The sequence below is a fragment of the Acaryochloris sp. IP29b_bin.137 genome (assembly GCF_028285745.1).
In the GTDB taxonomy this organism is placed as follows: Bacteria; Cyanobacteriota; Cyanobacteriia; order Thermosynechococcales; family Thermosynechococcaceae; genus Acaryochloris.
The window spans coordinates 1-40530 of the sequence record NZ_JANQOP010000071.1; the positions used below are offsets into that span (position 1 = coordinate 1).

Consider the following 40530-nt stretch of genomic DNA (forward strand, 5'->3'; position numbering starts at 1 on the left):
AGCGGAGATGCCACTCCCAGCCATAGACGGACTCACAAAAGCCCCCACATCCGCATAAATTTGGGTGACCACCCCATCGAAGGGAGCCAGGATTTTGGCATCCCACAGCTGAGATTGAATCGTTGCGAGTGACCCTTGGGCCGATAAGACCTGGGCACGAGCCTGGGCTATATCTTCTGTTCGGTTCCCCGCCTGGAGGACTGCAAGGGTTTGTTCTTGCTGCGTGTCTCGGGCCCCTGCCTGAGTCACTTCTTCAGCACGAGGTCCTGCCTGCTGCAAAGCTAGAGCTTGTTCCGCTTCTCGCACCTGATTCTTAGTAACATCTCGATCCGTCCGTTTTTGATCGCGACTTTCTCGGGAGACTGCACCTGCTTGATAAAGCTGCTGGTAACGCTGCCAATCCGTTTCTCTTAGCTTTAACGTAGCTTGGGCTTGCTGTAGACGGGCCTCCGCCTGGGCAACTTCCTGGGGACGGCTTCCCGTCTGCAATTGCTGTAATTGGGCACGGGCTTCCGTGAGCTGAGCTTTGGCTTTAGCGATATCCTCTCGACGATTTCCAGCCAGTAGTCGTTGGAGGTTTGCTTCTTGCTGGGCAAGCTGGCCCTGCATCTGAGTCAGTTGCCCTCGCAGATTAGAATCATCCATATTCGCCACCAACTGCCCTTGACGAACGCGATCCCCCTCCTGCACTAATAGCTGTTCAATCACCCCAGCCGATTTAGGACTGAGATTGATCGACCGCGCTGCATAAACTGTTCCATTGGCGGTAATCGTCACGGGTAGCGTTTTCCGTTCCACAGATTGCGTCAGCGGTTGTGTACTGAAGGCCGTTCTGCTACTGATTAAAAATTGGACACCTATTCGCCCCGGACCCAACATCAGCATCAACACCAAGACCCCCCATCGGAGCCGATGCCACGAAGAATAGTGTTTTGACGGTTGACGGGTCTCTGGTGTTGGTATTTGACTCGAAACCACTATTGGCCTCCAAGATATTCAAAAGAGGAATTGTAAGTACTTACTTATAAATTAAATAAAAAAATTTATGAATCAGGTGCAATCCCAACCCATAAGGTTTCAATCAAATTTTGGATAAGTGTTTCCGATGGTGGAAGAACAAAATTTTGCATAGCTGGTTGGATAGATAATTTGTGGATCATATGTTGGGTAACAACGGTATTGATAATGGTGCCAATAATTATCTGTGCAACGGTCTGCGTATCACAGATTCGTAGATGACCTGCTTGCACTGCTCGATCAAGAAAGCCAACTAGGAGTTTTCGATCGCGAATGGGCGGCGGCACTATTGACGGTGGATCGGGCAATTTGCCTTGGGTCATCAACATCAACATACGGGGCATTACGTCTTGATAAAACGCCAGCATTTGTTCACAAATATCGGTAAGTTCCGATTTAATATTAGCTGTAGGTTCATAATTCGCTAAGACCTTTACCCATTGAGGCTTCTCCAAGATACCCATGGCTGCCACAAATAAAGCTTGCTTGGTCGAGAACCGCTTAAAGATGGATGCTTCAGAAATTCCAGCCCGCTCAGCAATATCGAGCGTTGAAGCCCCCATCCCTTGTTCTAGAAAGACTTGTCGGGCTGCAGCCAAGATATCTTCATTTGAAATTTTAGGAGGACGAGCCATTAATTATTAAGCAATTACTTACTTAATAATATACTCTAAAGCATCTCAACCTGTCGACTCAATGTTCCAAAAAGAACTCTCAAAGTAAGATTCTGAGATTAATGATCGCTGCAAGACTAAAGAATGGTTGCTCATTAGCGAAATAAACATCATGGCGCCAACTGGCATCCTCAGCAAATCTAACCAGGGTGTAATGCCACCGCTATAGAAGGCTGAGTAGAGCTATACGCAGAAAGGGGGATCAATCACCAGACAGGACCATACCAGGGCAGGGAGGCAATTAAGCACATGTTCGCAATAAGTTCGGTTAAGTACCTATGGTTTGCCTTGAAAAGACCTTATTTGGGGTTCCTGGCTTAGTCAAAGCCCAGCTAGGCACAGCTACTCCTCTCTATGTGGGTGCGTGCATGAGAAAATTTGCCATCCGTTTGGGTATCATTGCAAAAATCTTACTCCCTTGACCAGCCATCTTCAGAGATTCAAAGTGGCCTGTTTGACAGCTGAGATGTATAAGGATGCGGGAAAAACCAACCTACAGGCCAGCGTCTATAGGGTCTAATCATAATAATGGGAGTAAGTTGTATTCCAACTGCATTGGATAGGGGGAGATGATTGATCACCAATACCTGCGAACTCCTTGAGCCGGAGACCCAACGTATTGCTCGCCTGTTGATGAATGAGATGAGTCGCCCATCATCTTTTGCGACAGAACTGTGGATGCAACCTCACTGGGATGATCGACTACTGGCTTGGGCCATGACGAATCCGGCATTGCAAGTCCAGATCTTTCGCCTAATTGATGTGTTGCCCTCTCTTACGGACAACGCCGATATTACTCGTCACTTACAGGAATATCTATCACTCCCTGAACTCAAATTATCTACAGGGCTAAACACACTACTGTCTTGGGCTCAACCCCACTCGATCTTGGGGAAGGTGGCAGCAGTGACTTTCAAATCAGTGGTCTCCACCTTGGCCCGTCGCTACATTGTGGGGGAAACTTTACCGCAAACGTTGCCGCGTTTGGTGCAACTGCGACAACGTCGTTTGGCTTTTACCCTCGACCGACTGGGGGAAGCAGTAATCACGGAAGTAGAAGCAACTGCTTATCTTCAGGGGTATCTGCACCTGATGACCCAGCTCGCCCAGGCAGCGCAAGCCTGGCCAGACATTGCCCCCATCGATAGGGCTGAGGGAGTGGCCTTGCCCAAAGTTCAGGTTTCCGTTAAACTGACTGCCTTTTACTCTCAATTTGATCCGCTTGATGCCCAAGGGAGTCAGGAAATAGTCAGTCAGCACCTCCGCACCCTTCTGCGTCACGCCCAAAAGCTGGGGGTCGCGGTTCACTTTGATATGGAGCAGTATGTCTATAAGGATCTGACGCTTACCATTCTGAAAGACCTGCTGTTAGAGCCGGAATTTAGAGACCGAACGGATGTGGGTCTTACACTCCAAGCCTATCTGCGCGATAGCCAGCAGGATTTGCAAGCGTTGATCGACTGGGCGCAGGAGCGGGGCGCACCGATCACGATTCGCCTGGTGAAAGGAGCCTATTGGGATCAAGAAACAATTAAGGCGATTCAAAACCATTGGCCTCAGCCCGTCTTTAATGACAAAGCGGAGACGGATGCCAACTTTGAAGCCATGACTTTGACATTATTGGAGAACCATAAGGTTGTAACCGCTGCCATTGGTAGCCACAATGTGAGATCGCAAGCCCATGCCATTGCAATTGCAAACCACCTGCAAATCCCCAAGCATCACTATGAACTCCAGGTCCTCTACGGGATGGCCGATCCACTGACCACAGCGATAGCTAATCTTGGGCATCGGGTCCGAGTGTATTGTCCCTATGGCCCACTCCTCCCAGGTATGGCCTACCTGATCCGACGATTATTGGAAAACACTGCTAATACCTCATTTCTCCGGCAACGGGTTGAGAGTCCAGATCCAGCAACCCTTATAGCGCCGCCACAGGTCAGGCATGAGGATCAGCAACACTCAGTTATTCAGCACCCTACCCCGCTCGATCTGTCTGACAATACTCCCTTTCACAACATTGCCAACACAGATTATTCTCAAGCCACAGCCCGAGAGCAGGCCCAGCAAGCTTTACAACAGGTTCGTCAGGAATTAGGGAAAACCTACTGGCCTTGGATTGCAGGACAGGCAGTGATTACAGACCAAATTCAGCCTTCCGTCAATCCTTCTCAACCCACCCAGATGATTGGTCAGGTCGGACAGGCTATGATTCCGCAGGCTGAACAAGCAATAAAAGCGGCGACCATTGCGATGGCCCATTGGCAAAAAACCTCTACCCAGGAGCGGGTCAGACTTCTCCGTCGAGCCGCCGACTTAATGGAACAGCGTCGCCACAAGCTGGCTGCCTGGATTGTGCTGGAAGTAGGCAAAGTGTTACCGGAAGCCGATGCAGAAGTTTCAGAAGCAATTGATTTCTGTCGGTACTATGCCGATGAAATGGAACGGTTAGCGGCAGGCTACAGTCGAGATTTACCGGGTGAGACCAATCGCTATGCCTATCGGGGACGGGGCTTGGCGGTGGTTATTGCTCCCTGGAATTTTCCTCTAGCGATTGCCACAGGTATGACCGTGGCGGCATTGGTGGCGGGGAATTGTACGATTCTTAAGCCTGCGGCTCCAGCGACTGTGGTGGCGGCTAAGTTAACCGAGATCCTGATAGAGGCAGGTTTTCCCGCCGGGGTCTATCAGTACTTGCCGGGGCCTGGAGCTGAGATTGGCCCCTATCTTATCCAACATTCACGGGTCCATTTGATTGCCTTTACCGGCTCACAAGCTGTGGGCAGCCAAATTTATGCGGACGCTGCGGTTCTGCGTCCAGGCCAAACCCATCTGAAGCGGGTGATTGCAGAGATGGGAGGCAAAAATGCGATCATTATTGACCACAGTGCCGATTTAGATCAGGCGATCGCAGGGGTGATACGATCCGCCTTTGGCTATAGTGGCCAGAAATGTTCGGCCTGCTCCCGCGTTATTGTCCTCGACCGTATTTATGACCCTTTCTTGAAGCGGTTGGTCGAGGCCGCCCAATCCTTGAATATCGGAGCCACTGATCGAGCCGGTACCACGGTGGGGCCAGTCACCATGGCAGAGGCGCAAGCTAAGATTCGCGACTATATTGCTCTAGGCAAAACCGAGGCAAAAGTGGTCTTAGAGCGGACTGCTCCAGAGCCTGGTTACTTTGTGGGGCCTGTCATTTTTAGTGAGGTGCCGCCGCAAGCCCAAATTGCTCAGCAGGAAATCTTTGGTCCAGTCCTTTCCGTAATTCGTGTGCAGACGTTTGAGGATGCGATCGCAGTCGCAAACAACACTCCCTATGCCCTAACGGGTGGCCTGTACTCCCGCACACCGTCTCATATTGAGTTCGCCAAAGCCAACGTTGAGGTGGGGAATTTATACATCAATCGCAGTATTACTGGAGCCATCGTAGATCGGCAACCCTTCGGTGGGTTCAAATGCTCTGGTGTTGGGTCCAAAGCTGGAGGAAGGGATTACCTACTGCAATTTATGGAGCCAAGAGTGGTGACTGAAAATATTCAACGTCAGGGCTTTGCCCCTGTTGGGGACCTCTTCACCTAAATCTGGACAGCTCCCTGACGCAATACCTCCCAACCTTGCCCCGTCCATTTGGTAACCGTCGAGGGCAGTGGATCTGACGATTGAGGTTCGGGCCAAAGGTTCGCTAGAGGAGTGAATACCTCAGGAAAGTGTTGATTGATGTCCTGAACATTGGTTAATGCAGGCTGCCCGGAGCGATTGATGCTGGTGGTGGCTAAGGGGCCGGTCTGCTGCAAAATCATTTGCGCCACCTTGGAATTAGGTACCCGAATCCCAATACTATCGGGATTGAGTGGATTCATGGCTGGAGGGACGCGATCGCAGGCCGGTAACACTAACGTCAACGCCCCTGGCCAATAGTCAGCCGCCATCTGTTGCCATTGCCTAGTCTCCTGCTCATTCCCACGCACATAAGGCCAAAGCGCCTCTGGAGAAGCTCCCATCAAGATTAGAGGTTTATCCGGCTGTCGTTGCTTGGCTGCAAAGATTTGCGAAGCTTGGTCGGGACGAGCGGCCAAAGCCGGAACCGTATCGGTGGGGAAACTAATCAGCCGACCGGAACGAGCAGCAGCAATAAAGGCAGCAATGGGCAGTTGAGTCATGTCAAACGCGGATTAGAATAGGGTTCGGGGAAAGTTTAGTCGTCTGTTTTTGTGCAGCTAGACCGCTAACGTATCTTCTCACCCCCTACCTCAGAAATAAATGAATTCCAGTTCCGATGTCTTAGTGATTGGCGGTGGCGCGATGGGTTTAGCCACAGCCATCGAACTCACTCGCCAAGGGGCACAAGTCACGATCCTCAGCCGTAATTTCCAAGAAGCGGCCCTCCACGCCGCCGCAGGAATGCTAGCCCCTCAAGCAGAAGGCTTAGAGCCGGGTCCCATGCTAGATCTGTGTCTGCAAAGTCGAGACCTCTATCCCGAGTGGACCAGCCAACTGACGGACCTCACAGGCTTAGAAACGGGATACTGGCCCTGCGGGATTTTAGCACCGACCTATGCGGATGCCCCGCCGCGATTTACGGGGGATGCAGAATGGTGCGATCGCACCACCATCCACCAGTATCAATCCAACCTTAGTCCAGACATCATTGGGGGTTGGTGGTTTCCCCAAGATGCCCAGGTCAATAACCAGCGATTGGCCCAGGTGTTACTCCAAGCCGCCCAACAGCTCGGGGTCACGCTAGAAGAAGGGGTGAATGTCACAGGATTTGAGACGAAAAACCACCAAATCCAACAGGTGCAAACCACCATCGGACCTTGGCAAGCTCAAACCTATCTGTTGGCAACGGGATCTTGGTCCCAGGAACTGCTGCCTATCCCCGTCACCCCCCGCAAAGGCCAGTTATTTGCGGTACAGGCGCCCAGGCAAACCTTAAACAAAGTTCTATTTGGGCCAGGGACCTATATCGTCCCGCGCCACAATGGACGCATCGTCGTGGGGGCAACCAGCGAAGAGGTGGGGTTTGCCGCTTACAACACCCCAGGCGGACTCCAATCCCTCCTGGCAACCGCCCTTCGTCTCTATCCCCCCCTGGCGGATTATCCCTTGGAAAAGTGTTGGTGGGGCTTTCGACCCGCGACCCCGGATGAATGGCCTATCTTAGGGCATAGTCCCTATGACAACCTGATTTTGGCGACCGGACATTACCGGAATGGCATTCTGTTAACCCCCATCACGGCCCATCTGATCACGGATCTGATCATGACGGGCCAGGCGGATCCTTGTCTGGCCAATTTTAGCTGGCAGCGGTTTACCCCCTCCTCTCCAGCTACAGAACGTCTAGCGTTAGCCCATTCCTAAAACCACCAGAGGCCCAAGGCCACAGCCACACCAGTCAGGGTGAGGTTATCAATATCTCGGAAGGGTAAGGCTTCGACGAGGGTCACGATCAAGGCAATCGCTGCCACAATGCTGGCCGGGCCAGCCAAGGGAGGCTGAAAATAGTTCAAGCGGTTGAACAAGCTGAGGAAACTCAAGGCAAAGAGAAAGCTACCCGCAAACATCGCCGCAGATCCTGCCCAGCTTTTCTCGGGACTAAAGGGCAGTTTGTGAACCCCCAACCGTCGCCCCACAATATCGGCCAAGCCATCTCCCCCGCACATCATCATTAAGGCCAGAATTCCAACGGGGGAAGTGCGCCAAAATCCAAGGGTACAAGCTACAAATACCAGGCCATAAAACAGTGGGCCTTTGAGAATTTCTTGGGGATCGCCATTACGGGTCATGGCCTGGACGGCCTCGGGGTCTTGAATCCAGCCCATGCCAATGCCAATAAATTGGAGGGTAATGGCTAGGGGCACCAGGGCAGCAAAGTAGCGGGCGCTGGGCTGAGGACTGAAAAAGGGCCAGCAAAGAACAAACAGTGGCCCCGTGCCGATATGAATAATCTTGCGGCTAAGTTTTTGCTCCAATCCATGATGGGCTGCCAGGGCATCCATCATTCGCAACCAGCCTAGGGCTAGCAGCAGGGTAATCACCATAACGACGCTATCCTGAAGCATTGGATGAGTCGTCAATTGTTCCCAAAGCATTCCGACTGTATTTGTGGACTTTTATATCCTTAACTTACTTGGATTGAGGGACCGATTAAAAATGGGGCCAGCCCTAAGCAATTCACCCGACATCGATACAACGCTTTTGCAACCTAGCAGTGTCGCAAGATAGGGGCGCGGACGGCAATCGGCTAGCCCATTGAGGATACTGGGGATGGTTTAAGTCGCAGCTTGATAGCGTGCTTCTACTTCCGCCCAGTTGACGACATTCCACCAGGCATCCAAATAGTCCCCGCGTCGATTTTGATATTTCAGATAGTAGGCATGTTCCCAAACATCATTGCCTAACAGGGGAATATTGCCCTCTAGGAGGGGGCTGTCTTGGTTGGGGGTGCTGGTGACGGCGAGTTTGCCATCTTGAGTCAGAACCAGCCAGGCCCAGCCGCTCCCAAACTGAGTTAAGCCTGCTTTTTTAAACGCTTCTTGGAAGGCGACAAAACTGCCGAAGGTCTCCTCAATCGCTTCCCCAACTTTGCCTATCGGTTTACCCTCAGAATCGGGCGTCATGCTGGCCCAAAATAAGGTGTGATTGGCATGCCCCCCTCCATTGTTGCGCACAGCGGTCCGGATATCTTCGGGCACCGTATTGAGATTGGTGAGCAGCTTTTCGACGGACTGACCCGTTAGGTTGGGGTGTTTTGCGATCGCAGCATTCAAATTTTTCACATACCCCGCATGATGCAGGTCATGATGGATTCTCATGGTTTTGGTGTCAATGTATTTCTCCAGTGCAAAGTAGCTATAGGGTAGATCTGGCACAGTGAATTCTTCACCTGCATTAGCCTGAGCAATGAGATTGCTAGAGGGCGTATCCGTTATCGCCTGGGACCATGCTGCCGGTTGAATGGCATTCCACGTCACAACGCTGACAAACATAACGATAATCAGAAGCGTATTGGAGAATCGAAACCGCATAAACTTGCACCCAAGAAAGTCCTTGATTCTTGCATTAAATCAGATAGGGGTGGCCTAGGACTACTCTTTTTTGCAGGAGTGCCCAGATGAAAACAACCGTTAAATTATCTTATGAAAAATGAAAAATATGGATGCAATTTTAGGCTAGGAATAGAGCGAGCAAACTAGCCTTTGACCGCTCCTGCTGTGAGACCTTGAATAATCTTGCGTTGAAAAAAAAGGACTAGCAAAACGAGAGGGATGGTGCCTAACACGGTGGCGGCGGCAATTGGACCGTAGGGAATTTCAAAGACTGATGAACCGCCGATTTGCGCTGCAGCCACAGGAATGGTCTTCATACTTTCGCGCGTAATAAACGTCAGGGCAAAGATAAACTCATTCCAGGCAAAAATAAAGGCCAGAATGCCGGTGGTAACCAGAGCGGGCAATGTGGTGGGCAATACGATTTGCCAGAGCATCTGCACCGTGTTGTAGCCATCGACTTTGGCCGCATCTTCTAAATCTCTGGGTAACTGTTGAAAGAAGCTGCGCATCACCAAAATAGTCAAGGGTAAATTGATAGCGGTATAAGGAATAATCAGCGCTAGATAGTTGTTGGCGAGGTGCAAAACTTGGACGATTTCTAGTAGTCCGAGAAATAGCAGAATGTAAGGAAACAATGTAACAATTAATACGGCAGCAAGAATAATCTGCTCTCCCGGTAGCCGCAGTCGGGCTAAGGCATAGGCGGCAGGAGAGCCAATGCCCAGACACAACAGGGTAGAGGTGATGGCAACTAAGCTGCTGTTAAATAGATAGCTGGCAAAAGGGCGACGACTGAGCAGTTCTGCATAATGCTGCAGAGTATATCGCAGGGGAATATAGATATTGGGAACCTGGGAAATATCCTCATTCACTTTTAATGAGGTCAAGAGCTGCCACAAGACGGGGGCTAGACTAAATAGAATCACCAAGAAAACGGAGCCAGCCAAAAGCAGCCCTTTGAGAGAGCCAGACGATTGAGCTGGCGTGGACGGTGAGTCGGTCGTCATTGGTTACTGGGCTCCTGAAATATGGGTGCGGAGTTTGGAGAGCAGGAAGGTTGCGATCGCAACCGCCACAATCAAGACTAAAAAGGTGACGACCACTAACGCTGCCCCATAGCCAAAGTCAAGGTAGCGCATGACGGTCGCGTAAATATAAATAGATACCATTTCCGTCGCCCCGGCAGGTCCCCCTTCCGTCATCACTTTAATCAGATCAAAGACGCCAAAGGACTGGGCAAACCGGAACAAGACGGCAATCAAGATTTGCGGCATCAACAGAGGTAGGGTGATTTGGCGAAAGCTCTGGAAAGGTGTCGCCCCATCAATGGCATGGGCTTCGTAGAGATCCTCAGGAATGGACTGTAATCCTGCCAGTAGCAAGATGGCGACAAACGAGGTGGTTTTCCAAATATCAGCAGCGATGGTGGCAAACATCGCCAGGGTGGGATCTCCCAACCAATTAAAGGGGGGTACTGGTATCGAGTTTGGGAAAATCCAACGCAGGAGTATAGGAAACCATCTCAGAAACCTTGGAAGACTCAAGGTACCACTACGCAGTTGCTCCAACCATTCTAATATAGGCAGCCGAAGCAACATATCGTTCAATACCCCGTACTGGTCGTTAAAAATCCAGGTCCAGGTCAAGCCAATCAGAGCGGTGGGTAAGGCCCAGGGCAAAATGGCAATGGTTCTGGCCAGTCCTCGCCCCCGAAAGGTTTGGTTGAGGACGAGGGCAACACCCATGCCCAGAATCATTTCGATGCTGACTGCGATCGCAGTAAAAAACGTGGTATTCCAAATACTTTGCCAAAACCGACCATCACCCATCATCCGGCTGTAATTCCCGGCCCCCGCAAATACAGGCTGTAAATTTGTGCCAAGATTTTTAGTAAATAAACTTAACCAAAAGGCTCGGCCAATGGGATAAGCAAAGACCAATAACAAGAGAAGCAGCGCGGGGGCAATCAGGAACCAACCTGTCAACCGTTCTCGACTGCGTTCAGTGTTGAGGTTGGGCATAGATTCTCTCGGCACAAATAAATCGTCGAACTTCCCTCTAGAATAGTAGATGACGCCCCATCCGCCTGAAACAGTTTTGGCTACGAAAGCGATGTTCCTTGATGTTTGTGTTGTTGCAGCGAGATAAAAAAACTTTAAGCACCACCTCTCATTTTCCCTAATTCAAGGCTAAAGTGGGCTAGAAAAGGCTTTTGCTCCCTCCTCACTGGTTTTGCAATGCTCTGTTGCCTTAATCCTGATTGTGAAAAGCCGCTAAACCCTGACACGCATCAGCATTGTCAGCATTGTGGTCTACGTTTAATCCCGTTGTTAAGTGATCGGTTCAAAATCCTAAAACCTCTAGATCGGGGGGGGTTTGGCAAAATCTACTTGGCAGAAGATACCCATAATCACCATCAGCGCTGTGTGGTGAAGCAATTAGCCTATCAATCCCAAGGAACCTGGGCGATTCAGCGGGCAGAAGAACTATTTACTCAGGAAGCCCAACAGCTCCAGCAATTGGGCAAAAATCCCCAAATTCCAACCCTATATGCCTACTTTACAGAAGGCGCCAACCTTTACTTGGCGCAGGAATTTGTGGAAGGACATACCTTGCTGAAGGAACTGCAGCAGAATGGCATTTTTGGAGAAGCCAAAATTCGGGAACTGTTGTTAAATATTCTGCCAGTCTTGCGGGATATTCATGTTCAAGGGGTGATTCACCGGGATCTAAAACCCGAAAACATTATGCGTCGGAATACGGATGGCAAGTTTGTGCTCATCGATTTTGGGGTGTCCCGCCGCTTTACAGAATCAATGCTGATGAAGACAGGGACGACGCTAGGCTCCCAGGGCTATGCTGCCTTGGAGCAAATGCAAGAAGGCAAATCCATTCCAGCGAGCGATCTGTTTAGCCTGGGTGTCTCCTGTTTTCAATTGATGACCCATAAGGTTCCCTATACGTTTTTCTTACAGTACGGCTATAGCTGGATTAGCCATTGGCAGCAGCATGTTCAAATTCCCTTAAGCTCTCAATTAAGGGCCATCTTAGATAAATTGTTGCAGAACGATTTACGACAGCGGTACGGTTCGGCAGCGGCTGTTCTGGCAGATTTACAAGCGAAGCACATTATCCAAGTATCCAGCACCCCTCCTAAAACCCTATCTCAACTGTCTGTCGCCCCCACGAAACTGGTTTCGAGTCAACCCCATAATCGGCCCGTTTCTCTGCCGCCCCAAACGGTGCTGTCGACTCAGCATCCGCTTTTGAGAACCTTCCAGTTTGAAGTGGTTACGGTTAATGACCAGGGAGAAATAGAGAAACGTCGGCAGCAGGAAGCCGAGTTTTTCCATGAAAAGCTAGGGAATGGGGTCAAGTTGGAGATGATTGCCATCCCGGGGGGGCGCTTTATGATGGGGTCGCCAAGCCAAGAACTGCACCGGGATACCAGTGAAGGGCCCTACCATGCCGTGGAGATTGCACCGTTTTTTCTGGGGAAATTTGTAGTGACGCAACTGCAGTGGCGAGCGGTTGCTGCCTTACCCAAAGTGTCCCAAGAATTGCATTATGATCCGTCTAAATTTAAGGGAGGGTCATACCCGGTCGAGCAAGTATCCTGGCGAGACGCCATCGAATTCTGTGCCCGTCTTACCCAAAAAACTGGGCGTGAATATCGATTACCCAGTGAAGCGGAGTGGGAGTATGCTTGTCGGGCTGGCACCGTAACCCCGTTTTCCTACGGTCCCACCCTAACCTCCCAACAGGCTAATTACCAAGGACAGGCCACCTATGGCAATGGTCCAAAAGGGGTTTATCGCGAATCCACAACGCCAGTGGGGCGTTTTCCACCGAATTCGTTTGGCCTTTACGATATGCATGGCAATGTCTATGAGTGGTGTCTAGATTGCTGGCATCGCAATTATGATGGAGCCCCGGTGGATGGTCGCCCTTGGATGACCACAAAAGATAGTGATCCGAGGGTGCTCCGAGGCGGATCCTGGTACAACAAGCCGAGATACTGCCGAGCCGCCAACCGGAATCGCTATACCCCAAATAATCGGGTGAATGATATTGGATTCCGGGTTGCGGTGACGATTCCTGTCTGACACTCAATCAGGTTTTCAAAAGCTGTCGGGTTTCTTGGGCCGCAGCTTGCATCGCCTGAGCGGGGGTTTGTTGTCCCGTTAAGGCGGCACTCAAATAGCGCTGCAAGATATCGGAAGCCTGAGCATACTGGGCAATCGGTGGACGGAGCACTGAGCTTTCAATCACTTTTTGTAAGTCGGGCAAGTATTGGTACTCCGCCACTAACGCTGGATCCGTAAACAGGGCTTTACGACTGGGAACAAAGCCAGAGGCCAAAATAAACTTACGTTGGGCTTCAGTGCTGCTGAAGTATTGGACTGCTTTCCAGGCTTCATCGGGGTGGCGAGTGGTTTTAGAGATACCGACGCCCCAGCCCCCCTGACAAGCCCCACTCTTAAAGCCTGCCGCATGAACCATCGGCTTGATGCCAAATTTCCCTTGAATGCTGGAGCCAGGGTCGTTGCCAAGCTTCCAGGCATAGGGCCAGTTGCGCATAAAGACGGCGTTGCCCGTTTGAAAGAGGTTGCGGGCCACTTCTTCATCCGTGGCGGTGGTCCCGGGGGGAGAAATTTTGTCGGCGACGGTGGTTTGCAGAAATTGGACGGCTGCGATCGCGGCTTTGGTATCTAACCCCACCTCTTTTGTCTCGGGATTTACCCAATAGCCACCGAAGCCTTCCAACATTTCCACAAACATCGCTGCCGCCCCTTCATACTGCTTGCCCTGCCAGAGATAGCCCCATTCAGCTTTGCCCTGGGATTGGAGGGCTTTGGAGATTTGAAGCAGCTCGGCAGTAGTTTCGGGGGGGTCAAAGCCTGCTTCGGCGAGTAAATCCTGACGATAGTAGAGCATGCCCCCATCGGAGCGAAAGGGCATCCGATAGAGCCCCTCTTCATAGCGGCCTCCATCCACATCTCCTTGCATAAACTCTGCCAGTTCTTCCTCGGAAATTCGTTCGGAAATGTCTAACAGCCATCCCGCAGCGGCAAATTTGGGAGCCCAGACGATATCCATATAGATCAAGTCGTAGGGAGAATCGCCCAGCAGAAAAGACGTGGTATAAAGGTCTTCCCGCAGATTGGTGGCGTTAGGGCCTTCAATCAGATCAATTTTGACATTGGGGTTTTGGGCTTCAAAGTCGTCAACGATTAGTTGCCAGTTGGGAATTTCCTGGGCTTGGAGCATCATGGATAGACGAACGGGCTGCTGAGCCCAGACCCAATAGCTGCCGATCACACTCAAGCAAACGAGCAGACTCAGCAAAATAAACCGCAGTCGTTTTGACAGACGATGGAACGGATTGAGAATGCGCCAGAGTTGCGATCGCAGTTTCATATTGATGAGTCCCTCAGCAGGCGTTCTCATCACTCTAGATCCCCCGTGAGTAAAAATCAAAATCCGACAGTAGGCAAGCCGTCTGCCAGCGATTAAGGTAAAGAAGGGTAAATTCAATGCCAACACGATGATTGATTCAACGCTGCCCACTGATACGCTTGAGCGGGCGCAACCCAAAATTAAGTTTTTGCAGCAACCCACGCGCCCAGACTGGATTGACCAGGCCCTGCAGAATCTAGACACAATTTTGCTGGATCACTCCCACTGTGAGCGTAAGGCAGCGGGGGTGGCGGTCAATATGATGTTTCGGTATCCATCTTATACCAAGCTGGTACGGATGCTGACAGCGATTGCTAGGGAGGAGCTGGAGCATTTTGAGCTGGTGAATCAGTGGTTGGATCGGCGGGGCATTGCTTTAGCGCCTCTCCCAGCCCCTCCCTATGGCTCGAAACTTAGTGCCCAAGTCCGCCGAGATGAGCCAGAGCGGCTGCTAGATATGCTGCTGGTCTCAGGACTGATTGAAGCCCGTAGCCATGAGCGGTTGGGGTTGCTGGCCCAGCATTTGCCAGATCCAGAGTTGGCGAAGTTTTATCGCAGTTTAATGGCGTCGGAGGCCAGACACTATGGGGCCTACTGGGTCTTAGCAACGACTTATTTTGAAGTAGATGTGGTGACAGCCCGCCTGCAGGAGTTGGCCACGGTTGAAAGTGAGTTGCTAGCGACTCTTCACCCTCACCCCCGGATTCATAGCTAATGCAGGACCAATTTCGTGATTTTGTGATTCGATCCTGGCAACCCTCGGATCGGCAGGTGGCGGCGGCAGTGATTCGGTCGGTGCTGGCGGAGTACGGGATTGGTTGGGAGCCAGATGGGGCAGATCGCGATGTGTATGAGGTGGAGACGGCCTATGTTCAGGTCGGGGGGGCCTTTTGGGTAGTAGAGCAGCAGGGCCAGGTGGTGGGAACGGCGGCGTTTTACCCGGTGAGTCGAGGGGTAGGCACGGTAGAGATTCGCAAGATGTATTTGTTGCCTCAGGTCCGAGGGCAGGGTTTAGGGCGTTGGTTATTGGAGCGGTTGGAGCAGGAAATTGTGGCTCAAGGGTTTCGAGAGGTTTGGATTGAGACAGCCTCGGTGTTGAAGGAGGCGGTGAAGCTGTATGAGAGTAGCGGGTATTTGCCTGCGACAGGGATTGAGACGGAGCGCTGCGATTTGATTTATTCGAAGGTTTTGCGATTAGAAGAGTAAGGCGAGTAACCGAATAATGTAGGCTACTTTCCCCTCCTGGGAGGGGTTAGGGGTGGGTTTGCGGCTGGCGCTATTCTTCTGACCCACCCCGCCCGTTGGGCACCCCTCCCGAGAGGGGATGGGCTGCTGAGATGTTTGGGTGAGGTTTGGCTGGTGTTTCTGGGGCTAAGACTTTGCGGGTTCAAAGGTGATGCCTTCGTAGAGGGTGGCAACTGTGAGTTCGACATCAATGGAAGCTAGGGCGATGGTATCGGAAGCAGTCTCATAGGCGCGAAACATCCAGAAATCGCTGTCGGTTTTGATGTATTGCTTTACTTCTAGGTCGTATTGATTAATCAGCAAATATTCTTGCAAGTCTGGAATGGAGCGATAGTACTTGAATTTATCTCCTTGATCATAGTCTTGGGTTGATTTGGAGAGAACCTCAATGATGAGTTTGGGGTTGGTAAGGGTGTCGGTGCGATCTTGATAGGGTTGGGGTTGACCCTGAATCACCATCAGGTCGGGGTAGGTAAATTTATGATATTTGGCGATCCACAGGCGCACATCGCTACTAAAGGGTTCGTAGTTTTTGCCTTGAAGGGCTTGCAGTAGGTAGGCACATAGGCGGGTAATGATGCGATTGTGGTTGAAGGATGCTCCCGTCATGGGAATAATCTTGCCATTGTGATATTCGCTTTTGAAATCAGCTTGTTCTTCTAAAGCCAGGTATTCTTCGGGAGTGTATCGGGTTTTGGCTGCTGCGGTTTGCATGGTAGCCCTGCTGAATGACCTGCCTCAATCATAGACGAGAGTTCAGAGGAGGGCGGTAAAAGAAGGGCGGTAATTGGGGTTAGGGCGTTAATAGAGCTTGAAAAGCTTCGTTGTCCCGAATAGGGTCAAAATCGGAGTCAGTTTTTGCCATTTCCCGATTCTCTTCTGGTGCTAAGGAAATGGCAATCTTTAAGTTTTCTACTGCGGCTTCAGGGTTGGCTTGTAAGGCATAGCAACAAGCTTTGTTATAAAAAGCATCATCTTTATCCGGCTTGAATTGGAGAGCTTTGTCATAGCTTGTGATCGCCTCTTCGAATCGTCCTAAATTCCCCAGGGCAACGCCTCGGTTGTTCCAGGCTTGATCGTCATCCGGCTTGAATTGGAGGGCTTTGTCATAGCTTGCGATCGCTTCTTCGTATCGGCCTAACTTCCCCAGGGCAATGCCTCGGTTGTTCCAGGCTTCATCTTTATCTGGCTTGAATTCGAGGGCTTTGTCATAGCTTGCGATCGCTTCTTCGTATCGTCCTAAATTCTGAAGTGCATTGCCTCGGTTGTTCCAGGCTTCATCTTTATCTGGCTTGAATTGGAGGGCTTTGTCATAGCTTGCGATCGCTTCTTCGTATCGTCCTAAATTCTGAAGTGCATTGCCTCGGTTGTTCCAGGCTAAATCGTAATCCGGCTTGAATTGGAGGGCTTTGTCATAGCTTGCGATCGCTTCTTCGTATCGGCCTAAATTCCCCAGGGCAACGCCTCGGTTGTTCCAGGCTTCATCTTTATCTGGCTTGAATTCGAGGGCTTTGTCATAGCTTGCGATCTCCTCTTCGTATCGTCCTAAATTCTGAAGTGCATTGCCTCGGTTGTTCCAGGCTTCATCTTTATCTGGCTTGAATTCGAGGGCTTTGTCATAGCTTGCGATCTCCTCTTCGAATCGGCCTAAATTCCCCAGGGCAACGCCTCGGTTGTACCAGGCTTGATCGTCATCCGGCTTGAATTGGAGGGCTTTATCATAGCTTGCGATCGCCTCTTCGAATCGTCCTAAATTCCCCAGGGCAACGCCTCGGTTGTTCCAGGCTTCATCTTTATCTGGCTTGAATTCGAGGGCTTTGTCATAGCTTGCGATCTCCTCTTCGAATCGTCCTAAATTCCCCAGGGCAACGCCTCGGTTGTTCCAGGCTTCATCGTCATCCGGCTTGAATTGGAGGGCTTTGTCATAGCTTGAGATCGCCTCTTCGTATCGGCCTAAATTCCCCAGGGCAACGCCTCGGTTGTTCCAGGCTAAATCGTAATCCGGCTTGAATTCGAGGGCTTTGTCATAGCTTGCGATCGCCTCTTCGTGTCGTCCTAATCTACGTAGTGAAACGCCTCGGTGGTTCCAGGCTAAATCGTAATCTGGCTTGAATTGGAGGGCTTTGTCATAGCTTGCGATCGCGGATTGATAATCAGCTCCAGCAGCAAAAAGATTTCCTAGCTCAAAGAACAAATCTACTTGTTCTCGTGAAATAGCATGAATATCATCAATTAGTTCTTGAATTTCTATAATTTTTTGGGTTCGCTCTAGTGGTGAGAGGGCTAAATACTTGTCAAAATCTCCTTCCTGAGTAATTCGTAATGATTCCTGTTGCAAGAGGTGTGAGTTAGTTCCAAACTCCCAAACCCCAGAACGCCAATCAAAAAAGTCAGGTGCTCGTCTTGTAAAGTATTTCAGAGCAAATAAGGGTACTAAGAAGATAAAGCAAATATCAAAGTCATCTCTAAAACGCTCCCGCTGTAGATTCAAATGACCAAGGATGCGGGGTAGTGTGTTGAGGTTGTAATATTCCCCCTCCCCTTGATAACCCGGCTTAATGTCAGAAATCAGTGATTTTTCAATGCCAGTAATAAATAGGACATCAATTTGGTCCTTATTAGGTAAGGCCGCAACAATTTCATAAAGGTTATCGATGGAGGCTTGTAACCGTAAAACCTCGATTGTTTTTCCCTGAGTAGAGACAGACTGATTCCCTCCAACATCCTCTTGCACCCGTTTGATAAGCTGTTCTGCTTCCACGGGCGCGCATCGCACAAACAATAACCCAAAACCCTGGGTATATTGAATCGAACGAATCAATGCCCGATATTCTTTTTGCGGGTCTATCTTGGGTTCTTCACTCCAATCGATAGAGCTTGATGTTGTGGACTGGCTACGAGTCATTCACTTGCTCACGAGAGCGTTTAGTCTGATCCTGCATTTGCTTGAATGCCGCCTTAAATTCAGAAACGTCTTTCAACAGAGGATGAACATCATGCCAAGACTCCTCTTCACAATATTCCAACAGACAACGAGTGAATAACAAACTCCGATGAGCATCGTCATTGATAATTTGTTTAGTGGTATGAACGCCAGCCAATAGATCCCACTGATCAGAATCTACGGTGTCTCGATAGGTCTTGCGTAATTGCCGAATCGCTTGCTGGAGGGCCTCAGCATCAATGGGTAGCGACTCTTCTTCATTGTACTTAATCGCTGTTTGCACCAGCAGCACTAGATTCCGCACATGTCCTCCACTCATTTCGCAGAGCTTATTGAGCGTCTCGGCACTGTCGAACACGTCCGTTTCCAGGGCCAGTCTGTTAGCATCTTCGATGGAATCGATCCGCATTCTAATAATTTGCTGCAGCTTTTTGATTCCATCTGCAAAGCCATCATTATTCCGAGTATGGGTCATAATCATGGGCAAAACAGGCAACGTACCATCATAGATCTCTAGTAAATCGGTAGCTCTACGCGACAACGCTAGAGAAATAGGCACCGTGTAGATGACATCACATGCCAAACCCTTTAACTGTTCAGCCCGATCAATAAAAATCTCTTCGTGATTTGTGCGCCCTCCTTCATTCGTAATCAACGTTACCTTTTCTAGACCATCCGCAATCAAGACCAACCGCTGTTTATCAGCAGGCAGTTTCTGCTTCGCATCATCAATAAACTGATTCAGAGCGGCGATGAGTTTCTCCGTATAAGGATTCAGTGCCTTGCGTAGCTTGGCCCGCTGGGTCGGCTGAGTTTTAAAGCTGGCAGTAATTTTGCCCAGATCACCGACACCGACCTCTGCCCCCGCATTGCTCAGGTTAATTTCCGTCAACATCAAATCTTCAAAAGCCTTTTTACGCTCTTGAAACCAGCTCAGAACCGGTTTGGGGTCAGCTTCCCGGATAGTTTCTAGTAAATGCCTCGTGCACGCGATCAGAATATCGGTATACTCGACATCCTCTGGGTTAATGTCTTGATCTTCTGCCGAGAAATAAACGACCGTGCAGCCTTTAGTTTCCAGATCTTGTTTTAGCCGCAACAGCTCCGTTGATTTACCCCCACCTCGGTGACCAGTATAGAGCTGACAGGTCGGCTCATCTGAAAATCGTATGGTTTTTCCCAGCTCGATCAACACATTGCTGCCTCCTCGCACCTCCTTGCAATCCACATACAATTTGGAATTGGCGGGTAAAGGGGTCGGATTAAAGGCGTTGTAAATCTGACTTATAAGCACTAGATACCGAGGCCATGAACACTCTGTCTGCAATTCTAGAAGGATTGTGACTCAGTTGTGTGAATTATCAAGCCTGTACGTTCACAAGCATCTGGTGGCTAACTGTTCAAAGCGTGTAGTTCTTGCAGAAAATCTTTCACGGCCTGCGGTTGGTCTTGGGGCTGCACAAATTGGGCCAATATCTCAAAATCCAGGTCAGAAAAAAACTGGCTACGAGTCACAACTTCCATCCTTTCACGCAAATCAAAAAGCTGAAGCCGATCATCCTGCCAAATCAAAACCTCTGGCACCCCCAACCCCTGATACATCTCCAGCTTATCTCCCCCCCCCACTCGTCAAATTCACCTCAATCGCAAAATCAGGCAAATCCTTCAATCCCTGCACGCAATAACACTCATCCGGCTCCAGCCCTCTTGCCTTAGCTTCCAGCCGAAACGTCGTCGATCCATATCCATGCAGCGGGGTATCTACCTCTTCTGCATACCGCTCCAGCAAGCGGGCAATCACCTTCTTCAGCATTTCATGTTCAGGCGAAGGCCTAAAAATCTCTAAATTTCCCTGCAAGTACAACAAGCGCAACCCAGGATAATCCTCTAGCGTTGATAACAACCCCTCATACTGCTGCCAAGACACACTGGGGAGAATCACACGCTGATCTTCCGTTGTGGATGGCAATGGCATGAAAGTGGTCATAGTCAACAATCTCCCAAGAGCGGCCTTGATCTTGGATAGTTAATGATTGATTCAGCTCGGCATTGAGCCTAGTTCGTAATCCTGCCAGTGCTTCAGTTGCAGGCTGTCCCTGGCCTTGGTCAAATTCTTTTAGCCCTTCAAGAATTCCTTGCACTGTCTTCAAGTACTCCAAATACTCAATAGGATTCAGCATTGCCAATTTTCTATGTCTACAATTTAGCAATCAAGAGGTGAGAGCTGAGCGTTACCTAAGCCTAACTCCAATCATTCTAAGCCTCACCAATTCTTCCAGTTCAGATTAAAAATCGACATATCTGGAAACGCCGTTGGATTTTGATTTCGATTCAAAATCGCCTGTAGCTTCTCCAACCTCGGACTTCGGCGGGGCAAATTCTCCACCAACTGATAGGGCAATACCCCCTGATCCAGCACAAACGCCGCCGTCGTTCCCGCTGCCGCCCCCGACGACCATTCAAAACTATGGACCCGATAAGTCGCCGCACTAATGTGACTCGTGGCAATACTCTTCCCCGTCACCAGCAAATTATTGATCCGATGTGGAATCATCGCCCGCAGGGGAATTTGATAGGGATAGGTTTGCGTCGCCCCCTGACGTTCCCCTGGCCGTTCTTGATTGCCTGGCGCTTGGGGAGGACTAAGCTGCATACAGGGATGGAAATCAATCGGATAGTGACCAATACCCACACTGTCCGGATAAATGCGAGATCTGGTTCGCAGCTCCACTTCTGCTAGCGGCACGCGATCCAAAATTACATCCAGAGTTTTTAACCCCGCCATCCGGGTAATCAAATTCCGGTAGTCCGGTCCCGATAGGGTGTTGCGGTAATAGGGCAACCGGAAATCCTGCTTAGAGACATCCGTTTCCGTAATCACAAAACCTTGAGGATAGCCATAGCTGTAGCGACTAATTAAGCGCCGACTCTCCCGCATATAGGGAAACTTGGACAAACCGTGCGCCGTTCCCATCGGCGAATCTAGCCCTTTTAAGTATTTGAGATTGGGCCAAGGCTGCTTGGGAGGGTCTGCCACCTTAGAATCCGTGGTCCCGGCTACCAGCCAGTAGAAATAGCCCTGAGCTAATTCCTCACCCCCCTGCAAACTGGCAATCCGTAAACCCCCCTGCCAATCTTGGAGCTGCCCTTCCGCCAGCAGCTGGTCTCGGGTCAAAATCAGGTTGTCTTGGGCGGTGCCAGGTCCGTAGTCATTGCCTCCACCCCAGTTCTGCATGGAGATATCGCCTACATTCACCTCCTCATCTGCGGTGCCTGGTTGGACGCTAAAAATACGGCGATAGCTAAAGACTAGGTTGGGCGTTTGGGCATAGCGAGGTTTGTCAAAACTATAGAACGGCTCATATTCAGGGTAGAACGCAGGCGGCTGATGAACTGGCGGAGTTGCAGTGGCCTGCATGGCAAAGGTATAGGTGCTGGCCTGGGTGCAGTAAGGGTCAGCCTGTTTGCTGGAGGATGACGGCTCTAGATGGGACCGTGGATCAATGCCCAAGCGATAGGGGAGGTCTGCTAGCGCCAGCAATTCCCCCGTTTCTGTGGCCTCTACCACGATCCATTGCCCGGTGGCGGGCGGCTGGAATTGCAGAATCGTTTTGGTAAAGCGATCCGAATCTTCTTCGGTGTAGCTGTCAGCCAGAGTTTGGGAGAGGGGATAGGTATTGAGAGGGGGTGCTCCGGGGGCAGGCTGATGCTGAATGGCTCGGACTGAGGAAATTAAATCACCACCAGAATTGGTTGCTAGAGACTTGACCACCGTATTGGGAAATAGATGGAGCTTGCCTTCACCTTCGGCTTCCGCTATTTTCAGCATGTCTAGAAGGAGGGTATGCCCCTGTTGGGGTAAAAAGCAGACCAGGCTGACCCAGCAATCGCCGGGGCGATCGCGTCCTGATACCTCAATCAATCGCTGGCGAAATTGGGCATAGCCTCTGGGGAAAATCCCGCGAGTGCGTTGGCCTACGGTTTCATCTAAGGCTGAAGTGCCCTGGGACGAAATTTGGCCGCCCCACCAGTCTGTTAGCTCCGTCATACACACCTGACGCCCTGCCATTAAAGCTTCATAGGTGGTGGCAACCCCTGCCAGACCACCCCCCACGACTAAAATGTCGCAGTTAACCGTGCGATCAACCGGGCGTGGTGCTGCGAGAGCAGAGACACCCCCCATACTCCACAGAGCCGTAACGATTGCCCAGACAGATCGGTTCATGACGCTCGCGAATTTTTAGGTGCAACTTGAGTTAATAGGTAGGACGTTAAGGAAATGCTTCCGGTTCTGGCGAAGCCTCTGGACTCGGCGAAGCCTCTGGACTTGGAGATGCCTCAGTGCTCTCCGGGCTGGGAGATGCAGCAGGTGTTTCACCCGGTGTGGGGGATTCTCCAGAGGTAGGCGATACCGGGATTGCAGGAGGCGAGACGCCAGGAGGGGCGGTCCCTGGGGCAGGCGTTTCGGTACTTGTGGGTGCGGCTTTTGGCGGATCTTTTGGCGGCTTGCTGGCTTGGGGAACGGGTAGAAAGTAGAAGGCTGAAGCTGCGATCGCAATACTCGCGGCCCCCAACACAGCGGGGGTAGATTTTTGCAGAGCCTGACCGGAAGCCGCTTCTGAGCGCGAGAGAGGCCGCACCGCCAAAGACAGATTAGGCAAGGTCTGCTGATCGGCCAGGAGCTGATCCAAGGCTTCGACCAGATCAAAAAGCTGCAGCGTCGTTAAGTTGACCCGAATCGGATCCTCTGCGCCGCTGGGCGTTTCGTTGAGGAGCTCCGTGGGAATGGTTAGTTCAAACCCGTCTTCTGTTTTGGGCAATAGATGCACGGCAGACTGATCTTGATTGAGCTTGGTTAGCCGACGATGGGGGACACCACTCATCCAGGACTGGGTACATTGGTTAGTGGCTTGAATCAGGCTATTCAGCAGATCTAAGCCGCCCGTGAGGGGCTGCTTTAAATCTCCAAATTGGCATTCCAGCCGCAGAAGGACATCTAAGGAGCCTCCGATGGCAGCATCGGAAACGGAATTACTGATGCCTTCTAGGTAGAGGGTACAGTTGGGCAAAATAAATTGGCGTTGAACGGTCATTGGGGTTAGGCCACTTCTCCATCAAACAGACTAGACCAAAATCGCTCCATTCCGGCAGTTCCGGTACAAAATAGCACCTGTTCTAGCAAGCTTAAAGCCAGCTCATCTAGCCGCTCATTTTCTTTGTAATCCGCAATAGCGGTCCGATTTGGATTCATCCGACTGCGAAAATGACGGCGAAATCGCTCTAAATAATTGGCTAACGGCACACTGTGATCGGGGGTGAGCTGTTTCTCGGCGAGCTGCCGCTGGACGTTGAGGAGCTGGCGCACCTGGGCGGTTTGCCGACGAGCAATATGGCATCCCACAGCCACCAGGGCTTTGGCCTTATCTAGACTGAGGGGGTCTCGCTGGTGCGATCGCCGTAGCGGATTGGTATTGCGAGACTGCCAAAAGTCCACTCGATTTTCAATCACATCTTGGAGCTGCAGTTCTTCCAAGCTCATCAACATCAATTCCGAGGCATAGAGGTCTAATGCTTCGATGGCCAGCAACACAAAATCGAGTTGAATCCGGGTTCGTCGAGGACAAACTTGGTTGGGAACATCTGGATCGGACAGGGTCTTGAGGATGGGAGAAACGAATTGTTCAGTGGGGCTATCGGCTTGCATTACGATTCCATTACGACAAGAATACGAAAGATATGTTCGAACGACTGAGGAAACCTTAGCATTGGCATCCAGATCTAGACTGCCCGCAAAAGCCCCTCGACGATGCGTTTCGCTAAAAGTTCACATCCAATCCGACCTGATTTGGCTGGGGATTAAAAGGGATTGGCAGAAGCGTCCAGATGGTCAACCACATTAGTGTACGATTTCTGACGTACCGTCTCCTGTCCTTTAATCAGGATAAAAGGTCATCTTTCCTATTCACCTTGCGTCACATCACAACACCTATGGATCTCAAGTCACTGATTCGCAATATTCCCGATTTTCCTAAGCCTGGCATTTTGTTTCGAGACATTACGACCTTATTGCAAAATCCCGACGGTCTTCGTTACGTCATTGATCAGTTTACGGATGATTACAGCGATCAATCCATTGATTATGTCGTAGGAATTGAGTCCAGGGGCTTTATTTTTGGCGCACCCTTGGCCTATCAACTTGGGGCTGGATTTGTCCCCGTTCGCAAACCCGGTAAGCTTCCTGCTGCCGTCCATGCCCAGGAATATGCACTGGAGTACGGTACGGATCGCCTGGAAATTCACCAAGATGCCTGTCCCGCTGGCAGTCGGGTGCTGGTCGTAGATGACCTCCTGGCAACGGGGGGCACGGCTGCGGCTACGGCCCAACTCCTTGACCCCCTAAACTGCACTCTCGTCGGGTTTGGGTTTATTATCGAGCTGACAGGTTTAGCAGGGCGGCAAAAACTGCCCGACTGCCCCATCAATGCATTAGTGGAGTACTAGTTATCGGTAGCGAACTTTTCGGATACACCGTTAGGCGGGTGTTTCAAGGTCTGATCACCCTGTTTTTGGCATCGCTACTGACCTTTTATATCGTCGATCTCGCACCCGGTGACTACCTCGATCGGTTTAAAAATGATCCCCAAATGTCGCCAGAACGGCTGGAAGAACTGCGACAAGAATTTGGGTTGGGCAATACCTGGGGCGATCGCAGTCCCGTTACGACCCTCAATAGTAAGAAGACCACTGCTGTAGCCATCCAGCCGGATGGTAAACAGGTGATTACAGGCGGAACAAACACCGTCACCCTCTGGGATGATAAGGGAACGGTCGTTAAGTACCTCGAAGGGCATCAAGGTCCAATTACGGCCTTAGCCTTTAGTCCCGATGGCGAATTAATTGCCTCTGGTAGTGCAGACCAAACGATTAAGCTCTGGAAAGCTGATGGCACGTTGGTTAATACCCTGAACGGTCATGAAGGGGCAGTGACGAGTTTGGCCTTCAGCAGCGATGGGAAAACCTTTGCGTCGGGGAGTGCAGACCAAGCAGTGCGCCTGTGGAAAACTGATGGCACGCTGCAGCAAACCCTAGCAGGGCATAAAGGTTCAATCGCAGTCCTGGCCTTTAATCCAGACGGCAGTCTTTTGGCGTCGGGGAGTGCAGACCAAACGGTACGCCTGTGGAAAACCGATGGCACGCTGCAGCAAACCCTAGCACATCAAGGGGCCGTTACGGCCCTGCAGTTTAATCAAAATTCAGCGGGGCCACTCCTCAATACCATTACCAATCATCAGACCTGGCAGCAATGGAATTTGGACGGCACCTCTCTGAAAACTCAGGATCTTAAGCAACTACAATCCCAACTCATCACCTCGGCAGCCTTTAGCCCCGATCTCACTACCTTTGCCACCAGCGCGGGCAAAACGGTGCGTCTGTGGTCCCAAAAGGATAACCAGCTCTTGGGCCATTTTGACGGAAAACAAGCCCCGCTGCAGGGCCTGCTGTTTACCGATAATGGGGAGCGACTTATCCTGGTTAATGCCAATCAATCAGTACAGGTTTGGCAAAAGGATCGCTCTTTGATCAAGCAGTACGGCCTCTGGCTGAGAAATATTTTTACCTTTGATTTTTCCCAGATTTGGAAGGGTAACTGGGGACAAATCTACCAAGGCGACTTTGGTGAAAGCTTTAGCTATCAGCGACCTGTGACAGCACTGATCTGGGAGCGGATTCCCAACACGCTGCTATTGGCGATGGCCTCCCTGGTGATTAACTGGAGCATTGCCATTCCCTTAGGGATTATTGGGGCGGTGAATCAGAATCAGTGGAGCGATCGCATCCTCCGTATCTTGAGTTATATCGGTCAGGGTTTTCCCAGCTTTATCACGGCTTTACTGCTGCTGTTTCTGGCCCAGAGTACGCCCCTATTCCCCGTGGGCGATATGACCAGCATCGATCATGCCGATCTCAACTGGCTTGGCCAGATCTTGGATGTGGGCTGGCATATGATTCTGCCAACTGTAGCCCTGAGTATTACTGGTTTTGCAGGTCTTCAGCGGATTACCCGAGGCAATATGCTAGATGTTCTGCGTCAAAACTATATTCAAACGGCCCGTGCCAAAGGTTTACCGGAAAATAAGGTGATCTATACCCATGCCCTCCGCAATGCCGTTAATCCCCTGATTACCCTATTGGGGTTTGAATTTTCTAGCCTTTTAGGGGGAGCCTTTATTGCTGAATTCTTTTTCAACTGGCCAGGACTGGGGCAATTGTTGCTGAAAGCAGTGCAGGCCCAAGATCTCTATTTGGTGATGGCGGGGTTAATGATGGGGGCGGTGATGCTGATTGTAGGCAATTTGCTGGCGGATATTCTCCTGGCCGTCGTCGATCCGCGCATTAAGCTGAGTAACCTGAATTAGGCCGATGAATACTGCTCTGTACTATACGTACTATACGCTTCGCTCTCGGGCTGATGGCAATTATTTAGCCGCTCAGCCAGATCCAGACGCGACCCAGCGCTACTTACTGCTGTTCCCTGAGCATTATGATGCCCTCAGTTACCTCAATACCCATGCCCAAGCTGCTGCGTCTAAGTTTAGCGTTGAGTCCATTGGTAAAAGTCAAATTCGCGGCATTCTGGACCGCTGGCAATACCAAGGCATCGGTATGGTCCAAGATCCCCTGATCCCCCGCATAGAATTTATGAGTTTGGCAGGATGAAAATTGGCATCGTTGGCCTCGGTTTAATTGGCGGTTCTTTAGCCTATGACTTTCGAGCCCTGGGGTATAAAGTGTTGGGTGTCAGTCGCCAACCCCAAACCTGTGAAGATGCAGTTAAATTGGGGGCCGTCGATACCGCTAGTGCCGATCTCGCGTCCCTCGCGTCTGTGGATGTGGTGTTTATCTGCACCCCGGTGAGTGTGATTGATGCGATCGCAACCCGTTTGATTCCTTATCTTTCTCCTGAGGCAATTTTGACGGATGTTGGTTCTGTGAAAGGGCCAGTCGTGAAGCGTGTCACCCCTTTATGGCCCCGTTTTTTGGGAGGGCATCCAATGGCAGGCCGGGAAGTGACCGGCATTCAAGCTGCACAATCCCACTTATTTGCGCAGAATCCCTATATCCTGACTCCTACTACTAAGACCCCACTGGATGTGATCGACGTGATGAGAAAGCTGGTGGGTGAGCTGGACGGTGATTTATATGAATGTTCTCCTGGCATTCATGATCGAGCCGTTGCGTGGATTTCCCATTTGCCCAAGATGGTGAGCGCGGCCTTAATTGCAGCCTGCGTCAGTGACGCTGATCCAGATATTGTTCAACTGGCCCAAGCTTTTGCCAGCTCTGGGTTCCGAGATACGAGTCGTGTAGGCGGCGGCGATCCAGAGCTGGGCTGTATGATGGCACAGTACAACCGAGAAGAATTGTTGCGATCGCTCTACCAATACCGCCAAAGTCTTGATCAGCTCACCGATATCATTGAATGTTCAGACTGGTCAGCTTTAGATGCTTTGCTCCAGCAAACGCAAGCAGAACGACCAAAATTTTTGTGAAAGGCTCAAATTGCCCAAGCTCTCGGCATTAAACGGGCAACGGTTCAGTGCTGGGCTCAACGGTGACACGAAAAGTCCCCTAGTCATCATAATGTCGCCATAATAATGTTGTCGGGGGAGGAAGTGCTGAATAATTTTCAGCTAAACTGAGTCGATATCCTCAAGTAAGTGTAATGGGGACAGACAATTTTTCACTGAGCCTGGAACAAGACAGCAGCATTAAGCAGTTGCTGCGGGCCATCAAGCTTTCTGCGGGTGAGTTCGCTTTGCTGCTGGCCCAGTGTAATTCAGAAGATTTGCGTGATCGCCTCCTTCAAGTCTTGCAGTCCCACCTTGGTTCAGGACTCTACATGTGGCAGGCGACGCCTGAACTGGGGGCGGTGAACCTGGTGGAGGTCTTAGAGGATGCCCCCGAGGGCACTCAGGTTGCTTGCGTGACGGGCTTAGAACCCTCGCCGCATCTGAACGATATCTTGGCAATCGCTAACAATGCCCGCGAGGAATTCCGCAAGCGGTTGGCTTTTCCGGTGATCATCTGGGTGACCGATGACTCAGAAATAGAACTGCGACGGCGCGCGCCGGACTTTACCAGTTGGGCGGCACCGCCGATTGTGTTTCAGTTGGAACCCGCTGAGCGCCAGGAGATCTTAGAGCGCAAAACCGCTGCCGTGATTGACTGGGCCTTTTCGCGGGAGGGTCGGCATGGCACCGGGGCAGAACTGAAGCGGATCTGGCAGAAGCTGGACGGCAGTGGAACCGAGATCGCACCCGATTTAGCGGCGCGGGTGGCCCTGGTATTCGGGATTGAGGGGGGCAGCGATCCGTCCGCGCGGGAGGCGCTAGAGCGGTGCTTGGCCCTCGCCCATGAAGGGCCGCTGGCCGCCGCCGCCTGTTATCGGTTGGGTCTGTGGTGGGAGCGGCAGGGCAAACGCAATCGAGCCGAGTTTGTAAGCTGCTGCAAGCAAGCTCTAGCAATGCTACAACGGGCATGGCATTACGAGACCGGACGACGTCCTAATGTGGCACTGGCGTTGGGTGGGGTGCTGCTGGCCTTGGCGCTCCAGGAACCAGAGGATTCGCAGCCGTGGGCAGCCGTTGCGGACTTTGCAGATTCTTTAAGTTTCTTATCCGAGTTTGCCGGTGGGTTGCGGGCCGAGGTGGCGCTGGCGCGAGGAGAACCGGCGACGGCGCAACAGGAGGCGGAACAAGCCTTACAGGGGAATGAACCTGAACGGGCAGGCTTCTACCGTTTGGCCCTGGGGCGATCGCTCATAGACTCAGACCAGGCACCGGAGGCCGTCACTTCGCTGGAGCAAGCGCGGGAGGCCGTCCCACCAGAGGCCGACCCCGATTTGCATATTCGCATCCTACGGGCGCTACACCGGGCTTATACGCTCACTGGAAATTATCGGCAAGCCTTTGCGGCTAAGTGTGATCGCGAGGCCGTGGAAACCCAATACGGGTTCCGGGCGTTTATTGGGGCGGGTCGGTTGCGCCCGTTGCGGCAGGTGGGGGCGCTGGGGGAGGTGGTCACAGAAGAAATTGCGGCATCCGGTCGGCAAGCAGATATTGAAGCGCTGGTGGCACGGGTGAAGCGGAATGATTGTCGGCTCACGGTAATTCACGGGCCGTCGGGGGTAGGCAAAAGTTCACTGATTCAGGCGGGGTTGGTGCCTGCCTTGCGTCGATTAATGCATCAATCTCGTTCGGTGGTGCCCATCGCTATTGAACGCTATGACAACTGGCAGGGGGAGCTAGCGCAACAGCTCCAGGGGGGATCTTCGCCAGCTCCTCTGCAGCCTGGTTCAGAAACGTATCAGATTGGAGAGCCTGAACAGAGTGGAGTCTCCTCTACTCAACTTATTGCCTTCCTGCGTGAGAATTATCGCCGCCATTTGATCACGGTGCTGATTTTTGACCAGTTTGAGGAGTTCTTTTTTCAGCATCTGGATCTACCGGGACGCCGCGAGTTTTATGGGTTTTTGCGAGACTGCCTAGATGTGTCCTATGTGTGGGTATTTTTGTCCCTGCGGGAGGACTATATTCACTATTTGTTGGAGTGGGATCGCCTCGCCAATTTAACGGCAATCGGCAATGACATTCTCAATAAGAATGTACGCTACTACTTGGGCAATTTTTCTGCGGAGCGGGCTAAGGGGGTGATTGGTGAGCTGATGGGGAAGTCGCCCTATCGGTTTGAGGTGGCCCTGGTTGATCGCTTGGTGGCCGATCTGGCGGCAGCATTAGGAGAGGGTGCGCCCCATTGAGCTACAGGTGGTGGGGGCGCAGATGGTGCAGGGGGAGAACCAGGTCACCACTTTGCAGGCTTATGAGGCTCTGGGGGCGGTGCCCAAGCAAGCCCTGGTGGAGCGATGGTTGGCGCAGGTGATTCAAGATTGCGGTCAGGACAATGAGGAGTTGGCGCAGCGGGTCCTCTATGCGCTAACGGAGGAACCAGAGAAGCGCCCAACGAAGACCCAAACGGAGCTGCGGCGGGAGGTGCGGTTGCGTGGTTCTGGCCTGACGCCGGAGGAGCAGGAGTTTTCTGTGGCAGGGGATCTTGGCTTTGTGTTGACGGTGCTGAGGGGGTCGGGTTTGGCCTTTGAAATACTGGCGACGCCGGAGGTCAACTATCAGTTGGTGCATGACTATTGGGTAAGGCCTATTCGGCAGCAGTTTGGGGTGAAGTTGACCCAGCAGTTAGAAGCAGAGCGGCAGAGGCGCAAGCAAGCGGAAGCTGATCGAGATGCGGTGCAAGAGCAGCGGTTGAAAGAGGCTCAAGTTAGTAATCGTAGATTGAGGCGAATTTTGGGGGGTACCATTGTGGCTGCGGTTGTGGCTTTGGTTGCGGGTGGATTTGCTACTTGGCAGCAGTGGGTGGCAGATATCAATGCCCTCAATTCGCAGGCAGTGGCTGAGAGCCTCTATTGGGAAAGTTTGATTGACGCCAATATCTTGGGTCTGAATGAACAGGTTGAGGTATTAACCAACGCCAAAGCATGGCACAGCAAACTGAAGAACCTGCGCGGTGGGAATCGCATCGATTTACTGTCAACGTTCTCTCTGGCCGAGAGCATACCCAAAGAAAAATCTCGCTTTATGGGCCACCAGGGTTCCGTCTCTAGCGTGGCCTTCTCCCCTGATGGCAACACCCTCCTCACGGGCAGTGGGGATAGAACCGCGAAGCTGTGGACCCGCGACGGTAAACTGCTGCACACCTTCCAAGGCCACCAGTCTGAAGTCTTGAGTGTGGCCTTCTCCCCCGATGGCAACACCCTCCTCACCGGTAGTAGGGATGCCACCGCGAAGCTGTGGACCCGCGACGGTAAACTGCTGCACACCTTCCAAGGCCACCAGAGTCTCGTCTCTAGCGTGGCCTTCTCCCCCGATGGCAACACCCTCCTCACGGGCAGTGGGGATAGAACCGCGAAGCTGTGGACCCGCGACGGTAAACTGCTACACACCCTCCAAGGCCACCAGGATGGCGTCTCTAGCGTGGCCTTCTCCCCCGATGGCAACACCCTCCTCACCGGTAGTAGGGATACCACCGCGAAGCTGTGGACCCGCGACGGTAAACTGCTGCACACCTTCCAAGGCCACCAGTCTGAAGTCTCTAGCGTGGCCTTCTCCCCCGATGGCAACACCCTCCTCACCGGCGGTTGGGATACCACCGCGAAGCTGTGGACCCGCGACGGTAAACTGCTGCACACCTTCCAAGGCCACCAGGGTTCCGTCTCTAGCGTGGCCTTCTCCCCCGATGGCAACACCCTCCTCACCGGCAGTGAGGATGCCACCGCCAAGCTGTGGGATCTCAATCTAGATCACATTTTGTCAGCGATGTGTGACCACTTGCAGGACTTTGTAGCGGGTCGAAACCTTCCCGATTTGCCAGAAGAAGAGCGTCAATTAAGAATGCGCGCCCACGATGCCTGTGCCGACATCCCGCCCCTCAAAGGTGCCCGCCAGCCATCAGCCAACCAACAACAAAAATAGGTTCGACTCAACACCCTGAACAGAGCAAAGCTTCTCGCGGCCCCCTAAATCCCCCATTCTGGGGGACTTAGAGCCTACAGCCAAGCTGAATCGTGGGGCCAACATCTCAAACATATTGCTCTCAAATCTGATTGTGAATATTCGTGCCAAAAACAGGTCAAGTCCCCCACTGGTGGGGGATTTAGGGGGAGAGTGCAAGGGTGAAAGCGATAGATTTTGAATATTCATGCCAGAAAACAGGTCAAGTCCCCCACTAGTGGGGGATTTAGGGGGAGAGTGCAAGGGTGAAAGCGATAGACATACATTTACCCCAAATCATACCAGCGGGCCATTAAAATGCAGGTGGCGTTTATGCTTAACAGTAACCCTACCGTCGATGTGATTGGAACGCAACCATGCCCCTCGACCCCAACCAATTTTTCAAAGCCTGTAACCCCAGCAAACCGCTCATCCTCGCAAATGAGGGAGATCGCCCCTACTACATCAACTTCACCCAGGCCCGCACCAGCCGACCGGGTTCCGTTAGCCTTATGGATGAACTCTACCGCACCATCACCCGCAACGACGATCCCACCCACCAACTCTTTACCGGCCACATCGGCTGCGGCAAATCCACCGAACTCCGCAAACTCCAATATGATTTAGAGCAAGCCGGGTTCCACGTCGTCTATCTCGACTCCACCGAAGATCTGGTCATGACCGACGTCGATATCTCCGATCTGCTCCTCACCGTCGCCCGCCAAATTAGTAAAAGTCTGGCGACAGCCGATATCCACCTCGATCCCCAAGGCTTCCAAAACCTCCTGCAAAAAACCTGGACCCTCCTCAATAGCGACGTCGATCTGTCCGGTTCCGCCACCTTGCCCACCCCCCTGCCTGGAATTGGCTCTGTCACCGCCAGCGTTGGCCCCACCGGAGAGACCAGCATCGATCTGGGCATTGCCAAACTCAGCGCCAGACTCAAAAATAACCCCTCTGCCCGCGCCCGCCTCCGTCAACACCTCGAACCCCAAACAGACAATCTCCTAGAGTTAATCAACCAAGAACTCCTCGCCCCCGCCACCCAGGCTTTGCAAGCGCGCGGCTACAAAGGACTCGTCGCCATCGTCGATAGCCTCGATCGCCTCGAAAACACCCAAGAACGCAACCAAGCAGAATATATCTTCGTCACCCGTGGCGAAAAACTGCGGCAGCTTAACTGCCATATGGTCTACACCACTCCCCTTGTTCTCTGCTTCTCCAACTCCATTGCCCCCCTCAGCGATCGCTTTGGCGGCGTGCCCAAAGTATTACCAATGGCGCGGGTCCAAAACCGCGACGGCATCCACCATTCCGACGGCATTGACCTGTTAAAGCAACTGATTCTCGCCCGCGCCTTCCCCAAGCTCTCCCCCGCAGAACGCCCCGAATACCTGAGCGAGATATTTGATCACCCAGAGACCTGCGATCGTCTCTGTCTGGTCAGCGGCGGCCACATTCGTAACCTACTGGTCCTCCTCTACGGCTGTCTGCAAAAGCAAGATCCCCCCCTCGATCGTGACACCCTCGAAGACGTCATCTCCGTGCAGCGGGACGCATTGGTTCGTGCCATTCAAGCCCAAGAATGGGAATTGCTTAACCAAGTTAAAGCCCAAAAAGCCGTCGTCGGGGAGGAAGGATACCATACACTCTTGCGGAGCCTGTTCGTCTTCGAATACCGGGACGAGAAAGGCACCTGGTTTGGACTCAATCCCATCCTGGCTGAAGCTCAACAGTTTGCGGCATCATAAGGCAATGTTATGACTTTTTTTGAGATTATTGAGCACGATATCAATCTCTCCCTGGTCACACACCCAATAGTCTTCAACGATGTTGTGGATAACAACGGAGCTAAAGAGCTTGCTGGATAAGATGTAGGAAAATACAATGGGCAATCTCGAACTCAGCTTCATGATGGCTCAGTACAACCGGGAAGAACTGTTGCGTTCTCTCCAACAATACCTTCAAAGCCTCGATCAGCTCACTGATATCATCGAACGCTCAGACTGGTCAGCCTTAGAAGACCTACTCAATCAAACACAGACAGAACGGCCAAAATTTTTGTAGTGGTTGCCTAACAAAGTTAAAGAATCTTGGAAAGTGTACTGTTCGTGACAATGGTGCCCAAAAGATGACCGTAGGCTGATTGGAGTCTAAATGGATCTTTCACTTCAACAAGAAGTGTGGATTGATACACCTGAGATTCTCTGTCTATGCAGCTAAAAGAAAAAGTTCCGGTCAATATCTATCGTCCCAAAGCCCCCTTAATCAGCCAGTGTCTGACCAATGAAGAACTAGTCCAAGCCAATGGAGAAGGATCGGTTCGCCATATTACCTTTGACTTAGCAGGAAGTGATTTCCATTACCTAGAAGGTCAGAGTCTGGGGATTATTCCAGAAGGAACCGATGAAAATGGCCGTCCCCATAAGCTGCGGCTCTATTCGATTGCCTCCACACGGCATGGTGATCAGGGGGATGATCAAACCGTCTCCTTATGCGTTCGACAACTGGAATATGATCACCCCGAAACGGGTGAACGAGTATATGGGGTTTGCTCCAGCTATTTAAATCAGCTTCAGCCTGGGACTGCTGTTAAAATCACGGGACCTGTGGGCAAAGAAATGCTCTTGCCAGATGACCCCGACGCCAACGTGATTATGATTGCGACGGGCACAGGCATCGCTCCGTTTCGAGCCTATCTATGGCGATTGTTTCAGGAACAACATCCCGACTATCAGTTCCGAGGCAAAGCTTGGCTGTTCTTTGGTGTGCCCTATACGGCCAACATTCTTTACAAAGAGCAGCTCGAAGCCCTAGAGACCCAATTCCCCGATCAGTTTCAGCTTACCTATGCCATTAGTCGGGAACAGAAGAATGTCCAGGGGGGCAAGATGTATATTCAACATCGCATTGCGGAGCAGGCCGATGCGCTCTGGGAGCTGATCCAAGACGAAAAGACCCATACCTATATCTGTGGTTTGAAAGGTATGGAAGGTGGGATCGATGCAGGAATGTCCGCTGCCACCCACCAGTATGGCATCGACTGGGTTGAGTATCGCAAAGGCTTAAAGAAAGCTGGACGATGGCACGTTGAGACCTACTAGGGGACTCATCATTTTCTTGATATTCGCGATATCTTCACTTTTGGTTGATATCTTTAATTTCAGAGATAAGCAAACCCTTTAAACCTCATTAGCGCGCTTGGGTCGTCATCACCCAATACGTGCATTCCAACAAATAAGTCCCCCATCGGGGGCTTTTTTTTGCTTAACTATCTGCTTGGAGTTCGTCTAATCGAGCTAGCACTTCTTCGCTATGAATAACCGGACGAACCTTAACATAGCGTTCCCGCAGAATCCCATCTGGATCAATCAGATAAGTATGCCGCAGGGAAAAGTAGCTCATCCAGGAACCATAGGCTTTACTGACCGCCCCATCCTCATCAGCTAAAAGGGGGAACCTCAGCCCTTCTGAGTCACAGAATTCAGCATGGCTATCGACAGAATCGACGCTCACCCCAATCACTTGGGCATTGCGCTCGATGTATTTAGGTAGATCTTGTTGGAAGCGCTGGGCTTCAACCGTACATCCTGGCGTAAAGTCTTGTGGATAGAAATACAAAACGACCCACTTGCCTTGATAGTCTGTCAAAGATATCTCGCCATCCCCGCTATTGCTGGGTAATGTGAAGGTGGGTGCGGGCTGGTCTAAGGGTGGAGGCTCACCTCCGAGGGCTAATGCTGCAGGGGCAGCCATAATCAGGGAAAAAATCAATCCCAGCGTTAGGCAGAAATGCGTTAGATGGTGGCGTAGGGGTTTCATATTTTGGTTATACACAGAACAGAAGATCACTTGCACATCACGCGATTTCGCCCGGTTGATTTGGCACGGTAGAGATAATCATCACTGCGCTGCATCCAGGACATCCAGTCTTCTCTGGGGTTTAGGGTAGCTACCCCCAGGCTGACCGTTACTGAATGATTGGGGAGAAACTGCGTTGCGCCAATTAAGTAGCGCAATTCTTCAGCAACAACATACCCACTCCCAGCATCAGTGCCGTAGAGAAGGAGGAGAAATTCTTCTCCCCCGATTCGAAATATTCTGTCAACACGTCGCAATCATTCTGTAAGCAAGTGACTGATATCGCGTAGCACCTGATCCCCAGTAGCATGGCCACAGATGTCATTAATGGATTTGAAATGGTCAATATCAAGGGAGACCAGCGTCATGGCAATGCCCAAGCGTTTACTTTGATCGATTGATCGCTCAAGGGTTTCTTGCAGCGACGTTCGGTTGAGGAGTCCAGTGAGTGAATCAGTGATTGCCTGCTGTGCGAGTTTCTGTTGCTGCTCGTTAATCACCCGGATAAAGATGGCGGAGAAAATACTGACCATCAACAGGGTGGTAACCATCCGAATGGCTAGCGCTTGCTCAAGAATGTGCCAGGCAATGGGGAGAGTTATGGTCAGCAGTGCTGTATTGGCAAACCATGCTTTCCGTTCTGGCAGCATAAAGTAGCAAGTCAGAACAGCAGGATAACACCAAAAAATACCGATAATGCCATACCTTAAAAACGTAAGGTTTATAAAGAATGTAACGATGGGGACAAGCCCCATGAGGGTAAGGGTGTCGGAGTAATAATGGCGTGTTGTGATACTCCAGATATTGAATGTAAAGATCCCATTTACTAGAAGTCCACCCAGGCCCAGTAAATACCGTCCTTGCAGGAAGTTATGGATAGCAAAGGGTGTGACCAGCACGAGACCGACAACCGCAAGTCCGAGGGATGATTTGTGTAATAACTCTTGAGCTTGCTTAGGAGATGGACTATTCAACTCAGTGGATCTTTATGAACTTCAGCAATTTTATCTGAAGGGAGGGGCCTTCTCTAGCAGGAAAGAGAGATGGCAGGTGCAAGATCGCACCTTTAACTATCCAAGGATGAGAGATGAGTGGAATATATTTAAGGTTTCTTTTGCCCATCTGGATCCGACAAGAATAACGTCCAATCTAGAATTCAGTGTTAAGATAGCAAAGCTGTACTTTTATTTCCTGGTTTAATCCATGGCTGTCCCAAAGAAAAAGACGTCCAATTCTAAGCGTGATTCTCGTCGTGCCCATTGGAACCGCAAGGCAAATTTAGCTGCCCAACGAGCCCTCTCTACGGGAAAATCTATTCTCACAGGCCGAGCCAAAGGCTTTGAATATCCGACAAAGGATGATGATAACGACGATGATGAGTAAGGAGTGTGGGTAAGTTTTTTGCAAGCCCCACGCCAGAGAAAAGCAGTGCGCTCCCTCTGGGCAATTAATAGCCAATCGCTGATCAGTAAACCACTAAAAATCGCCTCCGCGGAGCGGCAACTGAAAGTCTTGTGAGACTTTGTCAAAGTGACCTTTACTCGAACAAGTGGACAGTGACTTAATCCATCTGCTATCTACCTCCCAATCAATTCACATTGTCGGGGCTTTTAGGTCTGTGGTCACCTCCATGCTGGATAGAGTGTAAGTGGTTTTATTTGTATGGCAACATCATCACTTGCTCCACAATACAGGTACAAACAGCGGTCAATAGCGAGCTTCTGTCCTCCTAGCCTGCATTATTCATGATGGTTTTGGGAGTGCCTCAAACACCTCTCCAGAGATTAATCCCAACATTGGTTTGAACTACAGGCTGTTTTGAGGAGTGTCCTTGCCATCAGTGTTTCAAGCCCTTGTGAATAATCCAGGCTAAATGACCCCAATTGTCATGTAATTGACAATAAAAAATGGCCTCTAGGAATACTTGGTAAACCCTGAACGCCTTTATGGTTCTTGCTTTCGCATAGAATCGGAGCGGCGGGATTTGAACCCACGACCCTCACTATCCCAAAGTGGCTATTCTATAGCTCAATCCCTTTAATAGAAAGCGCCCTAGCTATTCTCAATAGTTGGCATACCAATTTTATCTCAAAGTCAAAATTTGCTAACATTTGCCTTTCTGTCTGAGAAATAGAAATTCTGGCTGGACTTAAGCCACCATTACTTGACAATTAGTGTCATTAAATATAAGGTCTCAATTATGGCTGATTCTGCCAGAATGCCGACATCTCTAGCTCTAGCAAGGGTGGTTGCCTAATCGGTGTCTCTATTGATTTTGGCTAAAACTATTGATCTAGTATGTGGCCTATGCGGATGCCTACAGGCTAAATAATGAAACGAACAACGCCATCAACAACCATACATTCAGCCTGGATAAACCAACCTGGAATTAATTTCGGAGTTGGTCTGACGTTTGAATTCTAGGTCTATGGCACTTTTTCTGAAGGCCGCAGAGTTCAGCCAGCTTTGTCAGCAAGGTCAAATGGAGTCCCCATCTAATCAGAACGGATTAGATCGCTCAACCCTGCTACCCAGAAGATTAGGCCAAGGCACTTATCGCCAGCTAAACTTGCGCGGTGGCTTAACGATTGAAATTCGGGAGGGCATACTGCAGGAAACTCTCCGGATTGAACAAATTCATGAACCGGTGTTTCCGTTAACCTCTAAGTTTTTTCTGGCTGGATCGGCAAGGGTGGAGACACCTGGCATTCAAGGCATTCAACCAGATTATTTGGAGCAACAAGGGTTTAACTACCTGTATCACCTTCCTGACTTGGAAGAAATTGAAGAATGGCATGGGGGAGAAGCGATCCACCTGGTGATGATTTATGCCAACACAGACTACTTCCACTTTTTACGGAATGACCAGGCGCTGCCCAACCCTTTACGCAATATTTTTCAAGACCAGAAGTTACAGCAACGCTTTCACCAATCCTTAGGCCCGATCTCTCCTGCAATGGAGCAGTTGCTTCAACAGCTGGTGGATTGTCCTTATACAGGAGCTACACAAGCCTTATATGTTGAAAGTAAGGCATTAGAGTTGTTGACTCTGCAGTTAGAAACTTGGAAGCAGCAGTATCGACAGGCACCTGCCTTACGAAAAGATGATATTGAACGTTTGCATCAGGCACGGGATCTGTTAATTCAACAATCGGATAATCCTCCTTTATTGATTGAATTAGCTCATCAAGTAGGGTTGAACGATCGCAAACTCAAACAGGGATTTCGCCAACTGTTTGGCACGACAGTGTTTGGTTATTTACAAGACTATCGGATGGGACAAGCAAAGCAACTTTTAGAAGACACCAGTCTAACCATTGCTTCCGTGGCCCTGACCGTGGGCTACCGTAATCCTGAAGCTTTTAGCACGGCCTTTCGCCGTAAGTTTTCCATGAGCCCTAAAGCGTATCAGCTAGGTTGCCGAATTTAAAAGTCTGAAAAAGTCCGGATCGCAAAGAAAAAAGTCCGGATCGCAAAGATGGTGAGAAGACAGCTCCCCTATGATTCCTAGTTAATAATGACTCTGTGGGCGAAGCAATAATGTCTAAACGTAGAAAATTGATTCAGGAAACATCGCTTTCTGAATCACTAGCCTATGGCCTTCCTGCCGTGATTGCTACTTTGGGCCTTATAGCTCCGCTTCCCCTCCGGGCTGAACAGGCTGCCGGAGTACCTGAGACTCTAGAGATTGATCTCGCGAAACTCTCTACACCCCCTTCTTCCCAACCCGCCACCAGCGTCAAGGAATGGCAGGCGCAAATTGAGGCATCCATCGTTGAGATTACGGCTGTGCGGGTAGAACCTAGCCCAGAGGGTCTCACTATTATTTTGGAATCTGAGACAGGACAGCTTAGTATTCCCACCCCCACCACCGAGGGAAATCGTCTGAGTGCTATTATTCCCAATGCTGTATTAGTCTTGCCAGAAGGTCCCAGCTTTGAGCAAGCTAATCCAACCCCTGAGATTACGCAAATTAGCGTCACGAACCAGGCCGATGATCAGGTGCAAGTCGTGATCAGAGGAGCCAAGGCTGCTCCCACAGCGACGGTTAGCAATGCAGACTCAGGACTCACCTTTTCTATTGCCTCAGAATCGGCACCCGATACCTTGGCAGAAGATGAAGATGTGGAAATTACCGTGACGGCTAATCCTGAAGAAGGTTATGCTCCACCTAATGCCAGCATAGGGACACGGACCGATTCGCCCATTCGAGATGTTCCCCAATCTATTCAAGTCATTCCCAAGCAGATCATTGAAGATCAGCAGGCAATTGGCGTCGAAGAGGTAGTGGAGAATGTGGGTGGCGTCACCTTTTTAGGGAATAACGATGGTCGCGGACTGAATTTTTCCATTCGCGGCTTTGATAACGTTCCTGTCTTGCAAAATGGATTTCGGCTGTTTGGCGACAATTCAGTTGAACCTGAAATTGCCAACTTAGAGCGGGTAGAAGTTCTAAAAGGGCCTGCCTCGGTTTTGTTTGGCCAGTCAGAACCTGGTGGACTGATTAATTTGGTCCGCAAGAAACCCTTATCGGAACCATTCTATAAGCTACAAATCCAAGGCGGTAACCGAGGGTTTGTCAGTCCCAGTGTCGATCTATCCGGTCCCTTGGATAAAGACGGTAATTTGTTATACCGCCTCAACGCCCTTTATCGCCGCGAAGATAGTTTTCGGGACTATACGACTAGTTTTGATCGTTTTTTCGTAGGGCCTTC

The 40530-nt window shown here is 50.9% G+C and carries 33 protein-coding genes and 5 pseudogenes; 19 read left to right on the forward strand and 19 right to left on the reverse strand.

What is annotated here, in order from left to right:
- Both Q0991_RS05235 and Q0991_RS05240 read right to left on the reverse strand, forming a co-directional pair.
- Nucleotides 1-978: biotin/lipoyl-binding protein (locus Q0991_RS05235; protein WP_299486153.1), on the reverse strand; the 978-nt coding region annotated here is incomplete at its 3' end.
- Nucleotides 979-1043: 65 nt separating this feature from the next.
- Nucleotides 1044-1652 (reverse strand): TetR/AcrR family transcriptional regulator, encoded by a 609-nt coding sequence (locus Q0991_RS05240; RefSeq protein WP_299486155.1) that lies wholly within the window; start codon nucleotides 1650-1652, stop codon nucleotides 1044-1046.
- A 612-nt stretch (nucleotides 1653-2264) separates the two neighbouring features.
- On the opposite strand from Q0991_RS05240, the gene pruA reads away from it, so the two are divergent.
- Entirely contained in the window at nucleotides 2265-5270 is a 3006-nt protein-coding gene (gene pruA, locus Q0991_RS05245; protein WP_299486156.1) for an L-glutamate gamma-semialdehyde dehydrogenase, read from the forward strand.
- Here the strand turns inward: pruA and Q0991_RS05250 are convergent.
- Nucleotides 5267-5851, reverse strand: coding sequence for an L-threonylcarbamoyladenylate synthase (locus Q0991_RS05250; protein ID WP_299486158.1), 585 nt, complete (start codon nucleotides 5849-5851; stop codon nucleotides 5267-5269). The genes pruA and Q0991_RS05250 overlap by 4 nt on opposite strands.
- 100 nt (nucleotides 5852-5951) lie before the next feature.
- Between Q0991_RS05250 and thiO the strand changes: the two genes are divergently transcribed.
- The gene (gene thiO, locus Q0991_RS05255; RefSeq protein ID WP_299486160.1) at nucleotides 5952-7052 is read left to right on the forward strand and encodes a glycine oxidase ThiO; all 1101 of its coding nucleotides are present in this window, start codon (nucleotides 5952-5954) and stop codon (nucleotides 7050-7052) included.
- Here the strand turns inward: thiO and Q0991_RS05260 are convergent.
- The 4 genes from Q0991_RS05260 to Q0991_RS05275 form a co-directional block, all read right to left on the reverse strand.
- Nucleotides 7049-7768, reverse strand: coding sequence for a phosphatidate cytidylyltransferase (locus Q0991_RS05260; RefSeq protein WP_299486162.1), 720 nt, complete (start codon nucleotides 7766-7768; stop codon nucleotides 7049-7051). The genes thiO and Q0991_RS05260 overlap by 4 nt on opposite strands.
- 195 nt (nucleotides 7769-7963) lie before the next feature.
- Nucleotides 7964-8719, reverse strand: coding sequence for a superoxide dismutase (locus Q0991_RS05265; protein ID WP_299486163.1), 756 nt, complete (start codon nucleotides 8717-8719; stop codon nucleotides 7964-7966).
- 164 nt (nucleotides 8720-8883) lie between these two features.
- Complete coding sequence (locus tag Q0991_RS05270) at nucleotides 8884-9750, reverse strand: carbohydrate ABC transporter permease (RefSeq protein WP_299486164.1); 867 nt, start codon at nucleotides 9748-9750, stop codon at nucleotides 8884-8886.
- Nucleotides 9751-9753: 3 nt separating this feature from the next.
- Nucleotides 9754-10764, reverse strand: a complete 1011-nt coding sequence (locus tag Q0991_RS05275; RefSeq protein ID WP_299486166.1) for a sugar ABC transporter permease — start codon at nucleotides 10762-10764, stop codon at nucleotides 9754-9756.
- Between the two features lie 216 nt (nucleotides 10765-10980).
- Between Q0991_RS05275 and Q0991_RS05280 the strand changes: the two genes are divergently transcribed.
- Complete coding sequence (locus tag Q0991_RS05280; protein ID WP_299486167.1) at nucleotides 10981-12849, forward strand: bifunctional serine/threonine-protein kinase/formylglycine-generating enzyme family protein; 1869 nt, start codon at nucleotides 10981-10983, stop codon at nucleotides 12847-12849.
- Between the two features lie 7 nt (nucleotides 12850-12856).
- Here Q0991_RS05280 and Q0991_RS05285 read toward each other — a convergent pair whose 3' ends face one another.
- Complete coding sequence (locus tag Q0991_RS05285) at nucleotides 12857-14194, reverse strand: ABC transporter substrate-binding protein (protein WP_299486169.1); 1338 nt, start codon at nucleotides 14192-14194, stop codon at nucleotides 12857-12859.
- A 97-nt stretch (nucleotides 14195-14291) separates the two neighbouring features.
- On the opposite strand from Q0991_RS05285, the gene miaE reads away from it, so the two are divergent.
- Together miaE and Q0991_RS05295 are read left to right on the forward strand one after the other, a co-directional pair.
- The gene (gene miaE / locus Q0991_RS05290) at nucleotides 14292-14918 is read left to right on the forward strand and encodes a tRNA isopentenyl-2-thiomethyl-A-37 hydroxylase MiaE (RefSeq protein WP_299486171.1); all 627 of its coding nucleotides are present in this window, start codon (nucleotides 14292-14294) and stop codon (nucleotides 14916-14918) included.
- The gene (locus Q0991_RS05295; protein ID WP_299486172.1) at nucleotides 14918-15409 is read left to right on the forward strand and encodes a GNAT family N-acetyltransferase; all 492 of its coding nucleotides are present in this window, start codon (nucleotides 14918-14920) and stop codon (nucleotides 15407-15409) included. The genes miaE and Q0991_RS05295 overlap by 1 nt, the downstream gene beginning before the upstream one ends.
- A 165-nt stretch (nucleotides 15410-15574) precedes the next feature.
- Here the strand turns inward: Q0991_RS05295 and Q0991_RS05300 are convergent, their stop codons facing one another.
- From Q0991_RS05300 to Q0991_RS05340, 9 genes are all read right to left on the reverse strand, one after another.
- On the reverse strand, nucleotides 15575-16162 hold the full coding sequence (locus Q0991_RS05300) for a Uma2 family endonuclease (protein WP_299486175.1): 588 nt from the start codon (nucleotides 16160-16162) through the stop codon (nucleotides 15575-15577).
- Between the two features lie 79 nt (nucleotides 16163-16241).
- A complete protein-coding gene (locus tag Q0991_RS05305; protein ID WP_299486177.1) occupies nucleotides 16242-18353 on the reverse strand; it encodes a tetratricopeptide repeat protein in 2112 nt (703 codons plus the stop codon).
- Complete coding sequence (locus Q0991_RS05310) at nucleotides 18343-19686, reverse strand: AAA family ATPase (RefSeq protein WP_299486179.1); 1344 nt, start codon at nucleotides 19684-19686, stop codon at nucleotides 18343-18345. Before Q0991_RS05310 ends, Q0991_RS05305 begins: the two co-directional genes overlap by 11 nt.
- Nucleotides 19687-19784: 98 nt before the next feature.
- Nucleotides 19785-19994, reverse strand: a complete 210-nt coding sequence (locus Q0991_RS05315; RefSeq protein ID WP_299486181.1) for a hypothetical protein — start codon at nucleotides 19992-19994, stop codon at nucleotides 19785-19787.
- Between the two features lie 7 nt (nucleotides 19995-20001).
- Nucleotides 20002-20367: a Uma2 family endonuclease gene (locus Q0991_RS05320; RefSeq protein ID WP_299486183.1), complete on the reverse strand. Its 366-nt coding sequence runs from the start codon at nucleotides 20365-20367 to the stop codon at nucleotides 20002-20004.
- Nucleotides 20300-20572: a hypothetical protein gene (locus Q0991_RS05325; RefSeq protein ID WP_299486185.1), complete on the reverse strand. Its 273-nt coding sequence runs from the start codon at nucleotides 20570-20572 to the stop codon at nucleotides 20300-20302. The genes Q0991_RS05320 and Q0991_RS05325 overlap by 68 nt, the downstream gene beginning before the upstream one ends.
- An 83-nt stretch (nucleotides 20573-20655) precedes the next feature.
- A complete protein-coding gene (locus Q0991_RS05330) occupies nucleotides 20656-22617 on the reverse strand; it encodes an FAD-dependent oxidoreductase (RefSeq protein ID WP_299486187.1) in 1962 nt (653 codons plus the stop codon).
- Nucleotides 22618-22663: 46 nt separating this feature from the next.
- Nucleotides 22664-23485 (reverse strand): DUF4335 domain-containing protein, encoded by an 822-nt coding sequence (locus Q0991_RS05335; protein WP_299486189.1) that lies wholly within the window; start codon nucleotides 23483-23485, stop codon nucleotides 22664-22666.
- Between the two features lie 5 nt (nucleotides 23486-23490).
- On the reverse strand, nucleotides 23491-24096 hold the full coding sequence (locus Q0991_RS05340) for a DUF3038 domain-containing protein (protein WP_299486191.1): 606 nt from the start codon (nucleotides 24094-24096) through the stop codon (nucleotides 23491-23493).
- Nucleotides 24097-24380: 284 nt separating this feature from the next.
- On the opposite strand from Q0991_RS05340, the gene Q0991_RS05345 reads away from it, so the two are divergent.
- From Q0991_RS05345 to Q0991_RS05390, 11 genes and pseudogenes are all read left to right on the forward strand, one after another.
- Nucleotides 24381-24893, forward strand: coding sequence for an adenine phosphoribosyltransferase (locus Q0991_RS05345; RefSeq protein WP_299486193.1), 513 nt, complete (start codon nucleotides 24381-24383; stop codon nucleotides 24891-24893).
- Nucleotides 24894-25036: 143 nt separating this feature from the next.
- A pseudogene (locus Q0991_RS05350) lies at nucleotides 25037-25819 on the forward strand (WD40 repeat domain-containing protein); the annotation flags it as partial.
- Between the two features lie 231 nt (nucleotides 25820-26050).
- Nucleotides 26051-26809 (forward strand): annotated as a pseudogene (locus Q0991_RS05355) (ABC transporter permease); the annotation flags it as partial.
- 4 nt (nucleotides 26810-26813) lie between these two features.
- A complete protein-coding gene (locus Q0991_RS05360; protein WP_299486195.1) occupies nucleotides 26814-27110 on the forward strand; it encodes a hypothetical protein in 297 nt (98 codons plus the stop codon).
- On the forward strand, nucleotides 27107-27943 hold the full coding sequence (locus tag Q0991_RS05365; protein WP_299486197.1) for a prephenate/arogenate dehydrogenase: 837 nt from the start codon (nucleotides 27107-27109) through the stop codon (nucleotides 27941-27943). The genes Q0991_RS05360 and Q0991_RS05365 overlap by 4 nt, the downstream gene beginning before the upstream one ends.
- A gap of 3 nt (nucleotides 27944-27946) precedes the next feature.
- Nucleotides 27947-28009: pseudogene (locus tag Q0991_RS25075) on the forward strand (hypothetical protein); the annotation flags it as partial.
- A gap of 107 nt (nucleotides 28010-28116) precedes the next feature.
- Nucleotides 28117-30210, forward strand: coding sequence for an ATP-binding protein (locus Q0991_RS05370; protein WP_299486198.1), 2094 nt, complete (start codon nucleotides 28117-28119; stop codon nucleotides 30208-30210).
- Nucleotides 30197-31936, forward strand: coding sequence for a WD40 repeat domain-containing protein (locus Q0991_RS05375; RefSeq protein ID WP_299486200.1), 1740 nt, complete (start codon nucleotides 30197-30199; stop codon nucleotides 31934-31936). Before Q0991_RS05370 ends, Q0991_RS05375 begins: the two co-directional genes overlap by 14 nt.
- A 395-nt stretch (nucleotides 31937-32331) precedes the next feature.
- On the forward strand, nucleotides 32332-33705 hold the full coding sequence (locus Q0991_RS05380; protein ID WP_299486202.1) for an ATP-binding protein: 1374 nt from the start codon (nucleotides 32332-32334) through the stop codon (nucleotides 33703-33705).
- A gap of 136 nt (nucleotides 33706-33841) precedes the next feature.
- Nucleotides 33842-34021, forward strand: a complete 180-nt coding sequence (locus tag Q0991_RS05385) for a prephenate dehydrogenase dimerization domain-containing protein (RefSeq protein WP_299486204.1) — start codon at nucleotides 33842-33844, stop codon at nucleotides 34019-34021.
- A 149-nt stretch (nucleotides 34022-34170) separates the two neighbouring features.
- Nucleotides 34171-35058: pseudogene (locus Q0991_RS05390) on the forward strand (FAD-binding oxidoreductase); the annotation flags it as partial.
- A 163-nt stretch (nucleotides 35059-35221) separates the two neighbouring features.
- Here the strand turns inward: Q0991_RS05390 and Q0991_RS05395 are convergent.
- A complete protein-coding gene (locus Q0991_RS05395; RefSeq protein ID WP_366524899.1) occupies nucleotides 35222-35710 on the reverse strand; it encodes a peroxiredoxin in 489 nt (162 codons plus the stop codon).
- A gap of 92 nt (nucleotides 35711-35802) precedes the next feature.
- Nucleotides 35803-36570, reverse strand: a pseudogene (locus Q0991_RS05400) (GGDEF domain-containing protein).
- Nucleotides 36571-37018: 448 nt separating this feature from the next.
- Between Q0991_RS05400 and rpmF the strand changes: the two are divergent.
- The 3 genes from rpmF to Q0991_RS05415 form a co-directional block, all read left to right on the forward strand.
- A complete protein-coding gene (gene rpmF, locus Q0991_RS05405; RefSeq protein WP_299486207.1) occupies nucleotides 37019-37198 on the forward strand; it encodes a 50S ribosomal protein L32 in 180 nt (59 codons plus the stop codon).
- Between the two features lie 1045 nt (nucleotides 37199-38243).
- Nucleotides 38244-39245, forward strand: a complete 1002-nt coding sequence (locus tag Q0991_RS05410; protein WP_299486208.1) for an AraC family transcriptional regulator — start codon at nucleotides 38244-38246, stop codon at nucleotides 39243-39245.
- A 110-nt stretch (nucleotides 39246-39355) separates the two neighbouring features.
- Nucleotides 39356-40530 (forward strand): TonB-dependent receptor plug domain-containing protein (locus Q0991_RS05415; RefSeq protein ID WP_299486210.1); only part of this gene is annotated, 1175 nt, incomplete at its 3' end.

Bases quoted from the DNA above. Each gene is read 5' to 3' on its own strand.
- Q0991_RS05240 (WP_299486155.1), bottom strand. From the start codon at position 1,652: ATGGCTCGTCCTCCTAAAATTTCAAATGAAGATATCTTGGCTGCAGCC.
- Q0991_RS05250 (WP_299486158.1), bottom strand. From the start codon at position 5,851: ATGACTCAACTGCCCATTGCTGCCTTTATTGCTGCTGCTCGTTCCGGT.
- thiO (WP_299486160.1), top strand. From the start codon at position 5,952: ATGAATTCCAGTTCCGATGTCTTAGTGATTGGCGGTGGCGCGATGGGT.
- Q0991_RS05265 (WP_299486163.1), bottom strand. From the start codon at position 8,719: ATGCGGTTTCGATTCTCCAATACGCTTCTGATTATCGTTATGTTTGTC.
- Q0991_RS05270 (WP_299486164.1), bottom strand. From the start codon at position 9,750: ATGACGACCGACTCACCGTCCACGCCAGCTCAATCGTCTGGCTCTCTC.
- Q0991_RS05275 (WP_299486166.1), bottom strand. From the start codon at position 10,764: ATGCCCAACCTCAACACTGAACGCAGTCGAGAACGGTTGACAGGTTGG.
- Q0991_RS05280 (WP_299486167.1), top strand. From the start codon at position 10,981: ATGCTCTGTTGCCTTAATCCTGATTGTGAAAAGCCGCTAAACCCTGAC.
- Q0991_RS05285 (WP_299486169.1), bottom strand. From the start codon at position 14,194: ATGAGAACGCCTGCTGAGGGACTCATCAATATGAAACTGCGATCGCAA.
- miaE (WP_299486171.1), top strand. From the start codon at position 14,292: ATGATTGATTCAACGCTGCCCACTGATACGCTTGAGCGGGCGCAACCC.
- Q0991_RS05295 (WP_299486172.1), top strand. From the start codon at position 14,918: ATGCAGGACCAATTTCGTGATTTTGTGATTCGATCCTGGCAACCCTCG.
- Q0991_RS05300 (WP_299486175.1), bottom strand. From the start codon at position 16,162: ATGCAAACCGCAGCAGCCAAAACCCGATACACTCCCGAAGAATACCTG.
- Q0991_RS05305 (WP_299486177.1), bottom strand. From the start codon at position 18,353: ATGACTCGTAGCCAGTCCACAACATCAAGCTCTATCGATTGGAGTGAA.
- Q0991_RS05315 (WP_299486181.1), bottom strand. From the start codon at position 19,994: ATGTATCAGGGGTTGGGGGTGCCAGAGGTTTTGATTTGGCAGGATGAT.
- Q0991_RS05320 (WP_299486183.1), bottom strand. From the start codon at position 20,367: ATGCCATTGCCATCCACAACGGAAGATCAGCGTGTGATTCTCCCCAGT.
- Q0991_RS05325 (WP_299486185.1), bottom strand. From the start codon at position 20,572: ATGCTGAATCCTATTGAGTATTTGGAGTACTTGAAGACAGTGCAAGGA.
- Q0991_RS05330 (WP_299486187.1), bottom strand. From the start codon at position 22,617: ATGAACCGATCTGTCTGGGCAATCGTTACGGCTCTGTGGAGTATGGGG.
- Q0991_RS05335 (WP_299486189.1), bottom strand. From the start codon at position 23,485: ATGACCGTTCAACGCCAATTTATTTTGCCCAACTGTACCCTCTACCTA.
- Q0991_RS05340 (WP_299486191.1), bottom strand. From the start codon at position 24,096: ATGCAAGCCGATAGCCCCACTGAACAATTCGTTTCTCCCATCCTCAAG.
- Q0991_RS05345 (WP_299486193.1), top strand. From the start codon at position 24,381: ATGGATCTCAAGTCACTGATTCGCAATATTCCCGATTTTCCTAAGCCT.
- Q0991_RS05360 (WP_299486195.1), top strand. From the start codon at position 26,814: ATGAATACTGCTCTGTACTATACGTACTATACGCTTCGCTCTCGGGCT.
- Q0991_RS05365 (WP_299486197.1), top strand. From the start codon at position 27,107: ATGAAAATTGGCATCGTTGGCCTCGGTTTAATTGGCGGTTCTTTAGCC.
- Q0991_RS05370 (WP_299486198.1), top strand. From the start codon at position 28,117: ATGGGGACAGACAATTTTTCACTGAGCCTGGAACAAGACAGCAGCATT.
- Q0991_RS05380 (WP_299486202.1), top strand. From the start codon at position 32,332: ATGCCCCTCGACCCCAACCAATTTTTCAAAGCCTGTAACCCCAGCAAA.
- Q0991_RS05385 (WP_299486204.1), top strand. From the start codon at position 33,842: ATGGGCAATCTCGAACTCAGCTTCATGATGGCTCAGTACAACCGGGAA.
- Q0991_RS05395 (WP_366524899.1), bottom strand. From the start codon at position 35,710: ATGGCTGCCCCTGCAGCATTAGCCCTCGGAGGTGAGCCTCCACCCTTA.
- rpmF (WP_299486207.1), top strand. From the start codon at position 37,019: ATGGCTGTCCCAAAGAAAAAGACGTCCAATTCTAAGCGTGATTCTCGT.
- Q0991_RS05410 (WP_299486208.1), top strand. From the start codon at position 38,244: ATGGCACTTTTTCTGAAGGCCGCAGAGTTCAGCCAGCTTTGTCAGCAA.